Here is a 55,721-nt window from a genome sequence, read left to right as displayed (position 1 = left end):
TGGAATCGTAGAGAAAATTAAAGGTGCTTTCTCACGAATGAAGATTACGATTCCGAAACCTAAGATTCCGAAAATCACCGTTTCGGAAGGTTCGAAGAAGGTTGCCGGTGTATCAATCCCGTTCCCGAAAATCGGCGTACAGTGGAACGCTAAGGGTGGTATCTTTAACGGTGCTTCTATCTTGGGCGGCGGTCAAGGCGTCGGGGAAGCCGGTGCGGAAGCCGTTCTTCCGATTCAACATAAACGTTACATGAAGCCGTTCAGTAACGCAGTAGCAAGTCATCTTGCGAAGGTTGATGACGGAAGCGGAGAAGGTGGCGTCACAAACCATATCGAGGTTTCCCAACTAGTAGTGAGAGAGGAAGCGGACGTTAAACGTATCGCACAAGAACTTTACGACTTACAACGTCGTGGAAATCGAGGGAAAGGACGTGGCTAATAAGTGATTACGCTTAATGGCGTTCGTTCCGATAGTTTTAATGGCTTGATTGTGAGGGAAGTAATCGAACGGGTTCTTCCCCCGGTCAACCAAAAGGCATTTAAAACAAATGGAATGGACGGTTTACGAGATTTCGGGTATACACTCGAAGCAAAGGAAATTACAGTTCAATTCGGGATTCATTACCCGTCACTAACAGAAGGTAAAAGTATGGTACGTGAAATAAGCGGTTGGTTATTCAATGAAGATCTTGTTCCGCTTGTCATGGACTATGAACCGGACATTGAATACATGGTTCGTGTTGTAGACGCCGGGCAGTTGTCGGGCGAACATCATTATGAAGAGTTTGAAGTAACATTCAACATTCCTTCCGGGCTTGGTACATCTATTTCGCCGCATGATTCATTGTTGAAGGTGGGTTCTAATAACATTCAAGTATTAGGAACTTATAAGACATATCCTATTTACACTTTTAATGTAAATACTAATGTATCTTCATTAGAGGTTAGTAATGGAGAATCTAAGGTAAAAGTTGTCGATAACTTCGTTATCGGTGATGAAGTCATTATTGATTGTGAGTTAGGGAAAGTAACGGTGAATGGTTCGGTTGTTCCGATTACAACTCTTACTTCCGACTTCTTCCCACTCAAACCGGGATCGAATACGTTGACGGTTACGGGCGGACAGGCAACTGTTTCACATCATAGTAAATGGCTTTAATTGAATAATGATTTTCAAGCACTCTACTTTAACCGGTAGGGTGCTTTTTTCTTGTATAGAAAGGCGTTAGTTCGCCTATAACTTAGAAACTTATGAGGGGGTAGGGTTAGTGAAAAACACGAACCTGTATGTATTTGACGGGCAGACGGAAGAACGTTTAGCAATTCTTTCTTTGCAGGATAACCAACAATTGCCTTACGGCGATGATGAATATATCGAACAATTGAATAAAGACTATTCATTCGAATTTTCCGTTCCGCTTGAACACGAAGATTCAAAATATCTTGTTAAGAATAACCGGGTGTTGTTTGTAGACAAGGACGGTTACTTACAAGAATTTCAGATTTACAAGGTAGAGGAAGAACGGTCTAACGATATTGCAATGATCCGTGTATATGCGGAACACGCATATTATGAACTTCTCGACGACGTGGTAACAGATTTACGAGTACGTAACGGGGAAGCGACGGAAGCGGTAACTAAAGCATTGTCTACTTCTCGATGGAATCCGGGGCAAGTTGATTCGTTAGGAACAGGAACGGTGAACTTCTACTACTCAAACGGATTAAAGAACTTGCAGGACATTGTGAAAGAGTTCGGCGGCGAATTACGTTTCCGTGCGTCATTGAACGCAGATGAAACGAAGATTGAAAGCCGCTACGTTGACTTACTTACACGACGTGGGGCAGACACGGGGAAACGTTTCGAGTACACGAAGGACATTGTTTCTATCAAACGAACGACAGACTTTTCGGGAATCAAGACGGCGTTGTATGGACGTGGTAAGGGTGAAGAAACGGAAGATAACGGATATACACGTAAAGTAACAATCGAATCCGCAGAATGGACGGTAGCGAACGGGAATCCGGTAGACAAACCATTCGGACAAGAATACGTTGAGAATCTTGAAGCATTGTCACTATTCGGACGAGAAGGCGGCACACGTCACCGTTTCGGCGTATTCGATGTAGATTCAACAGATCCATATGAAATCCTACAAAAGACTTACGAAGCACTTCTTGATGTATCGACACCAAAAGTAACTTACGAAGTCGAGGGGCAGGACTTAGAAATTATCGGTCTGTCACATGAGAAAGTGCGGCTAGGTGATACGGTCTTCATCATTGACCGTGGATTCAAACCGGAACTTCGAATTGAAGCACGGGTTATTGAATTGCGGCGTTCATTGTCAAACCCGGAACAAGTAACGATTGTTTTAGGGAACTACATTCCTTTGTTCACGGACATTTCTACGGAACTTGAAGAACTTAAATCAGAGTTCACAGACCGTAAAGGTGTGTGGGATAAAGTCGAATCAATCGACGGTTCTAACATCGTTGTAGGCGACACAAGTTTTGAAGACACAATCCCGGCAGTACCTACGAATGTAACGGCAATCGGATTGTTTAAAAACATTGCGGTTGAATGGGATTTCGAACCTTCGTCTTACATTGCGGCTTATGAAGTATACGGTTCTCAAATCGCTAACTTCACACTAGACGAATCGAATCTATTGTTCCGTGGGAAAACGGGTGGCTACGTTCATGCGGCGGACGTAAACGAAACATGGTATTTCAAAGTACGTGCAATCAACACACATGGTAACGCCGGTAACTATTCCGCTACGGTAAGTGCTTCTACAAATCGTATCAGTACGCCGGACTTCGAAGATCTTTCCATTACGAAAGCTAAGATTGCGGATTTGGCAGTAGATTCAACTAAGATTGCAGACGCTTCGATTACGAACGCTAAGATTAAAGATTTGTCAGCAGACAAGATTACGGCAGGAAAGTTGAAGGCACAGTTTATTGAAATCGGTTCGACTACTACGTATTCACCGGGATATGACCCTTCTACAAAAGCTTCCGTACAGGCGTTGAATGATTTGTCCGTAGTGGTAGACGGCAAGGCGACACCTTCCGATATTCAAGCGGCGGAACAGAATCTTCAAAGTTTGATTGACGCAAAAGCAGATCCGGCAGATATTGAAACGGCTAAGTCAGATTTACAACTATTAATTGACGCTAAAGCAACACAAGCAGACATTGACGCCGCTTCCCAAAACTTGCAAACGTTGATTGACGCTAAGGCAGACCCTTCCGACATTGAAGCGGCAGAACAACATTTACAAACGCTAATCAACAGTAAAGCAGATCCGGCAGACATTCAAGCGGCAGAACAACGTCTTCAAACGGCGATTGATTCTAAGGCGTCAAATCAAGCGTTAAATGACCTTGCTATTGTTGTAGATGGTAAGGCAACCCCGGCAGACATTACGGCGGCAGAGAACACGCTTAAAACGCTTATCGACGCTAAGGCAGACCCGGCGGATATTCAAACCGCTAAAAATGACCTTCAATTGTTGATTGACGCTAAGGCGACACAGGCGGATATTGACGCCGCTACACAGAATCTACAAACATTGATTGACCAAAAAGCAACACCGGAAGATATTGCGGCGGCAGAAGCGGAACTTCAATCACTCATTGATAAGAAAGCAGATCCGGCGGATATTGCGGCGGCGGAATCCCGTCTTGAAGCATATGCCCGACAACAGGCACAAGCGGCAGAAGATAACGCTAACGCATATACAAACGAGTATACGAAACCGGTTATGACTTCGATGTATGACCCTTCGTTCTCACAAGGTACTAAGTTTTGGTCAGCTAGTTATTCCGGGTACGATTTACCCGAACTAGTTTCCGCAAACGTTGTTAAATCAACCGATTCAATCGACGGCGGTAATGTATTAGAAATTAAAAATGCTAATTGGGTATTTTCTCGTAACCCTATCCCCGTGAACGTAAACCGTGTGTATAAGATGACTTTCCGGGTTCGTCAAACTGTAAACCCGACAACGGCAGGAACTTCAAAAGTATATGCCGGGGTAGCGACGTTAGATGAAAACTTAGTCAACTTGACGGGCGGAAGTGGTTCACACCGCTATTTAGCGGCTATTGGTGCAACAATTACCGTAGAAGATGGTTGGCAAGTGTTTGAAGGTTTGATTACAACGGAAGGTGACGGGCATAATCAATTCCGCCCCGGCACTAAGTACGTTCGTCCTATGTTCATTGTGAACTATGACGGCGGTAATGGTACGGCACAAGTTGATTACATTAACTTCGAAGACGTAACCGAAATTCAATATCTTGATGAAGTTGTAAATGAAATCGACATTCGAACTACGGAAAACTCAATCGTACAAACGGTTCGTGAATCCGTTGAATACTCTAACGATTTGAACGAAAAGGCGTCCGCTTCCGATTTACAGAACTACGCCACGGGTGACGCATTGGAACAGGCGAAGCAAGATTTCGAAGTCATTGTAAATGACAAGGTAAATTCTATTGACCTAACGCCGTTCGCAACGAAATCAGAAGTTGAACAGACGGCGAATGAACTTGACTTTAAGTTCTCTTCAAGTGGTGGTGTAAACATCATCAAGAACAGTGTTGGTTTTGCCGGTACTGATTTTTGGGATCTTCTTTTAGATAAAGACGCATACGGTGTGATTACCGGTAGTATAGACACCGTTCAGAATGTTGAATTAGAAGAGAAAGCTTCCGGTTCTGCTTTTGTATTGAACGGTGCAAAGCTTTCACAAGACGTTCGAAATTCACCGCAGTACCATACACTTTCATTCGTTGTGAAGAAAGACGCACCGGGCGAAGGTTATGTGAAATTGACTTACGACGGTGTAGAAGAGGTTGTCAACATCAACGCCGGAACAAGTTACGACTATGAACGTTTTCAAATCATTGTCGAACCTAACTCTTCGAACATGAATGTTGAACTTTACGGAAGTGTTGCTAGTGATTTAACGATCACCGGATTAATGCTTAACGTCGGAAACGTGCCGCTTCAATGGCAACATTCCGCCGGTGAAGTTTATAACACGAATGTTCTTATGGATTTGAACGGTATTCGAGTTGTATCAAACAAGTATAACGGCTACACCGCAATTACCCCGGAAGAGTTCGCAGGGTGGGCGGAAGTCGAAGGTGAAATGAAGAAAGTCTTCACCTTAAACAAGGACGTAACCGAAATGAGTAAGGTAAAGGCAGAAGAAGAAATTTCTATGTCACCTATCAAAGTTGTTCCGGTTTCATCAACTCTTTATAAGGGTTGGGCGTTCATTTCAGATGAATCATAAAAACTATCCCCTACGGTTTTCCGTGGGGGATTTTTATTTATAGGGGGAAAACAAATGGCTTTAAGTGGTTATTTTTACACAAACGTTGCGTCTAACTTCCGTTTGTCTTTAGAGTGGTCAGCAACACAAAGTATTAGTGGGAACTATTCAGACGTAACAACAAAACTATATTGGATGTCTTTATCGTCAAGTGCGGTTGTATATTCGTCAGCAACTAAGACCGCTTCCACAACGATTAGTGGTAGTTCGACAACATCTTCTGCTTCCGCCGGTCTAAGTGGTAATCAGAAGAAGTTGATACACACACAAACGAAACGGATTTACCACAACGCAGACGGAACGGCGTCTGTATCGCTAGACGGTTGGTTTGACGCAGAAGTTACGCTAAACGGTCAATGGGTTGGTCGTATTAATCTATCGGCTAAAACATACACACTAAATACAATTCCACGGGCGTCTACTATTTCAACGTCAGTTAGCTTCGTAGCCGGTAATACGTTAGCAATTGGTGTAGCCCGTGCTTCGTCGTCATTCACACACAAAGCGAAACTAGAAGTACAGAATAGTAACGGATCGTGGCGACTAATTAAACAAACCGGAACATTTGGAACATCGGAAAGTATGAATTTCAGCGTTGCAGACATTACCGACATTTTCTTAGCGTTGGCACAACGTAGCCGGACAGTTTCACGGGTAACATTGGAAACGTTTAGCGGTTCAACAAAATTAGGGGAATCTGTTAAAACGGGGTATGCGGACGCACCTTCACAATCTACCGTTGCTTCCGGTTTTGATAATAACGTGTTTGTAGATATGGGTGTAACCGGCGGTATCAATCGTTCAATGAGTTCCTTCACACATACCGTTGAAATCACTTTAGGTAACTACACCAAAACAATTACAGGTGTTACAACTTCGTTTAATTGGACGCCTACGACGGCAGAACAAAATAGCTTGTACGCACAAATGCCTAACGATAATCGTAAAACCGGGAACGTCATTGTGACGACGTATTACAACGGCGTAAAAGTTCGGGGAACTACCGCTACGTCAATTACGTTTAATGTGCGAAATTCAGATCCGGTTCTTTCTGATTCGGCAGTTAGTTTTCAAGATATTAACTCAACAACTACGGCACTAACGGGGAATAATCAGTACATTGTGCAGAATCAATCTGATTTCCGGGCTACGTTAAGTGCGGCGGCAACGGCTAAGAACGGTGCTTCTATTCGTTCATATGTAATTTCAATTGCCGGACAATCTAAGGAATTGACTTCGACGGGTTCGCACACGTTCGGGAAGATTGACGCTTCTACGAATCAGACTTTAACCGTTCGGGCAGTTGATTCACGGGGGAACACCGCAACGGTAATGAAGACGGTTCAAATGCTTCCATACCAAGCCCCGGAAGTAACCCTAATTGCAAAACGTGACAACAAGTTCGAAACAACGACACGAAGTGAAGTAATTGGAACGTATTCACCACTTGAAATTGGTGGGGTTAAGAAGAACTTAATTCAATCTATTTCATACAAATACCGTGCTAAAGGTGGTACATGGTCAACATCAACCGGGCTTACTGTTTCAACAAATGGAACGGCGTTTGCTTCAAATAAATTCGCACTTGAATTTGATAATACAAAAGCATGGGAATTGGAAGTAGAAGTTGTAGACAAGTTTGGAAACGTGACCGCTTCTGCAATCATCAGTAAGGGGCAACCGATCTTCTTCATTGAATCTGAAAAAGGCGTTGTGTCTATTAATCAGTTCCCACGACAAGCGAACACACGAAGCTTTGAAGTTGCCGGCGGTGTTGTAGTAGAAAGTGGTTATTTTGAAGTTGGTACGTATGACGCAACTTATGGAACAGGGTTCATGCAAAGTTTCTACGATGGGAACACGAATACGTGGAGATTAACGGCACGGGATAAAGACTATAACGGAAATGATTTAAACGTTAGAACAACGGGTGATTTAGTAGCGGCTAAAGATGTGATTGCGGAAGGAACGGTTCGTGGTTCTGCCGGGAATATCAACGGAAGACTTGATGTAAATGAAATCTATTCTGCCGGTGCTATGCAAGGACGTTTGAAGCATACGAACGGCTACATGGAAGTACAATCATTCAACAGTGGTTATGGAAATGGTCAAGCGGAATTGTGGTATCGGGCAGACCAACGACAATTAACCGTAGTCAGTCGAAACAGTGGAGATTCCGGCAGTAATGCGGCAAACCTCTACGTAGACACTTTGTTGACTAGTAACTTGCGAACCCCTTCTACCGGTTCATATGGTTATCTACAATCCGGTTCGGCAAGGGAATGGCGTGTAACTGAAATCGGTACTACATCAACTTACCGCCCGATTCGTGCCGCTTCGTTCCCAACCGGTTCTTCTATCAACTACAAGACGAATCTTGAAAAAGCAGACGAATTAAGTTTCAAAGCGACGGACTTAATTAATAATACGCAGGTATGGAAGTATCATCTTCAATCAAACATTGATGGTGGGATCTTCGATAAACCGAAAATGGGTGTCATTACAGAAATGTCCGATTCAATCATTCGTGATGAAGACGGTGTAGACGTTTATTCGATGACCGCTTTATCATGGTTGGCACACCAAGAAAAAGACGCCCGGATTGTAGAACTTGAAAATAAGGTTTCAAGTCAAGAAGAAATGATTCTAGCGTTGAATATGGAGAACAACAAGCAGAAAGCGTTGATTTCAGATATGTTACAACGTCTTGAAAAACTCGAATCCGCTAGTACGGACGTATGACAGAAGGACTATACAACAAGGAAGGGCAAACGCCTTTCCTTTTTGTTTTGTCTAATCCCCAACAGACACACCCTAGAAACGGGGTTAAATCATGGAACAAATGGTTTTCGAATCATTACTAAGTAAGGAAAGTATCTTCGCAGTTCTTTTTGTCTATTTACTCATTCGACAACTCAAACATACGGAACGGCAACAAGTGACGAACGAGTATCGAGAAGAGAAGCTTTATAGCTTTTTAGACGGTATGCGTGACGAGTTCGCAAAGTTGGTCAAACAGTATGAACGATTGTCTAACGACGTTGAAGACATTAAGGGCGAGTTGAAGGAACACCGACAAAAAGGAGAGAAATAAAGATGTCAGTTTTAAAAGTGAAATCTATTGATGGTGTACCTGTAACGGTCAACATCGTTCCTAAAGGGAACATTGCCGTTCGTCCTGCTTATCCTATGAATCCTACGTCAGTAGCGGTTCACAACACGGGTAACAGTGGTAAAGGTGCGGACGCAGAAGCACACAACCGCCTTCTTCACAATCAGTCGAAGTTAGGTTCGGCGGCACGTTGGGCTTCATATCACTTTGTCGTAGACGCTAAAGGCATTTATCAGAACTTACCGCTTAACGAATCAGCATGGCATACAGGCGATGGGGCAGGAATCTTTTCCGGCAACCGTACCGCAATTGGTATTGAAATTTGTGAAAACTCGGATATGGACTATGAGAAGGCAGAACTTAACGCCGTTAAGCTTGTTGCTTTCTTGATGGATATGTTCAACTTCAATATTTCACAAATCAAACCGCACCAAGCGTATAGCGGCAAGTATTGTCCGCATAAGATTCTTTCACGTTCGGGCGGCTTCACAACGTTCACAACGGCGGTTCGTGATTATCGTTTAGGATCTAAACCGGTCATCAAAGATACGGTCAAAGTTCCTTCACCTAACGTAGCCGGTGCAACTAGTGACCGTGTAAACGATTCGTATAGTGGTCTTCGTCTTGAAGTCATCTATAACGGTGAAGTCAACTTCTATTCGAAACCGGGCTTCGACACGGCTAACCGTATCGGAACAGTTTCTAAAGGGTTGGGCTTCCCGACAGTGGTAGACAAATTTAAGATTGATGGTTCGTATATGTACGAGGTGCGTAACTCTAAGGGTGCGACTTACTACATTACGGCACGGGAAGATCTTGTTCGATTGGTCAACTCAAAAGGTACGACGGCAGTTGTTTCTAAACCACGCAATAAGACGATTAACGGAATCACGGTTGCCGGTTACGTCCAAGTAGTCAACGTCCGAAACGCTTGCTACATTGTTGCTTCACCGTCTAGCCGTGGCAAGATTTTAGGAACGGCGAAGAAGGGTGAGAAGCTTCCTATTTCGGGTTCGGTTACGGGTTGGTTCGAAGTCATTCATGACGGAAAACGGGCTTATATCAATGCTAAATATGGTAAGCGTGTTTAAGAAATAATAGGTGAAGGCGTCCTTCCTCTATTATTGTTGATAGGTGAAGGGGTGCTTCCCCTATATAGGTGCAGGGTGTCTTCTCCTAATTAGGTGAAGGCGTCCTTCCCCCTAAAAAGACTATTCTTTTTAAAAATACAAATATAAAAAGATTATATATAATATATAGCCGCTAGGCGGTTAGGAATGAGGGATAAAACATGATGGAATTAGGTGTATTGGTAGCATTGATTGTTGGTATTAATCAGACGATTAAACCATTTGTAAAAGTGAACTTGCTTCCGGTAATCTCAATCGTATTAGGTACGGTACTAGGTGCGGTTGTTCTTACAGACTTCGAAATTACAGAACGTATCATCTACGGTATTGCTTTAGGGCTTACCGCAAACGGTACATTTGACTTAACTAAAGTCGTGACGAAACGATAATTGAATAGTTTTTAAAGATAATGCCCCTTGTGCGTCGTGTGTTGACGTGTGAGGGGCTTTCTTTTTGTTTCTAATACCTTCGTAACACTCAACCCTTCTCGACGCTTAGAAGCGATTCTACGGCTTCTTTAATCAATCACATTTCTTGTGTCACAAAATACTAACCATTTCCCAACAGTAAGTACGAAGCAATGAAAGGACGATGAACAATGAATAATCAACATTTGTTTTCAGTATCGCACGACAAAGAAATGAACTTCTTCACCGGAGAAGTTGAAAGTAACGTTTATCTACGTGTGTATACATCAATGTTCACAAGTGGATTAGTAGCACGAATGAAGATCCACAATTTCGCAACACTTATGGCAATCGCTTCTTACATGGACGAGAACGGCGAATGTTACCCGACGCAACAACAACTAGCAAAGCGTATGGGCGTTCATGCGAATAGCGTAAACAAATACGTGAATCAACTTCTTGAATTTGAGGTGGACGGGAAGCCGGTCATTACTCGTGAGGTTGTAAATAAGGGGCGTGGGCGTGTGTCGTCTATGTACAAGATTCACCCTATCTCGCAACTATCTATTTTTAATGGAACGGTAGAAACGATTCAGAACCAAAATGAGGACGAAGAAGAGAAGCCGGAAGCACCTGTAAAGAAAAAGTTCACGGCAAAGAACGTTGTCGCATTATTCACGGACAAGTACCGGGATCACTACGGGGCGAACTATAACCCGTCGTGGGGGCGTGATATGTCACTCGCTAAAAAGCTTCTTGACCGATACGAACCGGAAACAGTCGAAGAAATCATCGACATTGCAATCACGGAATACGACGAACGTTGGAAATCGGTGAAGTTCCCACGCCCAACAATTGGTGCGGTGGTGTCCTTCATTGCAGAACAGGCGGCGGCAGTCATTGAAGAACGTCGTGAACAAGATAAGACATTTGAAGAATATGATTCAAAAGCAGAAGAAATGGAAGCGGCAGTTGAAGACAAGCTTTCTAAACTAGACAGAATGTGAGGGTGAACAATGGAGAAAATCAACGTACTAGAACCATATTGTAAGCGGTGCGGCGAACGTGGGGGTTGTGACTACACTTGTTACCCTTACGTCATCATGCACGGTATGAACGGTGACGGCGGTATTTGGAAATCAACACAAGTACCTAAACGTTATCAGAAGTCATTCTTGAAGAACCTACCGATTGCGGAACAGAATCCGGCGTCATATAAGTTTGTTTCCCGTTATATCGAACGTGTGACCGAACTTGTGCGGCGTGGCATTGGATTGTATCTGTATTCGATTCCGAACAAAGAGAACCGCAAAGGAACAGGAACAGGGAAGACGACGGTTGCAACGGCAATTATTAATGAATATGTCATTCAACGTGTAATTGAACATTCGAAGGGCGAATATCCGATTGTCGAGAATCCGGCGTTGTTTGTAAAAGCAAGTGAGTTTCAGAACACGTTCAACGAACAGTTCCGGGGAACGGACGAAAGCAAACAGAAAGCCGCTTCTAAATTCTTGAAGTATAAAAAGCTAATGTTGTCCGTTGAATTGCTTGTCATTGATGATATTGCGTTACGTGGAACGACGGAAGCGTATCAAGATCTTTTATACGAAATCATCGACAAACGATACAACGAAGAACTAACAACTATCTTCACGTCGAACACGCCTTTAGAACAGTTGGGTGAAGTAATGAACTATCAGATTGCTTCACGTATTGAAGGTATGACGGAAGAAGTATTGCTTAAAGGATTGGATAACCGGAAAGGCGGCGTATTGTAATGCACTTAGAATCAAAGCTTATTTCAAAGATTCTCGATGAAAAGAACCTACACATTACGAAACAGTTCAACGTAACGCCGGACGACTTCACGACGCAGAAGCCCGTATTTGATTTCGTTCGTGAATATGTTCGTGAGTATGGAGAAACACCGGACTATCGAACAGTCGTAGAAAATTTCGATCAATTCGAATATGTACCGGAAGTTGCAGACACATTCCCGTACTTGTGTAAGTCGCTTAAATCGGCAGTATCGAAACGCCGTTCATTCGAACTTCTACAAAAGCAAGCCGGGGAAAAGTTTTCATCATTGAACGGACTTGATTTCGTCAATTGGCTACATGAAGAAGTTGATTCAATTCGCAAAGTGGCAAACGTCATGAGTAACGCCGGAATCAATATTGCCGTGAATGGTGTCGAACGTAAGCTATGGTACGAAGAGAACAAGGAACAACGGTCATTCTCATTCATTCCAACGCCTTATGAATCGTTGACGAAATGGTTAGGGGGCGGATTTGAAATCGGTGACTATATCCTTTTAATGGCATTTACCAACCGAGGTAAATCATGGATTGCTACACAGTTCGGGCAAACGGCGTGGCGTAATGGCTTTGGTGTCCTTCACTATTCGCCGGAATTGTCTAAGAAACAACAAACGTACCGATTCGAAACCGTTGACGGTCATTACAACAACGTAGATTTACGCCGTGGTCAATTGGAGAACGAAGCGGAATATCTTGAATATCTCGACACGTTCAACGAAGAGAACGAAGCACCTTACATTATTAAGACGATGGAAGATCTACCGGACGGGTTAAGCGTCGATGTAATCGAAGCAGATTTACAAATGAATCCGAACGTTCATATGGTCATCATTGATGGATTTAACTTGATGGTACACGGCAAAGGGAACAACCTTCGAAACAACATGACAACGACTTCACGACGTTTGCGGCAAGTGTTCGGACGTTACCAAGTCGCCGGGCTTGTTGTTCATCAAACTAATGCGAGTAGTGAGAAAGAAAACAATGAAGAAGATGACGACGGTTTGCGTATGGTCAAGCCGCCTAAACTAACGGACTATTCGGAAACAATCGCTATTGTACAGGATTGTGCGACAGGGCTAACGTTTGACCAAAAAGACGGCGTAGGTAAGTTGTCAATTGAGAAAGCCCGTGAACCGTCCGTAGGGAACGTTCTCGATCTTCTTTGCAACTTTAACGAGGGTTACATCAAAGAACCTTCACTAACCGATAACTTTTAAACAGTGAGGAAGGGAAGCAAGCTATGAAATTACGTGGGATTGAATTAGATATTGATTACCTAGACGAGTTAGAAACGTTTGACGTTTGGGGGAAACATCGAGTTCGGGAAGACAAGTTTCAAGCTTGTTCCCCGTTCCGATATGAGAAACACCCTTCGTTCGCAGTCAACTTAGAAAACGGGTTGTGGATTGATTCGGGGGCGGAATCGGAAGAGTTACGAAAGGGGAACTTCGTTTCACTACTTTCATTCCTACGTGAAGAACCGGCGTCCGATACAATTGATTACTTGTTAGAAAAGTATTCGCCGTTGAATGTGGACGTAGATACATTGACACTTGATTTGAATTTAACAATGGGGGAAGAAGAGAAGAAGATTTTCCGAAAGGAAGAACTTGAATACTTATTTTCAACAAGTGAGTATTTAACGGGGCGTGGCGTAAGCGAAGATGTACAACGAGTATTTCAAACCGGGTATGATTCAAAAGACAAGGCGGTTGCGTTTTGTTGGCACGACAAGTTGGGGAACATTGTCAACGTCAAGTACCGTTCTGTAAAAGATAAAATGTTTTGGTACGGGGAAGGGCAACAGATTAAGCACCACGTATACGGATTGCATATCGTGAAAAGGGCAGGACATGAAAAGGCGTATATTGTCGAATCAGAAATTGACGCTTTATATTTGTGGTCACATGGATTCCCGGCAATTGCTTTAGGACGTGCCGGTATGTCGGAGAAGCAACGGGATCTTATTTTAGGAAGCGGAATTAAAACGTTGATTATCGCAACCGACAATGATAAAGCCGGGTGGCGTTGTGGTCTTCAAATCATTAAAGAGATTCACGGATTGTTGGAATGTAGAACAATTGATATGCCCCGTAACAAGAAGGATATGAACGATTTAGAACCTAATGAACTTCGTAACGTATGTAAGAATCACAGGGCTATTAAATTTAAGATACTAACTTAATTACTAATGTTTAACATAATGTAATTCATAATAAAAAGACGAATGGAGATAGATTCTTCAATCGTCTTTTTGTTTATAGTTGAGTTTCTATAATGTATGGTAGATCAACTACTATGTTCACAATCAAGTAAATAGCAATTAAAACGACAAGAAGTAAAATAACCAACCATGTTATTACTAGCTTTGGTACATTTTCGTTATCACGCAAAATCGGAAGCGGTTTGCAGATACGATAATGAACTAGCTTGTAGTAAAATAACGTGCGAAACGCTTCCCACACAGAATCCGGCTTTGCGACGTACACACGTCTATGTTTTCCTTTCTTGAAAGGAAGAAGGGCTAAACCTTTCATTACGGGGTCTTTCTCTATGATGTAAAGTCGCCGTGCTTCTCGAAACATTCCTATGATATACATAGTGAACATGCCTAAAAAGAAAATGGATATACGCTTCACATAGAAGTAGGATTCTATTCCGAACCACCCTACAAGGTGCGAAACAATTTCATCATTCATATTTGTATCAATCGCCTTTCTTATCAACGTCTTCAATGAACTTGCGATATAGGGCTACGATTTCGTGGTACAACTCTTGTTTCATTTTAGATGATAGTTTTTCGTTATTTTGAATTTGATATAAAGTGTTCAACAAGTCTTTATTCTTCCGTAATTCATCTGTTAAGTCAACCGGTATTGAATTAAAGGCGTCGAATACATCTATTTCCGATATTCCGTATACGTGTGCAATTGCAGAAAGTATTTTATCAGATGGTCTATGACCAACGCCCCGTTCAATTTCGCTTATGTAATTTTCTGATACGCCCACCAACTTTGCGTACTCTTTCATTGTATGTTTCCTACTTTTCCTAATTCCTCTAAGTCTATTTCCTAAATCCTCTAAATTATTCATTATAATATTATGCCCCTTGTCATTATTGTGACAACGTACCCGATATGTAAGTAAACTTTAAAATAGTATTTCAAAAATATTTCTCTTAGGGTTGAAGTCGTTTTCGAATTTTGGTAAATTAGTAAGTGTTCCCAAAAGGAAATGGTAATAAACATGGGTACATACGGAATCGAGGAAGCGACCTAACCGCCAACCTCACAAAAAAGGTTACGTTATAAGAAAGCTTTTGTAAATAGTCGGAAAGAAGCTTCGCACCTTCATGACCGGTTTTATTTTCCTAGTTTTCTAACCTATCTGATTAGTTTAGGACAAATAAAAAAAGTGGCTAGGTTCGCACGCCTAGACACCTTTCACGGTATTAGTTTGGATCTTAACCAGCACCACCCGGAAAAGAACTAATACCTACCTTATCCACACCGCAATACGTACACAAAGGTAAAGACGTAAGTACGGCGTTTATAGGAACAATATATCACGGTATGATAATTATTAAAAGTATAATTATCGTTTTTTCGTCATATATTTTACATTAATTCCTATTAAGCAATCGTCCTATGCGTTTTCGCATGGGGTTTTTTATTGCCTATTGATTACGTATATATGTATTACGGTAAGTTTCGCAGACCTACCATAATACACATACATAAGGTGTTCTAAAAACTTTATAAACTTTTTTGCGATGTTGTGTCACAAGTCGCTTCCCTTTTCCCAACAGAAAGTAAGTCGGGATTAAGGGAGAGAATTTGACATGAAAACACACACTAGCAAAAACGTAGAAAGAGTTAATGAAATCGCCGGGGTATTGCTTAACGTTCCTATGGAGAAAGAAGTTTATAACTTCATGTACACGGATCTTATCGCAGAAATGAAGCCGTGGATTGAACGGGCGGCAAGATACCACTACAAGCGATTCAGTAACTTCAATGGCGTACTTGAAGACTTTTACGGGTTCTACTATGACGCTATTGATAAAGTTTTGACCGGACAAAGTTTCGCAGACTTCGACCCGTCAAAAGGAGATTTCTACGCTTTGGTTAGTTCTGAAGCAAAAGGTAAGATTTCCGATTATCGTAAGTATTTGAACGCTGAAATGCGTAGCCGCAGATCAGAAGCTTCATCACTTGACGAAATGCACCCTACGGAAGATGACGCAACGTTCGCAGATGTTGTTTCATCACCGGAAGCACGTCGGATTGATGACCTTGTTTCATCAGACCTATATGTAAAGGAGTTGTTCGAAGCGTTTGAAGCCGCTACGAACGACGGAACACGGAAGGTAACTGTTTTGAAAATGCTTATGTACCCTAACGTGTTCGACACGGACGACATTGTACAAGTTTTCGGAAGTGAAAGTTATGATAACTCTACCCGTCAACGAGTACGTCGAATCCGCAAAGAATTTCAGGTTTTCAAGTCACAATTCGATTCCTAAATCCCTACTGTAAATGAAAGGGAAAGGGGGAAGACGTGATTGGTAAATAAAACCTATAACAAGTATATTAAGATCGCTTTAAACTTTCAATACTTTTTTCGGTAATACGTTAAAAATATTTTACAGGGTCTTGATAACGCCGGATCGTTTTCCTCTTTTCCCTTTACAAAAAACGTAAACAAAAGGGGAAAACAAATTATGGCGAACATTTTCACAAAACGAGGACAAGAAGCGAAAGAGAGTATGAATCAAGGCGGCGTTGATTTGAAGAAGATCTTCATTCGATTGAAAGAAGATGAATCAGTACGTGTGCGTGTGTTGGGGCTATTCGACTACGTAGAATATCTCGCAGTAGGTGATTTCAACTTAGGAATCTTTACGCAACCTTCACTTGTACCACTAGGCAAGCCGGACGCAATCGACGAAGCTTACCAACACGTTAAGGACTTCGACGACGAACACGAACTTGCAGACTTCAAACGACTTTACCCGAAAAAACGCTACGTGTTTGCGTTCGCAGACATTGATTCAAACGAAATTCGTGTATGGGAATGTTCGAAGAAACAGGCGAAAACACTTATCAAACAGATTGAACAGTACAAAGAAGACATTGAAGACACGGCGTTCAACTTCCTTCGTACAGGAACGAAAACAGATACTACGTATTCTCTTAACCCGATCTTGAAATTACGTGGTAACGACGTAGAGAAGTTCGAAGCCGCCGGTGAACTCGAAGTAACGGACGAATTGTTTAACAGTGTTATTGTTCCACGCACTTATGAACAACAGGTGGAAGCACTCAAAGCGGCAGGATTCCCGGTGGAACTCTTGTCGGGTGCTAAAGAAGAAACGGGTAACACCGTGGACGTTGACGAAGAGGATCTTCCTTTCTAATCGTCACAAATACAAACCTCTTTCCCAACTAAAAGGGAAGGGGGTTTTTCATTATGGAATTGAATATTTCGCTTTCAATGGAAGACGACACAAAGAAAAAAGAACGAGTAAAAGAAGCAACAAAGAAGAAGAAAGCGGCGGCGTATATTCCGACGTGGGAAGAAGTTTGGATTACCGGCTACACGTCACACACGGGGGCGTTCAAACCGGCAATCTTCAAAGCGAAGAACAGTGATTCCGACAAGCAGAAGTTGAAAGAAGTGTTCGACGCTATTAATAACGGTGAACTTACCGTTGGTGTAGAGGACTTACGTAAATTCACGAAGGCACACGCCTTACGTTTGTTCAAAGCACTTCAAGCAAACCGTAAAGACGCATTGATTGCGAAGATGATTGCGGAACGTCCGACTAACTACATTACCGTTCGGACGGAAGAAGAATTGCATAAGTTGAAACTTGTTATTCAAAAAGAATTAGAAATTGCAATTGATACCGAAACAACCGGACTTGATTACTTCACGGACGTTATCGTAGGTATTTCAATTACCGCACCGGAAGCAGATTTACATTACTACATTCCGGTAGACCATGAAGAAAATTCTACACAATTACCACGGGATTATGTATTAGAAACCCTTCGTGAAGAATTTGAATCAGATGACATTAAGAAGATCTACTTCAATGCCAAGTTCGATATTCATATGTTCCGACGACACGGCGTTAAGATGGGCGGCTTCTTGTTCGACGGCTTGATTGCTATGAAGCTATTGAATGAGAACGAAACAGGTTACGCACTCAAAGACCTTGCTACAAAGTACGGTAAGCATTTTGGATTTGAAGATAAATCGGCAACGTTCGAAGAGTTGTTCGGAAAGGGTGGCTTCGAAAGAATCCCTATCGACATAGGTAGTATCTATGCGTGTAAAGATACTCACTTAACGTACCGCTTCTATAAAGATTTCATCATGGTTCATTTCAAGAAGTTACCGGACGTAATGAAGTTGTACTTTGACATTGAAAGACCGATTACAGAAATCTGTATTGAGATGGAACAGAACGGGTTCGCTATCGACAAAGATTTCGCTAAACAATATGCGGCGGAATTGCAAGAAGAAGTAGACGAATTAGAACGTGAAGTACAAAAAGAGTTCGGCGGAATCAATCTTAATTCACCGAAACAGTTGCAGGAAATGTTGTATGACGAGTGGCGGTTAGATGACGTAAGCGGTAAACGAAGCACGGATAAGAAGACGTTGAAGAAATTGTCTTCACATAGCCCGGCTATTTCGAAGCTTCTTGAATATCGAGATTTGAACAAACTCTTATCTACGTATATTGCACCACTACCGGAAAAGGTGAAATCAGACGGACGACTACACGGACAGTTTAACCAAGTAGATACGGTAACAGGGCGATTCGCTTCTAAAGAACCTAACTTACAGAACTTGCCGCAACGTGCGAGAAGTATCATTGTCGCCCCTAAAGGTTACGTCTTGTTGGGTGCTGACTTCTCACAAATTGAACCACGGATCTTATCACACCTTGCAGAAGATGACACGATGATTGACGCATATGTAACCGGAAAAGACTTGTATACGGAAATGGCTTCCGGCGTGTTTAAGTTGCCTATTGAATATTGTCTTGATGGTCAATATGACCCGACAGGTAAGTTTCAACCACGAAAAGCGATTAAAGCCGTACTACTCGGAATTATGTACGGAATGGGTTCAAACACACTAGCCGGAAACATTGGTGTATCGACAGAAGAAGCAGACGGGATTATTGATGATTTCTATGAAACATATCCGAAAGTCAAAGCTTATATCGACGCACGACACCAACACGCATATGAACACGAATATGTAACTACGATGTATGGACGTAAACGCCGCTTCCCTAAACACCGACAGACGGCAAACGCCTATAAAGCGTCGGTGAAGAAGGCAGTAGCAATCTTAGGACGTGAACCGAAACAGTTCATTTGGGAAGAGAAACTTCCGTACAAGATGAAACGCACGATTTGGGATTATGGTAAACCGTATCACGCAGTCAATCGTCAATCAGTCAATGCAACTATTCAAGGTTCGGCGGCAGACGTGATGAAGATTGCGATGATTCATCTTGACGAATATTGCAAACAAAAGGGCTACAAAATGGTGGCACAAGTGCATGACGAAGTTTTGATTGAAGTTCCTAACACAATCACCCGTGAAGAAGTCGCAGAAGTTGAACGAATCATGCGTGAGTGTATTCAACTTTCAGTACCTATGAAGGTAGACGCAGAACTATCTGAAAGATGGGGCGAAGGTATGGACGTTGATACATGGTTTGAATTACAACAAACCGGAAATGTGACCCGGAACATCAAGGGCTACGAAGAGTATTACGACAAAGAAACAATGTTTTGGAAGGCGGTGTCTAAATGATTGTTTGGAAAGACATTGCCGGATATGAAGGGCTTTATCAAGTTTCTAACAGTGGTGAAATCAGAAGTTATGACCGTGTTGTATTGGCACGTAGTGGGAAGCCCACGCACAGAAAAGGGCGTGTTCTAAAACAAATCGTAAAGAAGAATGGATATTGCGTCGTAACACTAACTCGAAACAAACATGATCGTAAACAGATGACCGTTCATAGACTTGTGGCGAAGACATTTCTAGGTGAACCGGTTGAAGGTTTGCAAGTTAATCACATAGACGGCGACAAGACTAATAACGACGTAAGTAATCTTGAGTGGACGACACCGAAAGAGAACACAAGACATTCAATTCGAAACGGCTTACGGAAGACATGGGGCAATCAGTTTTATAAAAACATGGAGAAACGGAAGGCGGTTAAATAATGGGGGAACTATTCAACAGAGAAGGGGCAAGTGACTTACGACAATCCGTACTAAATACTATGGGGCGTGGTGAAGAACTTGCAGAAGCAATTGTAAAACACTTTGACGAAATCAATTCATTCGATTTTTGGGAAGATAAAGAAATTGAAAAACTACTTCTACGGCAGAAGGAATTTGAGATTTCACGAATGGGAAAAGGGTTGGACTATCCTAGAGAGTTCACACGGTTTACGCCGTCTAGTTCGGATTCGTGTAAACGTATGTTGTTCTTCAAACACTTGAAAGCACCGAAAGACGAAACGCAGATGACGCCGCAACAGAAGCGATGGGTTAAAAACTCAACGGGCGTACATGAATACCGACAACGTGATTTATTGTATGCGGAAAAGCTATTGAAGAATCCGGCGTTCAAAGTGGTTCGCATTGATGACCCGGACAACCCGGCAAGACATGGTTTGCCGTCATGGGAAAAGCCGCTTGAAACGTATCGTATTGTCGAACACAAAGGGGCGAAGATTTGTGTATCGGGAATGATGGACGGGATCTTAGAATATAAAGACGGTTCGAAAATTGGATTCGAGTTCAAAACGAAATCTAATTCGGTTGCAGATATTAAGGCATTAAAAGCACCTGCCCCGTCACACAAAAAGCAATGTATTGCTTACTCAATCTTGTTCGGTATTGATGAATTTGTAATCACATACGAATCAGTTGCTAAGGACAAGTGGGGGAAAGGTATTCTTGCCCGTGACGACATGAAGGCATTTTATATTAAAGTGACGGAACGACAACGAAAGCAATTACTTGATAAATGGACGGAAGTAGATGAAAACGTACAAACAGGGGAATTGCCGGACGGCGATACAACGAAGTGTTTGTTCTGCCCGTTCAAAGAAGTATGCGGAACGTATTCCGGGGGTATTGCTAAATGATTGTACTAGCGATGGATCTTTCACTAAGTAGCCCGGCGTTCGCTATCCTTGCCAAGAACGCTAAAGAAGAGAAGCCGCAACTACTTCACCTATCAAGTGTTCGAACGAATCCGAAACGGTCACACGGATTCCGACTTAAACAAATCTATGACCACTTAGAACAAGTTCTTCGAACAGAAGACATTGAGATTGACGCCGTGGTTAGCGAGAAGGGATTCAGTCGTCATGCCCGGACAACACAAATTCTATTCATGGTTCACGGCGTAGCCCGGTTGGGTTGCTTCGTCAAAGGTTATGAAGTGGAAGAAATGTCACCGACGACAGTTAAGAAGATCGTAGCCGGGAACGGTAAAGCAAGTAAAGAACAATTAGCAGATTCGGTTCGGGGTTATTTCGACGAAGAACTAACATTCAAGAACGATGATGAATCAGACGCAGTAAGCGTGGGCGTTGCCTACTTCATCGAAAAAGGTAAGTAACAATGGGAATCCTTCGGGATTCCTTTTCTTATTAGTAATACATAATGTAATTAAATTAGGAATTTATAATAAAAGGTGTTTACATTACTTATTCGTAATGGTATTATCAATTTGTAAGTTAATTCAAACATACAAAGGGGTAATCAAACATGGGTAAAGTAATCACAGTAGCAATGCACAAAGGCGGCGTAGGAAAGACGACACTACTTTCTAACATCGTAGGTTCGATTCGTAAGAACAAGCCGGAAGCTAAGGTTTTAATCATCGACACGGACGGACAAGGTAACGCCTTAATGTCATTCGGACTTTCCCCGGCGGATTGCGATACAGGACTTCACAACGTAATCTTAGACAACGAACCGTTGGAAGAATGTATCTATACTATTGAAGACAATCTTCATATCATTCCTTCTACGGAAGCTATGGACTTTATCGAAGTAGACGTTTTGTTAGACGACAAGTTGAAAGACAATGCGTTCGGACTTCTCGACAAAGCTATTGTAGAACTAAAAGAGAATTACGACTACATCTTCATTGATACGCCGCCGTCAATCAGTATTGTAACGGGTAACGCTTTGAAGGTATCAGACGAAGTTATCATTCCTTTCCAACCGGAAACATACGGCGTAAGTGGTGTTGAAAAGATTGTCGCTACAATTGACAACTTGAACGAATCACTAGGAAGCAAGATTCACGTACTCGGTATTGTTGGAATGATGGTTGACCGCCGCACGGATCTTCACAAGATTCTTTTACAGGACGCTAAGGCGTATTCTAAATCAGTCGGTATTCCTATGTTCGATACAGTCATTCCTAAATCAATCAAGTTTGCCAACGCTACGGCGTATGAAGGTGTTCCGGCTACGTTGCAAAAAGGTAGACGACATGAGATTGTAGAACATTATCACACACTCACGGAAGAGTTATTAGAGAAATTGGAAGCGAGGGGTTAAGATGTCAAAACGACAGTTAGACAAATTATCGAAGTTCAGTCAGAAACCGAAGGCGGAAGAATCTAAGGACACTACTATTGTAGAACCTACTGAAACTACTAATGAGGTTACTAATGAAGAATCTAGTGAGGTTACAACACCGGTAGGGGAAGAAACAGATTTTGCGGCAGAACTAGCCGGGGTTGTCGCTTCCTTCCACGAAGAACAGGCGAAGAAAGAATTGAAGTCGGAAGTGATGGGTAACTATACGTTGGTTATCCGTCACGACACGATGGATAGACTAGACAATCTAGCAGAACACTATCCACGGGGCTTTAAATCAGAGTTGGTGAACAAGGCACTTGAAGCGTTCATCGACTTGTACGAGAAGAAGCCGTTACCGGAAAAACGAAATAAACGTAAACGCTAAAGATGAAGGCGAAGACTTTAAACGGTCTTCGTCTTTTTTTGTGTCACAAGATCCATTGAAGTTCCCAACAGTAAGTGAAAGCAGTACAACAACAAATTACAGGGGGCTATTCAATGCACAAGAAGCTACAAAAGCAATTGAACCAAGCGACGTTACGCAGTAAGCAAGCGTCGGAAGTATTCGAATCAATGAAGAAAACACTTATTTCACAGAACGATGAAATCGCTAAAGCTATCGACGAAGCAGATTCAGAAATCATTCGACTTAACGAATTTAAAGAAGGTGCTTTGTCACAACACAAAGAAAATTCACGTCTTCTTGATGGTATTGCGGAGATCACGGGGGCTAACTAATGAAACCAAAGTTAGTTGTAAATTCCGGCGGAATGTTTAGCGGAAAATCAACCGAACTTCTACGGCAGGGGCAACGGCACTTGTATAAAAAACAACGTGTCGTCTACCTACGCCCGGAATCAGATAATCGCTATTCGGATTCTGAAATCGTCACACACGACGGCAGAAGCGTTCCGGCGGTTACGGTTGGAGATACATTCTTATTTAGCGAATCGTTCATTGATGAATACGACGTTTTCTTATTCGACGAAGTTCAATTCTATCTTCACCACACAATGAGGGCTATTCAACGAATCCTAGATAGTGGGAAGGTTGTCTATTGTTCCGGTCTTGATATGGATTATCGGGGCATACCGTTTGAGAATACGGCAATGCTTATGGCACAGGCAGACGAGGTGAACAAGCTACGTGCAGTATGTTCCGGTTGTGGGGCAGACGCTACGTTTTCATATCGTAATAAATCACTAGGAACAGAAACGGTATTACTCGGTTCGGAAGAAGCATACAAACCACTTTGCCGTTCATGTTACCAACAGGAAGGACGTAAACAATGAATCTATATGACTTAGAAGGCGAACGACGTTCCCTTATCTTCCAACTAGGGCAAGCCGTGGAAGGTGAAATGCACAACACCGTTATTTACCTTGCCGGGCGTCTAGTACAAATCGAAGAAATCATTCGAACAAAACAAGAACGAACTACATTCTAAAAACACTTAAAGGCGGTAACAATTATGTGGGATAACGATCTAAAAGAAAAGTTAATCAATTCTGAAATGCAACGTGCTAAGGAAATCAAATATAGCCGTGAACTTCAAGAAACAATTGAAAATCTTCGTAAATACAATCGTGAAATCTACGAAAAATTGGAACGAACACAAGAACGTTATATAGAACTTTCAAAGAGTAAAGAAAAGTTGCGTGAGTATAACAAAACAACTCAACACAACAATGAAGTTCTTCGTAAACAAAATGCCAACTTGAAGGCGGAACTTGAAGAAACAACACAATGCTTAGATATGGCAACCGGATCACTTGATTATATTAGACCTAAGATTGAAGAGTATGAACGCAGAATCAAGGATTTGACACTTGAAAATGAACGCCTTCTAAAGCAAAAAGAATCAATGTCAAACTTGATTAGTTACGCACAAGCAGAAAATTCACAAAAGCTTATTGCGGAAAATAAACGAATTACTCAAATGCACGAAGCCGCTATGAAGGTAATTGAAGAACAAGATTCAACTATCGAAAAACTTTCTAACGGTTGTTTAAATGCTATGGACGTAATCAAACAACAAGATTCGGACATTGATTTGATGAAACGTCAAATTAAGATTCTTAGAGAAGATAAATATGAAGCCCGTGACAAGGCGGAAACGTGGAAACAACGTGCCGCACACAAGGATTCACTTAATTCACATCTACACAGTGTAACCCGTGAATTACGTGAAGAGATTAAACACTTGCGTCAGAAGAAAGCTAAACGATTTTTAGGATTGTAAATCACACACAAATGAAATGAGGAAAGGGAAGTGGAGAAAATTATTACGATAGGCGGAATGATTGGACTAGGAAAGACGAGTGTAAGCGAACTATTAGGACGAGAACTTAACCTTCCCGTCTATTACGAATCAGTAGACGACAACCCCGTGTTAGCACGATTCTATACGGCTAGTGTGGAAGAACAGGAAGCAGAACGACTTCCGTTCCTACTTCAATTGTACTTCTTAGGTACACGCTTCAAATCAATCAAACAGAACATTCATGAGAAGCAAGGGATTCTTGACCGTTCGATCTTCGAAGACGTTTACTTTGCGAAACGTAATGCGGAGTTCGGGAAACTTAAAGGGGAAAACCGTATTTCTGATATGGAACTTCAAATCTATCTTCAATTGTTTGATGAAATGATGAAGGAAACGGAAGACTATTCGACGGCACACGGAACGAAAGCACCGGATTTGATGGTATACCTTAAAGCGTCATTCGAAACGGTCTTAGAACGTATCGGAAAGCGTGGGCGTGACTTCGAACAGGACGAAGCATTAGTTGAATATTACCGCTTCTTGTGGGAAGGGTACGACGAGTGGATTCACAAACACTACAAAGCAAGTAACGTCTTGATTGTCGATATGGATAACGTGGACGTGGTGAACAACCCGGAAGACGCTAAACGCTTAACAGAAGCCGTGAAAAGTATCTTAGAACAACAGGGGGAAAAATAATGACAATCTTATATGGTATTTTGGGAATCGTGGCGTTCTTAGGACTTGCGTTCCTTCTATCAAATGACAAAAAGAACATCAACTTTAAAGCAGTTGGGGTAATGCTAGGGCTTCAAGTCGCTACGACGTTGTTCCTTCTCAAAACATCAATCGGTATGAAAGTCATCGAAGCAGTAGCCGGGGCAATTGCTAAGGCAATGTCTTACGGTATGGACGGGGTAAACTTCGTTGTCGGTGGATTCGCATTTGTAGAAGGCGGTTCGGTGTTCTTCATCAACGTTCTTCTTATCATCGTCTTCACATCGACGTTACTTTCTATCCTAACGTACATCGGCGTTTTGCCGCTTCTCATTAAGTATCTAGGCGGATTCCTTTCTAAAGTGACGGGGCTTCCTAAGATCGAAACATTTAACGCCGCTAACTCGGTGTTCTTCGGACAATCAGAAGCATTGCTTGCCGTCAAATCACACTTGCCTAAACTCAACAACAACCGTATGTTCATCATTTCTACATCGGCTATGGCTAGTGTATCGGCTTCAATCATCGGTGCTTACATGACAATGTTAGAACCTAAATACGTTCTTGTTGCGATGATTCTTAATATGTTTAACGGGCTTATCATCGGTTCAATTATCGCCCCTGTTAAATCAGACAAAGAAGACGAAGAGATTGATATTAAATCAGTTCGTAAACAAGCCGGAACATCATTGTTCGACGCAATCGGTAACGGTGCTTTGGACGGCGGTAAAGTCGCACTTATCGTAGGTGCTATGCTTGTTGCCTTCATCGGTCTTGTGTCTATGGTCAATGCGGCGTTCATGGGTATGTTCGGAATCTCATTCCAAGAAGTATTAGGATTCGTATTCGCACCGATTGCTTTCTTGATGGGCGTACCTACGGGGGATCTTCTTACAGTTGGTAACTTGATGGGTACGAAACTTGTTGCTAACGAATTTGTAGCAATGCTTGACCTTCTCAACGTACAAGGAAACTTGACAGAAAAAGGACTTGCGATTGTTTCAGTATTCCTTACTAGCTTTGCGGCAGTCGGTTCAATCGGAATCATTTCCGGTACGGTTGCGGCAATCAACAAAGCGAAAGCACAAGTAGTAGCTTCATTCGGATTGAAAATGCTTCTTGCGGCTACATTGGTTTCATTGGTATCTGCTACGGTTGTAGGTATCTTCATCTAATAAAACTACTAATGGGGAATCCTTATGGATTCCTCTTTTTATTTGTAATGTAATTAGTAATGTATAATTTATTGATTTATCTTGTCACATCTAACACGGATCTTCCCAACAGTAAGTACAAAGGAAGAAAGGGGCTAAACAATGCGAGGTTATGACGAATGGAAACTTCGTGATGGTCACGAAACAAAAAAGAAATTAATCACTTATTGCGGCTTGTGTGAACAAGAACTGTATGAAGGTGATGACGCCGTTAATGACGGTGACGTTACGTTCTGTAACGACGATTGTTTTAAACAATATTACAACCATGTAGAGGTGACATTATGAAGAAGTTAATCATTGCCGGTGCGTTATCGGTTAGTATGTTGGGCTTAGGCGGTTGTGCCGCTTTGGATTCGACGGTTAAAACGCTTGAATCAGATACAAAGGGATTAGATCGTGTTGTTACTGTATATAGCAAGACAGGGGAAGTTCTTCACACATATGAAGGGATTATCCGCACCCGTGATAGTGGTTCATCAAATGCAGTAGTTTTCGAAGTTGATGGTAAGCGAATCAGTATCTACAATGCAGACGTTGTAGTAGAGGAACGATAACATGAACGCTAGTGTGCGTGAAGTATTAGATGAACTAATGACAAGCTATCAAAATATGCGGCGTGAGGGCGAAACGGATATGCGTTCGGTCATCATGCTATTAGATTGTGCGATTGATGAAATTGAAATGTTAGGGGCGGTGTCCGATGAATACAAATAATCAACAGTTGTATGAAACGGTGCGTGAACTAGGTGAAGATCTTCAATCACGTAAAGTAACGTTCGCACAAGCCGGACGTTGGTTCGATAAGAACGTAGAACAAATTCTAAATGCAATGGAATCCGGGTATCAAGAAGGATTTGACGACGGGTTCGACGTTGCAAAACAAATCTATTCGGAGTGGGATTGAATATGCTAACACACAAACAATTAGAACAACTATATATTGAACATGGTCTTGAATTAGAAGACGGAACGGAATACACCGTCATTGAAAAAGGTGATTGGGTTTCAGAACACAAATCAGAATCAATGGAATTGATCTTCACAGACGGTACGAAAACATACCGTGGGTTCATTGGTCGTAGTGGTTCATACTTTACGGAATACACATATGATTCCGACATTTACGGCGACGATTTAGCAGACATTGACGAAGTAGTTAAAGCAACAAAAGAAGTTGAATATTGGAAGGTGGTATAACTATGTTTACAATTATTGATTTTGAAACAACCGGACTTGACGCAAAAGAAGAACAGGTTATTGAAGTAGGGGCTATGAAGCTTGATAGCAAGTTCCGTGAAGTCGGTCGTATCAACTTCCTTGTACAGTTGGCAAAGGGGCGTAAGCTTAAACCTTTCATTACAGAACTTACAGGAATCACGGAAGCAGATTTAGTGAACGGCGTATCTTCGGAACGTGCGGCACTAGGGATCTTGCGTTCGTTCATCGGTAAAGACGTAATCGTAGCACAGTTCGCTTCATTCGATTTGTCGTACTTGTGGCGTGATGAAGAAATGGATAACCCGTTCATTTGTACACGTTCTATGTCACACGCACTAGACCCGAAAGAAAAGGCGTCACTTGTGAATCTAGTAGAACGGTATGGGGTTAAGACCGGGGAAGCACACCGGGCTATGTCAGACGTTGAAATGACCGCAGAAGTATTCCAAAAGATGGTGCTTCGTTTGTTCGTAGAAGGACAGATTGAAAGCATTGAAGATATTTATAACGTCATGGTTGAACATGAACGTGGATTACCGTTCGTACCGAAATCAGCGAACGTTGTAACAATGGACGAAATCGAAATGAACCGGGGGAACAAATAATATGAAAATCAAATTCGAAGGCACACAAACGGTAGAACAACTAGGACACAACACTAAAGAAATCGTTGAAGGCGTCTTAGGTAAAATGGGCGTTGAGGAAACACCGAAAATTTCACGGGTGATTGTACAACTTGCGTTCGATACAGAACAGGGTGAACAATACCTTGTCACGGAACATGATGAAATGCTTCAAATGACGGCAGATCTTAATGAACATGGTTTCGTCGATTCTACGAAGGATAACCAAGACGAACCGACGGAAGATAAACGCCTATGGTCGCACGATAAGCTTATGGGGTTAGAACCGACACCGACACCAACGGAAGCAATTCCTTCAATGTACTTTGACGAGGAACTAGAGTTTATCGAAGAGTTTCCTATCAATTCTTCACTAACTCAAAAAGTGTTCGCAATCAAAGGTGAAGAAGAAAAGCTTGTCCGTTACGTCAACACAGAACTTGACGTGATTGTTGCAGAAGAAATTGTCGCACCAAAAGACGGTGAAGCTTAATGCGTGGATTACTAGCCGGGTTGACCTTAGTAGCCGCCGTAATCGGTATGTTCGTATTAGGTATTGGAATTTCATTAGTATTGTGGTATCTAATTACATTACTAATTATTAATGTAATGCAGTTGCTATCTTTAGACGCTTCATTACTCGCAGACAACCAAGCAATGATTGTAGTATCATTGACAATTGCCGGTATTCTTCTTCGTGGAATTACTAAGCGATAAAAGAAAGTAGGGAATTTTCCCTACTTTTTTCTTGTAATAGGGTTGTAATATCTAACCTAATGGGTTATTATTAAAAATGTAGCAAGCAAACATTTACAGTAATGCGGAAGGGGTAATTACATAATGAAAAAATTCTTTAAGTTCATCTTAATGTCTTTGGGGGCGTTAGTTCTTCTAATTATCGCCGTTGCAATCTTCGCCGGCGGTGGGGAAGAGGAAAAAGCAGTCGAGAAGGTGGGCGGTAACAACACAGAAGAAACCGCTTCTACGGAAGAGGAAGCACCGGCAGAAGACGAGATCTTCAAAGTTGGTGATTCAGTAAAAGTTGAAGGTGTTGTAGTCACTGTTCAAAAAGCAGAATACATTCCGGCAAGCGAGTATTCAGCACCGGAAAAAGGTAAAGTGCTTCAATTGACAGTAAACGCCGTGAACGAATCGGATAGCGAAATCTACTTCGATAGTTCTTCATTCAATTTGTACGATTCAGAGGGTAATTCATTAGAACAATACTTTGGTATCGACGGAATGGACGTTAGCGGCGACGTTGATAAAGGACGTAAGATTACGGGAACGATCACTTACGATGTACCGGAAGCTACGAACTACGAATTGATTTACAAACCTACGTTCTCATGGAAAGACACAAAAGTTACATTTGACATTCAACCACAATAAGGAAGAGGGCTAACGCCTTCTTCTTTTTTTGTGTTCTTTTTTGAATATTAGGAATCAAATTTAGACAAAATAAAAAGCCCCGGTAAGGGCTTAATCATTCGAAGATAACATTTCAATGCGATCTTGTTTTTGTGATGGTGTCATCATGTTTGGAAACTCTTCTTCTTCCTTTTTCCACGCCTTAACCTGTTCTTCATCGAAAGAAATTTCAATTAGTTCCGACAAATCAGTGATTCGTAACGCCGCCATTATTACGGCTAAGTGGAACAAGTTGATTGAATGTTTCTTCGCTTTTCCTATCTCACTAATCGTTGCTAAACGAAGCCCCGTCATTTGATGTAATTCAAGTGGTGTAACACCCTTCTTCGCTAGAATGTCATTCAGATTAATAGACATTTCGCATGGATACTTTTCTAAAACTTTCATTGGTAATTCAGAAGTAGCAATTCGATCTAAATAAACTTTTGCCATTATTAAAACCCCTCTTCGCTTTTATAGGTTAATTACATAATACACATATCCGTAAACCGTGTCAAATACACAATGTCACAAACGCCTTTCCGCTTCCCAACAGTAAGTAAGAAGCGATTGAAAGGATTGAATCACAATGAATGAAATTAAAGTGGCAATCGTCGGAAAGATCCGTGCCGGTAAAGACACGGTGGGCGATGTATTCAAAGAAACACAACGTTGTAAGCAATTAGCGTTTGCAGACGCAATTGGTGACGTAATCGAAACTTACTTCCCGGAAGCCGCTAAGTTAGGCAAGCCCCGGAAGCACTATCAAACAATCGGACAAACGTTCCGTTCGCTTGATTCGGGCGTATGGGTCAAACAACTTCATAAGGCATATGTACAAGCAAAGCTAGAAGGACATATGAACTTCGTTGTAACGGACTTACGACAGATGAACGAATATGACTACTTGAAGGGTCATGGATTCCACATTATTAAAGTCGTCGCAGATGACGAAGTACGAATCGAACGTATGCGGAAATCCGGTGATGTATTCAACGAAGAAGATCTTCTTCACTCGACAGAAGCACACGTTGACGCAATGCCTTGTGATTACGTGATTACGAACAACACGTCACTTAAAGATTTATATATCCAAGTACAGAAAATCGTGAACGACATTAAGGGGGTTAGTAAATGATGAAACATTTAGAATCACGTCAAATTGAAAACTATGATTATATCCGTGCGGCACAAAGCTTACAGGATTCATTGTTCTATCAACAACAACGGCAGGAACAAGTATGTAATGTTGGTTCGGACGGAATGGTAACGATTGAAATGCAACAAATGAAAATGACTTGCCACATTTCAGACTTACCGGAATTACTAACCACGTTTACGAAGGTGTCTATGTAATGGGTGCGGTGGCAGTTGACGTTCACGCAAAAGAACGGGCGTTAGAACAACGCTTCGACATTTACACAGAAGATGGGATTGCAGAACTTCTTACTTCGGTACATGAGGTTGGGGAACGCCGCTTCTTCGAAGGTGATTACGGGGCGTGTGATTTACTTGTCGATTTGAATAAAGCTTTTCAAGAAATTGAAATGACGGATAAACAGAAATATTGTATTTACTTCTACTACATCAAAGATATGAACCAAGCAGACGTTGTTAAGAACTTACGTAAGGTAGGAATCACGCTTTCACAACAGGGCGTAAGTATTAATCTTCGTAACGTTCATCAAAAGCTTGCAGAATACTTCAAACGGGGGAACGTTACAAATGACTAATGAAGAGTTGGAACAGAAGGTTAAGGATCTCGAAAAAGAAGCAAAAAACATGACGCCGGAAGAACGTAATGATTCAGTGTCTACTATTACAGAAGACTATTACAAAGCACGGGGCAAAATGCCTAACACCGGTTATTTAACACGGTTGTCTAACGTCATTCTAATTGACGAACTTTCAGACAGAACACCGGACAAGATTACAAAGAACGAATATCCGTTTCTATCGGAACGACAGGAAGAAAAGCGTGTGAAGCGTGAATTGTCGTTAGAAGATGACACGATCAATTTTCTAAATATGAAGGAACGTAAGAAAATGCCTTCCGCATTTAAGAAGCGAACACGCAATAAGGAAGATTAAGAAAGGGCGATACTATCAAAACACTAATAGCGATAACGGTAATTTTGGGGCAACTTGTGCCGGTGAAAATCAACGCACCGGAAGCAAGCCCCGACTACTTACCGTTCCAAGAAGAAATAGGACGTATTGAAGTAGAAGAGGGAATCGAAGTCATTGTAGAAGATAACAAGATTGTTGTTCGAAAAGAGGAAGAACCGGTTGTAGAGGAAGAGGAAGAAGAACCGCTTCCCGAACCGGAAGAACCGAAAGTAGTTCCGCTTCCTGCTTCAAATGAAGAAGCAGAAGTTGTTCCTATCCCGAACGCAACAGAAGAACCGGAAGTAGTTCCGCTTGATGAAGTGGAAGAAGATCCGGTAGAAGAGAAGCCCGAACCGGTAAAAGAAGAATCGGGCAATTGGATTGATTACGAGTTCACGCATTACACGGCGACGTGTGAGGGTTGTAGTGGAATCACCGCTACGGGCTATGACGTTCGTAACACGGCTTTCTATAATGGTATGCGAGTTATTGCCGTCAATCCGGCTATTATTCCGTATAACACGGTTGTAAAGCTTCGTTATCCGAACGGAACGGAAGAAACGGCAATTGCTTTAGACACCGGTGGGGCAATCCGGGCTAGAAGTAACTTAATTGATGTATTGGTATCAACTAGAGAAGAAGCACTTTCTAAAGGACGAGTACACGGACAAATTCAAATCATGGGGGCTAACTAATATGAAAACTTATCTTGCGGCAGGATTCTTTAACGAACGTCAACTAGCAGACGTGAAGGCAGTAGAAGCGATTCTTGAAGAAAACGGAATGGATTACTTTTCACCACGACAACATCAATTCGAAGAACTAGAATTTGGTTCGCTTGAATGGAGATATGCGACATTTGATAATGACGTTGAACATATCCGTGAAGCAGACGTAATGGTTGCTATCATTGATGAAGCATACGACAGTGGTACAGTTTGGGAAATTGGATATGCGTACAGTATCGGCGTACCGATTATCCTTGTAGACGTGACGGGATCAAACAAAGCGAACCTAATGCTTACAGAATCAGTAACGGCATATCTACACGGATTAGCAGAACTTTCATTGTACGACTTTAGCAAACGCCACGCAGTACAATTTGAAGGAGAAGTTATTTAAAATACTTCTTGCAATTACGCATTACCGGATATATAATAAACTCATAAGGTGATAAATTCACTTTGTTCATGTGTTTTGTGCCGGAACATAAAACTATGAACCACATAAGGCGTTTAACGATTACCCCGTTTCGCCTAGTGTATCTTTAGGAAAGGTGAAGTGTAGTGGCTTCACCTTTTTCTTTTGTCTAAATTATACTATTTACAGTAATGCGTTTATTTGATAGAATAGACGTATCAACACATAGGGGGCTTCAATCATGGAGAACACACAATACGAATTAGAGTTTGTACTAACTAACGGCGAAACAGTGGCGACAACAACGGAAGCAGATTCTTACGAAGACGCCGTTAGCTTCATTCAGCAAAAAATGTCTAACTACCTTCTTATTGATTTAGGCGGAATCATCTTACTAAAAGATCACATTGTAGCAATCCGTGTCTATGAATTAGACGAAGACGGGGAACGAGTTTATCCAACAGATGAAGATGAAGAATGAACGGGCTTAACCGCCTGTTTTTCTTTATTTAAAAGTTGAAGATTATTTTTCAAATAGTATTGACGTATTACCGTAAATAGTGTAATATTATAAATGTAAGAGGGAAACACGAACCGCTTACAAAATACACTAAGGAACGGGGTAATCAAATTGGCAAAGAAGAACAACAAGAAGAAGGGCAATCAAAAATGGGGCGTCATGACGTGGAAGGAATTGAAGCGTTACGCAGAAGACCACGGTTGGTATCATGACCGCACACGGGGCGATGACTTCATCATGAAGCACCCGGAACTAAAGGGGCTAATCACTGTAACGTATGGTAAGACTTACGTTAGGGCGTTGCTTCTCGATAACATCAAAGCCGTACATAACGGTGGGCGTACAGGACGTAGAACACACTAAGGAACGGGGCGGAAACGCCCCTTTTCTTATGCAATTTATTAATCACATTCCCTTGTGTTTGTTATTTTTATCCTAGTTCCTTCATATAATATGTACTAAATCACACACCCTTGTGATTAATAAAAAGATCGAACGTGTCACAATCTAAAACCGCTTTCCCAACAGTAAGTATAAAAGGGAAAAGGGGTTATTTGATATGTACTATCGAAAACGGACTGTTACCATAACCGACACTAAGACAAACAAACTATTAGAACAAGATGACGTGTACTTACCGAACCTATCAAGCATTATCGGCTTTCTTCGTGGTTCATGGAATCTCAACACGTATAACGATTGCTTCGGCGGAAAGAATCGAATTGGTGACGTTGACGGAAGTATTGAAGTTGACGGAAAACATTTGATGATCGAATTTAAGAAGTCACCGGAAGCGATGAATATAGGGCAAACGTTGAAAGCGTTGCGACTTGCTAAGTATTCCAACACACCTACATTATTCGTATTCGGTGCAACTGATAAACCGACGCACCGCCTTTATATCACGAAGGAACATACGGAAGGCGTTATGCCTAAATTGGTTGAAACCGATGAAGACGAGTTGAAGGCGTTCTTCCAACGTTGGTACACGGAAGCGAAACTAAAGAACCGGATTGACCGAGAAGAGTTGAATAAAGATATGCAGATAGCGAATAAGATTACGGGGGAATTGTCATAATGGAAAATCACGTATTCGGTGTTCAATACATCGTGCCTAACGAACCTACAAATGTACCACAACAGGAATTGATGAAGTTTGCACGAAAACGACTTATTGAATCGTTGAAGCAGTCGATCAATGAGAAGGTGACAATCACGGAAGCGGAAACGCATTTAGGCACGGAACTGAAAGCGGAAGTCGTCGTTCTTTCCTTAGAAGAGTATGAACATATGAAACGACAAATAGATGAATTTAATCTAAAGACAATTGCTTCTATACTCATTTAAACGAATCCGGGTTGAATAAGGATTTTCAAGAAGCATTGCGTATTACCGTAAGTAATTGTATATTGAATGTAGTAAGAAACAATTACATGAAATGGGGTAATTAAGCATGACACCAACACTATTAAAGAAACTCTTTGAAGACCCGGAATTTTATAAGTACGCACTTGAAAAGATCGACGGTAAGTTAGTTCTTAGTGAGTTAGAACCGTGGGAAGAATCGGACAAGTTTTCTATGACCGGCACACTAAAAGAACTTTCTTCACACGTCAAAGAAATTATGCACACGGAAACAATCGTATATGACCAAACACAAGAAGCGGCTTATCTTATCTATAAAGGTGAAGCATATCTTGTTCCCGGAACTTACGAACGATACCCGGAACAGGAAGTTTGCGAAGCGTGGGCGTTGCGAGATTTAGAGAAATGAGGGGTTTCCGCCCCTCTTAATTTTTATTGAATTATTGAATATTATTTTTCAAATAGTGTTGACGTATTACCGTAAATGGTGTATTATTATAAATGTAGACGGGGTTACAACACACCGGCTAACAATACACTACAAAGGGGTAATCAATCATGACAAACTTACAAAACGCACTTAACAAAGAGGGCTTCACATTCGCCGCTAAGGAATTTAACATTCCTGCTAAGTTCTTCGATAAAGTCGAAGATATGTACTTAGAAGGTGATGACGAAGAAGAAGCGGCGGTCTTCACGATCCGCAACGGTGAACATTCTATCTCATTCTCGAAATTCTTCGAAGGTGAGTTCGCAATGTTCGACGGCGAATCTTCTTCTTACTCTTCTAAGAAGTCACTAGCACGTAAGGCGTTAAACGCTTTGCTAGAAGGTGACTTCGAGAAGTTCGAAGAATTAATGTAAGAGGGGCGGCGAAAGCCGCTTCCTTACTTTTATCAGATACCAACACTAAAGGGGAAAATCAAAATGACTAAATTCAATAAATACGACGTGTTAGGCAAGCCGCTTCCGATTATTAGCGTAGGAGAAACGGACGAAGGATTCATTGTAATTGAACAAGACGAAGACGACGATACAGGCAACATTATGGGCGTTCTTGATACATTGGAAGAAATGGTTGAGTTCGTCAAGCAAGGTTATAAATCAGACACAATGGTTATGGATCGTAGCGAGATTGCAACCTACGTCATTCACAATCACGAAGCGTATCTAATTTCACACCGTGAAGAAGGTATTAATCAATTTGTAATTGACGCATGGGAACTTCACGACTTAGAGGGAAACAAGCTTTAATTTGAAATAACCTTATCCAACACCAACAAACGCAAAGGGGCTTTTATTATGAAACAAACTTACCGATTCCGGGGCGGTTATTATAACGTTCCCCAACCACTACTACAATTGATTGTAGGCAGACCGTATGAAGCGGAAATTGCGAAAGATACGGCAGTCATTAAAGCCGGTTCAAATATTGTAATCTCGCTTGACGACTTCAAGAAGTATTTTGCGACAGAAGACGATTATTTACGCCGGACAATCGAACCTAGTTACATTACCGAACCTATCGTTAAAATGACGAAGAAAAAGGCGGCTTCTAACGAATCGACACGTACAACCATTCATAAAGTTGAAACTCAACGCAATACAGAAGGCAGGATTTCAACCGAAATTGACGAATTACAACAAATGACCCTGTTTTAACTAGAAAGGCGGCTATTCATTTAGTCGTCTTTTTAATGTCAGTGAACATGACAAATTTGTTAGAAAAGTTTAATGTCATATCTACTTGTAAAGATCCCTTTCAGTTAGCTTATTTACTGTAAACATAACAGTTACTTAAACGTATATCTAAACTTAATATATAATCCCCTACCGTTAAGAACGTCCACTTAACTATCCCTAACGTTCCTTAACGATTCCTAAACTCACTAACGTAATTGACGTAATAAGCGTTAAATATAAACGTTATGTTTAATCGTTAATGAATAGTTATGGATATAAGGGGATCTTTTTTTATGCCTATTTTTACACATTCCCTTGTGATTAATAACGGGTTATTTGACGTTAAATATAGGGGTTATTTTATAGGGTATATGACATTACGTTAAGGACTGTTATTTACGTTATATTATTGTAATAAAAGTACATTAGTAATTAGTGTTGAATCGCTTTGTTAATATGATCCGTGCGTTAGGTACTGTATATTAGCGAAGACTAAAAAATTTTAAAGGAAGGTGTCACAAACTACCATGAAACGAGGATTAAGCACGACGCAGAAAAAAGTATGTTTAGAGTTGGTGCAACAAGATATTACAGGGAAGAGTATTGCGGACATTGCAGAAGAGTACGGCGTTAATGAACGCACTATTTACCGGTGGAAGAATGATGTAGAGTTTGCACGGGAATTAGAGAAGCAGACAGACATTGCTATGAAGGCGTTCTATGCAGAATCTACACATAAGCTTAAATCCCTTGTACGACACGGCAATAGTGAACAAGCAGTATTAGGGGCTATTAAGTTAGTCATGCAATCACAAGGCAAGCTACGTGACGTTACGGAGATTGACGCAACAGTGAAGCAGGACATTAAGAACGCAGGACTTACTAAGGAAGACTTGGACGCATTAGAAGACTTACTGAAATGATCGAATACTCTTGACGTTATGAATCCATTGTGATTTGTAGCGTCTTTTTTATTTGTCTACACATTCCCTAAAACATTGGTTAAAGGGAAGATTGAACAGGGAAATTAGAACCGCATAGCATAGCCGTTTATTTTTCCCTTAAACCCTTCCCAAAAGTAAACGGGAATTTAGGGCAGATTTCTTTAAATTGTCAGAATCTTTTGTACAATCAGACCCCGGTACAGGGGGAAGGGGGTAGCACCCCACCACACACAAGCCCCGAAATAAATTTGTGTCGGTTAAAATCCATACCGGAAATTATTCCCAACGAAAAGGACGGTAAAATAAAATGAAAAATATTATTCAAAAAGTATTGACGTATTACCGTAATTACTGTAATATATTAATTGTAAGGCAGTCACTTACAACCACTACAAATTACAAGAAACGGGGTAATCAGAAATGACACAATTTGAATCACGCAACGGACGGACAATCACAGAGGGGCAACGGGTTAAGGTTTACCGGAATCTTCATAACGGTAAGTTCTCCATACAGGACGCTAAGACAGGGTTGGTTCTCGGATATTCGGACAAGGTGAAGTTGACAGACGTTAAATTTAAAGTCAACGAAGCAGGACGCCGCCGGGTCATACAGGAACAACGGAAAAACGTCCACGCCTTCTTAGTCGGAAACTTCGCAGGACACGACACGGAAGAACGTAGCGAACCGATTTACTACAATCCTTACAAGGTATCGAAGTTCACCAAGCCGGACGGCAACGCAATAGAGGAAGCCGGGCAAGCGGTACTAGACGAAGGAAGAATATACGCATGACGGAAGGGGGCTAACGCCCCTTTCTTTTTTTGTCTGAAATGATCGAGTCCTTTCCGATATGTCAAGGGATATTTTCAATAAAATAAATTGAATATTATTTTTCAAATATGCTTGACGTATTACCGTAAATGATGTACCATTATAAATGTAGAAGGGGTTAGCAAACGCCGCTACAAATACACTAAAGTAAAAGGGGTAATCAAGCATGACAAAGACATTCAAGGTAGAACTTACGGCAGGTAACACGGTAGAGGTTGAACCGGTATTGAAGGTATGTGTAAATGGGAATTGGTCATATGAGTTCTTCACACAACCGATTGCAGACGTGGACGGGCAGGAATACGACACATTCCGAGTGTTCGACAACGGACAAGTAAGCGGCACACTTTCAGAATCATATTACGTATACGATGAAATCTCACACGAATTTGTAGACAGTGACAAGCTTTATCGTGAAGCGGTTGAACGTGATGACGAGTTCGAAGACCATACAGAATTTGCACTTGCAGAGTTTGCAAGCGAAGAGGATTGACCGGAAGGGGGCTGACGCCCCTTTCTTTTTTTGCGTTCCCCTCGATCCCTTCGCAGTCTAGTTTGTCAAGGGATTTCAACTAAAAAAGAAATTGAAAAATATTATTCAAATATGCTTGACGTATTACCGTAAAGGGTGTAATATAATAGATGTAAGGCAGTTACTTACACCACTACAAAACAACGAAACGGGGTAATCAGAAATGTTCAACATTTACGTAACAAACTTAGCGAAATACAATCAAGGAATCTCTTCCGGGAAGTGGTTAGAACTTCCGATGGACGAAGACGAACTTCAAATGGAATTGAAATTGATTCTAGGCGAAGATGAAGAATATGCGATTCACGATTATGAAGCACCGTTCCACATCGGGGAATATGAAAGCATTTCACGAATCAACGAGATTGCGGAAGAGGTTGAGAGAAGCGGCGTTGATTCGGAAGTATTGGACGCAATCGCCGGGGCGTTAGGGTCAATCTTCGACGCAATCGAAACGGTGAATAACGGTGATTATCACATTTGGGAAGCGGAAAGCATGGAAGAGGTAGCACGGCAACATTACGAAGAAACCGGAATGGTGCGAGAGATTGAAGAGAAGCTTCCCCACCTTGTGAACCACATCGACTATGAATCAATCGGGCAAGAAATGGATTCAGTCGGAACATATATCGAGTTCGGTAAGAAAATCATTCAAATCAATAACTAAAGGCACGGGGCTAAATGCCCCGGCTTTTTTTGTACCTCGATCAATTTTCTTTTGTATTTTTGAATATTATTTTTCAAATATACTTGACGTATTACCGTAATTAGTGTAATATAGTAATTGTAAGAGGGAAACACAAACCACTTACAATACACTACATGAAACGGGGTTCACAACATGGCAATCACAACATTTAATCACGAAGCATACCGGAAACGGGGCGGATTCAAGGGAACGGAATATCTCGAATATCTCGAAGCCCAACACGCACACTACCAAAAGCAGTTCGACGAGATAACGGCAAACGGCGAAGCAGGGATAGAAAACCCTAGCGACTACTTCACACTAGGGAAGCGGCTACGGCGGTTAGAAGCGGACATAGCGAAGCAGAAGCGGCAGTAAGAAGCGGACGGGGCTAACCGCCCCGGCTTCCCTTCTGAAATGATCGAAATGAATTGAAAATAATTATTCAAAAACTATTGACGCATTACCGTAAATAGTATACAATTATATTTGTAAGGTAGTTAAACACTTTACAAACCACTACATGAAACGGGGTAATCACAATGTTAGAAACGATCAAAAAGCAGTCAGTATTGAAAGCGGTACGGGATAACGGGGAATGGACGGGCTACATAGCACCGGATAAGGTAGCGGCTTACCAAGTGAATAACGGTTGGTGTATCGGTCATCAAATCACAATCACAACATTACCGGACGGACGCTACGCCGTCGTACAGTTCCAAACGGAAAGCTTCACGCTATTAGAAGACTTCCTAGACGGGTACAAGCATTGGAATTGTAACTATAATCTAGGTTATCGGGTTCGCTTTTGGCAGGAAGCGGAAGCGGCTTGACCGGGAACGGGGCAGAAATGCCCCGGCTTCTTTTTAAAAATAAATTGAAAAAGATTATTCAAAAAGTATTGACGTATTACTGTAAACGGGTTATACTTAGTATAGAAAGTCAGACAAGGAAGGGAAGCGGCGGTTCATGAGAGAGTTATACAAAGCATTGTCAGCGTTAGGAGATCTTACAACATTGTTTAACAAAGGTGTTGGGGCGTTCGCTAAACGTCAAGTAAACAAGCAAGCACACAAGGCAACGGCTAAAGCTATGCGGAAGTTTTGGGGCTAACCACTACTAAGAGAAACGGGGTAATTAAAAATGACATATCCAAAACCGATTGAAGCGGACAAGTTACCGGAAGAAGTTAAGAAATCATTGCGGATTCAGAACGTCCGGGGTTGGACGAAAAACAACCGTGTCAAATGGACGCCTAAAGGGAACAAGTCATGGTTAGATACAAACGTCGCAATCATCGTTCACCAACTAGAGAACGGAAGCTATGTGATACTAGATAGATATAACTTTTAAAAGTCGGGGAATGATCCCGGCTTCTTTTTTTGTTTATCGTGTCACAATTTTCTGTCAATTTCCCAACTGTAAATGAAGACTACTTTAGGGGGAATGATTAGACGATGTACACCGAATCAATTACACATTATGATTCGCCGCTAGATGAACCGGTTATTGAAGTCGTGTCTTATAAGCTACGTAAGGACGGTACGAGATACAAGCGTCCGCACTCTTCGATAGCGTACACACAAAACGTTCGTGTGAAGCGGTGTTCTAAGTGTGACAAGTGGAAAGGGTTTTATGTGGGCTTCCGTGATGATCGCTATACAAAGGACGGCAAGCACGGTTCTTGTAAATCATGTGAAGCGGCTTATTTCGCAAAGTATGACCGCACCGAACAGGGGCAGAAGCGGTTCAAGAAGCGGCTTAAACTTGAACAGTCAGTTGAGAAAGCCGCACCGGAATACAAAGAAGAGTTACGCCGCCGTTTCGGATATGCTTGTGCCTTCACCGGGGAAAGTGGGGATATTGTCTTAGACCACGTTCTACCTATTTCGTCGGTCATGGTTACAAAAGAGGTGGGGAACTTACTTCCGATTTCTGCAAAGCTAAACCGACAGAAGCGGAATAGAAGTGTTTTTGAATTTGTCGAAGAGTTAGATCCCTTCTTACAACACCGATTCTATACGTTCATTCTGCCGTTCCTAGCGAGTGAAAACGGAATGACGGAAGCGGAATATATCGAACACATGAGAGAAGCCGTAAAATAATTTGCGGTTTCTTTTCTTTTTGTGTTGATTTTGGGAATCCTTTTTGGTACTATACTTATAGAAGGTAATTACAGTAAAACGTAAACGAAAGAAACGGGGTAATTAATCATGACTGTATACGGATATGCACGGGTAAGTACGAAAGATCAAAACTTAGGACGACAAACACACGCATTAGCGGAAGCCGGTTGTGAACGGATCTTCGAAGAGAAGAAGACCGGAACGAACCGAAACCGGGAAGCGTTAAAGGAACTACTTGAAACGTTACAACCGGGCGACAGTGTTATTGTTTTGGAAATCAGTCGTGTGTCACGTTCTACGAAAGACTTGCTAGACATTGTAAACGAAATAACCAACGCCGGGGCGAACTTCAAATCAATTAAAGAAGCGTGGTTAGATACGACTTCCGCACAAGGCAAGTTCTTACTTACGGTATTCGCCGGTTTGTCGGAACTCGAACGGGATCTAATCAGTGAACGCACCGTAGAGGGGTTGAACAATGCCCGTCGTGAAGGTAAGGAACTAGGACGCCGCCGCACGTCGAAGGCGAAAAAGGATTTAGCGGTCAAACTTTGGTTAGAGAAAGAACACACTATCCCACAAATCACGGAAGCAACCGGCGTTAGTAAGTCGGTATTGTACCGGGAATTGAAAGAACGGGGCTTGAAATAAAGCCCCTTGCCACTTACGGTAATATGTATTATAATCTAGTTATCAATTACATTAGTAATTTAATTAGTAATTCCGGCACGAACTACACTACGAATGAAAAGGGGTTATCATCATGCTATCAAAAGTTTACCACGGTCTACACAACTATTTCGGGTTGGAAGAGGGAAGCGGTGACGCCGCATTATACTTCTTCACCACCGGCTTTATGTCGGTTGTCATCTTCTTTCAAATCTTGTTTCGTTTTGTGGACGGGTATTGATCCCCGTTCTTTTTTATTTCAAAAATAATTGAAAAAGATTATTCAAAAACTATTGACGGATTACAGTAAAGAGTTTATTATAATAAATGTAAGGCAGATCAAAACCACTACAAACACACTAAAGGGGTAATCACAAATGACAAACGTAATGAAAATGACTAACGAACTTCATAAACTATTCGACGGATTTAACAATCACATCTTCGGCGGCGAACTTCCAACACCGGCAATCACAATCGAATCTAAGAACAACAAGAACGCTTACGGTTGGTGTTCGGTAGACGCAATTTGGAAAGGTGAAGAAGTAGAAGTTCATGAAATCGGAATGGCAAGCGAACACATTAACCGCCCGTTCCTCGAAACCGCTACTACATTGCTTCATGAAATGGTTCACCTTCACAACGCATTGAACGGAATCAAAGACACTTCACGGGGCTACACGTACCACAACAAGCGGTTCAAACAACAATGTGAACTTCACGGAATGGAATACACTGTAATGACAACACCGTGTGAAAAGAACGGGTGGAACAAACCGAACTTGACGGATCACACAAAGGAATTAATTGCGGCACTTCAAATTGATGAATCAGCTTTCACAATTGCCCGGACAGACTTCACGGGAATGAAAGCACAAAAGAAAAAGACAACGTGGAAATGGGAATGTGGGTGCGGTCAAATCGTTCGTTCGACTAAACCGGAAGTGAATATTGTATGCGGCGATTGCGGCACACACTTTGAGAACGTGGGGTAAATCCTCACGTTTTTTGTTGCTATATAATTCGTATTACTGTAATATGTATTTAAACGAACAGAAAAGGGGGTACATTGCTTTGGAAAGTACATTTAGGGCATTGGTATGTAAGGTAGGAGAAACGCCGTATGCGGACAATATGACGTTTGAGAAGGCAAAGGAATTAATGAACGGGGCTTATATTGAAACCGCACCGATTTTCTATGACCGCCGGGATCTTTTGGTTCTTTGTGACGAAGAGGGGAAACTGAAAGAGTTGTCGCCCAACTTCGCTATACAGGGTGATTACATCGCCGGTAATTGCGTGATTACAAAAACAGAAGGCGGCGAATTTGTGGATCTATCCGACGATGAATTAACCGGGCTAATTGGTTACGTTCTCGCACACAAGGTTTCTAAATAACGAAGAGTAGGGGCAGTTACGCCCCTGCTTTTTTATTTATTTATCACAAGTTAGTGAGTTATTAACCACAAGTTATGTGGTCTATCTACCACAAGATTTGGGGTGTAACAATAACCATATAACAATAACCATATAACTATATCTATTAAATAATAGAGAAGCATTAACAATCACAAGATATGTGAACAATAATTATAGGGCTTTAAGGTATGAATCCCCTTTACTCTTCTTCATACGTTCTATGTGGTTATTGTAATTCACTTCAAACTTATCAACCGCCGCACGGCGACGGGCTTCATAAATTTGTGTGTCGTATTCGGTATTGTCGATATACGCTAGGCGTTGATGAAATGCAATAAGATCTAATATGTCGAACGTCGCACTATACGTAGGAGAATCAATCTTGTCATACGTCAATAGTTCCGCTAAATAGTCTTTCATCATTTCTTCTAAAGGTTCATAACGTGCTTCAATTAGCGGCAACTTATGATAGACACGGAAGAAATCATAAAATTCTTCGTACAACAGTATTGTAATTTCATCATTTTTAATTGGCACAAGTGGGATAGCAGTTCCCGGAATGTCATTCAACCACTTCCGGGCAACCATTGCTTTGTGAAAAACTTGTTCGTCCGTATGAAACTTAGCTTTGTTCATTTGGAATTACCCCTTTCAACATATCCATAAAGACGGCGTTAGATTTTTCAACCACGGCTTCATAACTACCGTGTTCCGAAGTCTTATCTTTTAACCATTGTTCAACTTGAATTTCAATATCAAGAATGTTCTTGCTTGTTGTCGATAGGGTGACGCCTGTATCTTGTTCAAAGTATGCGGCAACGTCTACATATTCGGTTTGCAACTTCTTAGATAGTTCTTCATACGTCTTGTGTGCTTCCCTGTCAGCTTCTACGGCTTTTGTGATACCGAACTCTACGTTTCCGCCTTCGGGCTTCTTAGGGGCGTTTTTGTACGTCTTAGACGCATTACCGTTTAGGGCATTACGGAAAATAGTGTTAGCGTAAGCATATAACTTAGAATCGTCGGTACACTTATCATTGATTACTTGAATCTTATCAATAATCACGCCTTCCGGTAACTGTTTTAACTGTTTATTAACAATCGGACGTAGTACCTTTTGACGTTCTTCTGAAACAAGTGTAAGTGCGGCTTCTACTTCGTCACTAAACAGGATCGGTTTTTCATTTGGAACGGGCTTTGGTGCTTCGTTCTTTTTAGCTTTTGATTTTCCCGACACAACATCTTTAAACATTTGAACAATGTTTACTTTCTTTCCTGCCCGAACGTCTTCTACGAAACGCCCCAACAAGTTTAAAAGCGGTGCAACATTGTATGTATTCTTACGCTTGTCTAAACCTTCGTATTTACCTTTTTCGTTGATGAACAAACCACATTTTACAATATCGCTTACCGCTTGTGTTACGGCACGTTTCGAAACTTCGAACTTTTCAGCGAGTAGTTCATGTGAAGGGTACGGGTTTTTTTCATCATGCTTGTACGTGAGAATGTCAAAAGCTAAAGTGATCCGTTCCATTGACAAAATGTTTGCGTCTGAAAGCTTACGCATGAACAAAAACACCTCATTCGGTAATTGAATGAAGTTCTTTCCGCTTGTTAGTACCTCTATGTCGTCATAAATAAGGTTGATAGTTTGCACGATAAATTCCCCTTTGTGTTTGTATTTTAGTGTGCCGGAAGACCTTTATATATTGGTCTGAAAAACTTGTAAGAACCCTTTGTAGAACGCCTATTACTTAGAAAAGGATTATCTAATAATAGATTTTACGGTAATCCGTATAAAAAGTAAAGCGAAAAAAGGGGGTAGTTTCCGGTTGGATAAGGTTGTACGTCTTACGCCTACCGTAAAAGGTAAAAGCATTGAAGAATTGAATAGCGAAAAAGTGCGACTTCAAGCCGTGTTAAAAGACGTGCTTTTAAAAATGCGAAGCGGCGAAGAGGTAGACGAGTTTTTAATCGAAACCCTTCCCGAATTAAAAGAACGCTTAGAATACTTAACACGGGTTACAAGATCACATGAAGACACTTTGTTTTTCATGTACGAATATTTTTCAGATGAACGAAACCCGGAAAATGAAGGCAACATTATTCCGGCAGGGGTAACAATTGATGACGCCCCGGACTTTCACCACACATTAGCAAACCATTTGAACGTGCTTTCAAACGATGAAATCACGAAGCGGCTTGCGTGGTCTGTTCCACGGGGTCACGCTAAATCAGCGTATCTATCAAATATGTTCCCGGTTCATCAGTTAGTCTTCGGTTTGCGACGATACATCATCATTGTATCAGAAACACTATCAATGTCACGGAAGTTTTTGGAATGGGTAAATGACCAACTGAAATTTAACCAAAAATTACGGGCGGACTTTGGGGAATTAGTCGGAAACGTCGCACACAAAGATTTAAAAGATAATGCAGATTCATTCGAAACCGTAAACGGTTGTTTTGTACAAGCGTCCTCTATCGGGGGTCAATTGCGAGGCAGTAGGTACAAATCATTTCGCCCCGATTTGGTCATTCTCGATGACCTAGAATCTTCCAAAAATACCAACACTTTGGAATTAAGAACTAAAAACGAAGAGTGGTTTAACAAAGTTGTTATGCCTATGGGTGATGTACAACGAACCGCCTTTGTTTACATGGGAACGTTGGTTCATGCTACGGGCTTGCTTCCGTCGGTATTGAAACGGGCGGACTTCGACGGGAAAATGTTTTCTGCAATTGTCGAAGAACCGGAACGGCAGGATTTGTGGAATGAGTACGAAGAGATTTACCGCAATCAAGATAATGAGAATCGTTTAGAAGACGCTATCCGCTTCTATGAAGACAATAAAGAAGAAATGGATAGAGGGGCAAAAACACTTTGGAATGATCGCTTCCCTTATTACAAATTGATGATGGAAAAAGTCAATATCGGTTCACGGGCGTTCGGTAGTGAGTTCTTGAATAAACCGATTGACGACGAAACGGCGGTATTCAAAAGTTCATACTTCCTTTGGTACGACGATAAAGATTTATTTGACGCTAACGGCAGATTCCTTCCGCTTGATGTATTCGGCTTTTGGGATATTGCGGTAGGTAAGAACGCAAACAGTGACTATAACGCAATCGTGACGCTTGGGCGTGATAGACGTACCGGCGTTATTTATGTTTTGGACGCATGGGCGAAGAAGTGTCCTATGCACGAAGCATTACGAGTAGCGGAACAAAAGGTGCTTGAGTATGAACATAAGATCTTCGGTGTCGAAACCGTACAAGCACAGTACGATATGTTCCGGCAGTTGAAAGAAAACGCCACGAAGAAAGGATTCTACAAGACACGCTTTAAGGCGGTCAATCCACGGGGCAAGAAAGAAGAACGAATCATGCAGTTAGAACCATTGTTTGAGAATGGAACAATTCGCATGAAGCAAAATCAGCGTTTGTTGACGGAACAATTACAACAGTTCTTGAACCACGACAACGACGACTTGCCGGACGCTTTAGCGTCTTGCGTTGACTTGATGGGGGCTAACCGCCGCCGGACATATTACAGAAAACCTTCGGGGCTTTAAGCTTCGGGGGTTTTATTTTTGAATAATGAGATTCAAGGGGGAACAGATTAATGACTTATTTTGCACGGGGCGAATATTTTCCGCCGGTGGAACATGAAAGCCGTATCACTCGATACAAAGAAAACAAAAAACTATTTATGGGGAATCATTGGGATATTTTCAGACAACACGATAAGACGTTGACGCATGAACAAAAGAATATGCTTTATGTATCAGTCAACTTCCCTTCGTTGATTGCAAAGAAATCAGCAGATTTTCTTTTCGGAGAAGACGCTTCTTATAGTGCCGGTAAGGGTGACAACTCAACGGAACAAGAACGTATGGACGAATGGGCGGAGAAGAACGACTTATCTATTGTGAACTACGAAATGGCGTTGTCTAACGCATATCGTGGCGACGCTTTCTATAAAGTTCGATACGGACAGGAACACGGCGGCGACTTACCAAAAGAGTTTGATCCGTACCGTGTCATCATCGAACGACAGAACGCAGAATATGTTTTCCCGGAAACGGCAGTAGGCGACGCAAACAAGATTGTTGCTTATCATATCGCCGTACCACATCAACCGGATAAATCTAAAGAACTTTGGGATTTGATTGTCGAATCACATTACGCCGGTTACATCGAATATTCTAAGTTTGAAATGCGTCCTATTAACTACAATATGGACGGGGAAGTAGTTAGCTTTAAGATTACGGCAGAATACCCGGAAGAACGTTACTCGGTCAATACGGGCGTTCCTATGCCGCTTGTCGTACACGTACCGAACTATTCCGTAGATGACGCTTGGGAAGGTATCGACGACATTACAGAATTGCGTCCACTTCTCGATGAAATCAATAACCGATTGTCGCAGATCGCTTCGATTCTCGATAAACATAGTGACCCGGCACTAGCCGTTCCGTATGGCAGTCTTCAAGAAGACGTTGACGGAAACCCTACGTTCCGTGTTGGTATGGATAAAGTATTTGAAGTGAACGGTAAAGACGACGTAATCCCGGAATATATCACATGGGACGGGAAACTTTCAGACGCATTTATGGAACTTGATAAGTTGGTGCAATACATTCTTGTTGTAGCGGAAGTGCCGGAAGTTGCTATCGGTAAAGGTGATTCGGGTACGTCGGGAAGTTCGGGGCTTGCTATTAAGTGGCGTATGAATAGTTTGTTGGCAAAGGTAAACCGGAAGCGGCAGTATTTCAACAAAGGTTTGAAGTCAGTATTTATGCTTGCACAAATGCTTGAAAAGGCAGTAGGAAAAGCAGATTACGAATACTTCACACCGGTTATCAAGTTCCGTGACGGATTGCCAAAAGATGAAATGGAACAAGCTAACATTGTTGCAACTCGTACAGGCGGTGCGGTTACTATGTCGCAGAAAGCCGGGTTGATGTATCTTGACGGTCTTACGGAAGAACAGGCAGAAGCAGAACTTGAACGAATCAAAGAAGAACAAGAATCTTCTATGTCGTCATTCGCTTCACCGTCGATCTTCAATGAGGAAGAGGAAGTCGAGGAAACCACGGACGAAGTGGTAGAGGAAGTCGAAGAATAAGGGGGCTTTTAAATGTCAGTCAGAAAAGTTCCCGAACCTAAGTATGATAAAGACGTGAAAAAAATCACGTCTTATTATGCTAAGGCAAGGGATTTAATTATCGTTGAACTATTGAAGCACGTCGAAACCGGAAGCGACGCTATTAAGATTAATCAACAAGCTTCGTTACTTCGACAAGTGGACGTGATTCTACGTGATTTGAATGTTACGGTTCAACAAACAATTGAAGAGGGCATTTTACAAAGCTATCAAGAAGGACAAGCGGCACTTGCTTATTCCGTGGGGGATTTTAAAACCATTTCGGAAGCGGCGGAAGGTGTCGCCTTTTCTTTGTTAGCAAAAGAAGCGGTTGACGCAATCATTGCAGATACCTTCGATGACCTTCTTTCCGCTACGAATCTAACGTCACGGCGAATCAAACGGATCGTGCGGCAAACAGTCGCAGAAAAAATGCGGCTAGATATGGCACGGCAAAACGGACTAGCCGTTATGAAATCGAACATTGCGGAAGAACTTACGAAGAAGGGCTTTTCTAAGACGGTGAAAGAAGAAGGTTTCGTAGGAATTGTTGACCGCAAAGGGCGTAAGTGGGAATTAAACCGCTACGTAGAATTGGTTGTTCGGACGAAATACAAACACGCACGTTTTGAAGGAATCCGAAACGAAGCGGCAGAACGTGGGGTTGATTTAGCAGTAATCAGTTCACACGGTGCAAAGGACGCTTGTAGCCGCTACGAAGGAATGATTATCAGTATGAACGGGGCAACGAATGGTTATCCTACATTGTCGGAACTACGTAAAGGTAACGCAATCTTCCACCCGAACTGTAAACACACAATCTACCCGATTCGTGATACATCGCTTCTAAGTGATGAAGAAAGAGAAGTTTCACGTAAATTGACAGAAAATTATAACAATTCGTAAGTTTTACTTGTATAAAGGTTGGTCAGTGGGGCTAATACGTAGAAACAAGTTATGCCGCTATTATCGGTGTAACTTGCTTTACTTAATAACCTATCGTGGCGTTGCACGTAAAAAACGAAGTAGGGAAGGGGAAAATATTTATGTCAGTTAAGAATCGTTTACCACTTGAATTGAACTTGCAGTATTTCGCAGAATCATCTAACCCGGAAGGCGGCGACGGCGGCACGGACGGCGGTAGCAAAGAAACACCAAAACAGGAATCAAAAGAAAACATGATCCCTAAATCACGTTTCGATGAAGTGAATACGAAGTACAAGGAAATGGAATCACAACTTTCACAAATCATGAAAGAACGTGAAGAACAAGAACAAGCACGAATTGCTAAAGAGAAAGAGGAAGCAGAAAAGCGTGGAGAGTATGAAAAGCTTTATCATGAAAAAGCTAAAGAAGCGGAATCACTTCTTGCATATCAAGAACGTGCAACAGAACTTGAAACGTTGATTAACTCAATGGTCGAATCGAAGCTTTCAACTATCCCGGAAGATTATCACGATCTTATTCCGTCGAACTTAACGCCGGAAGCAAAACTTGATTGGATTTCTAAAGCGGAAGCAAAAGGGATTCTTAAAGCGAAAACGGACGAAGTAGAAATCGGAAAACGAACGAATCCTAAATCAGATTCGAAGCGTGACACATCTACTATGTCAGCTATGGAAAAACTTTTGATGGGCTACGGTCGAAAATAACAAACATTTTAGCGAATAGCACTTACCGGAAACGGTGGGTGCTTTTTTAATTACAAAAATTTATTGAAGAGGTGGAAACATAATGGCTTTAACATTGGCACAAGCCCGTTTGTATAGCGAAGATACGCTTCAAGCAGGTGTTATTGAAACAATCGCCCGTGAATCGGCGGTAATGGAAATGCTTCCGTTTATGGAAGTGTCGGGTAACTCATACAAGTACAATCTTGAAACAGCACTTCCAACAGTTGCGTTCCGTGATGTAAATGAAGGGTACACGGCTAACGAAGGTACTATCGAACAACGTGTCGAAGGACTCGTAATTCTCGGTGGTGACGTAGACGTTGACCGCTTCGTAGTTCAAACGAAAGGTGACGTAAACAACATTCGTGCTATTCAAACAGAAATGAAAGCGAAGGCAGTTGCTAACACGTACACACAAGGTTTCTTCAAAGGTGATTCGGCTACGGATTCTAAATCGTTTGACGGTTTGGACGTTCGTCTTGCAGGAACAGAACAAGAAATCAAGTTTACAGAAGGCGACAAGCTTATCGACAAGCTTCATGAATTACTTGACGCAGTTATCGGCGGTGCGGACGTTATGTTCATGTCTAAGAAAGTTCGTCGTGAACTTCAAAAGGCACTTGAAGGACAAACGCACTATATTCAAGTTGGTAAAGATGAATTTGGTCGTACAGTAGAAATGTTCGGTGACGTTCAAATCCGTACTGTATCAGAACTTGTTCTTCCACAAGGCGACATTTACGCAGTTAAGTTCGGTGCTATGCAATACGTTGCAGGACTTACAAACGGCGGCGTGAACGTTCGTGACTTGGGCGAACTTGATACACTTCCGGTCTTCCGTACTCGTATTGAGTTCTATTGCGGTCTTGCAATGTTCAATCCGAAAGCGGCGGCACGTCTTACGGACGTACTCGCACCGGCGGCGGCAGTCTAATTAAATAAAGGTGATTAACGGGGTATGGGATTAGTTTCCCGTACCCCACTTTTTTTGTATCTAAAAACACAATGGGGGTAATTTCATGTACACAGTAAAGACAAAAGGACGAGGATTCGCAGGAACACGGGCAGGGGTTAAATTCTCAATGGGCGTAGGTAAATTTGAGGACGAAGCATTAGTCGAAGTGTTCGAACGTTTGGGCTACACGGTGGAGAAACCTAAAGTTGAAAAAGAAGTTTCAAAAGAGGAAGCACCTAAGAAGCAGACGACACGAAAACGTAAACCGGCGGCTACAAAAGACAAAGAATAAGAGGTGATGAACGGTGCTTGAACAAGTAAGAACATTCATCAACGCTAACATTCTATTTTCTGATTTGTGGGATTCAGCAGACGAAGCAAAGAAGCAGAAGGCAGTCAATAACGCTTTGATCCGTTTATTGAATTACTACGGTCAATATGATGAAGATACAATCCCGGCAGAAGCGGTGGCGTATCAAGCGTTGTGGTTATTACAAATTGACGATTCTTTCCGACGTGCGGAACAGGGCGTAACGTCAATCAGTGTTAGCGGCACTTCGATTTCCCTTTCACAAATTGACCGTTCGATTGCACCGGACGTTATCAGATTGTTAGGGCGGCGAATCGGTCGCTATGATTTGAAGGTTTCGGACACATACCGACACCGGACAAATCCGAAATACGCTAAGAGAGGGTTTTAATTATGTCTTTGGGGTTTTTACCTTTGAATCAAACGGTTATTGTGCGGCGTTCCGAACTTGACGAATGGGGAACGGTAAACCCCAACGGGCAAGATACATTCTATCGTGTCCGTGTCGATTACGACATTGAAGAAAAGAAAATTGCGGCAAGCCGTGGTGATGAACTTGTTTATACGGGGGCGGTCATCTTCTTAGGTAACGTTCCGATTGTACGAGAAGGTGAATCACTTCCGCCGGATATTCTCGAAGTTGACGGTAGAGAGTATAAGGCAAAGAAAATTGAATACTTACGAGATCTAGGCGGAACTATTATTCATACAAGGGTGTTGTTCTAATGGGGGTTAGATTTGACATAAAGATGAAAGTTGATAACACCGCTAAAATCACACGTAAGGTTCAAAGTAATTCAGAACGTGCAATGAACGATATTGTAGACAATTTGGTTAAGGCGTCTTCCGGGGCTACACCGATTGACAAAGGTATCTTGCAGGATTCGTGGGCAAAAAAAGTCACCGCTTCCGGCAACAAAGTTAGCGGTCAAGTTTCATATGCGGCTTTGGCTAAGAATGGATTCAACTATGCGTTAAAAATGCACGAAGGTTTCTATAACTTAGGTGAAGGAAGTCAAGCTAAATCGGGCGGTAAAGGAATGTCGGGGCGTGTCTATCCGGTAGGACGCCGCTTCCTTGCCGGTACTTTTGAGGGCGAACAGGCGACTTATAAGAATCATATGAGTAAAGAAATCAAAAATGCTATCAAAAGTGCGACGAATTAACGTTTTCCGGTAGTAGATAGGGGGCTTAGTATGCTTAGTATCATAGAATTAACACGCTATTTAAAACAAGGCGTTTCCGGTATTTTCTATCCGAACAACTTTCCGGCGTCAGCAGTTGACGACTGTTCTCACATCGCATATACGGGCGGTACACCAACGGTAGGTGGCGTGGGGAAAATGAACATTCAAGTTCAAACACGTTCGGTAGAAGTCGGAAAGGCAGAACAACAAGCAATGAAGATCCGTGCCTTCTTAGAGGACACGGGTTTTTATTTGGGTTCGACACAAGTAATCATTGTGAAAACGAACGACATTTTGCCTTTGTATTTAGGCGAAGACGAAAACGGAAGACACATTTTTAGTGTCAATTATCAATTTACAGTGGGGGTATAAATCATGGAAAAAATTTCGGGTGTTTCCGTCTTATTGTCTATTTCAGCAGACGGCGGAACAACTAAAGAAGTTCTCGGTGGTCAAACAGGTGCAACGCTTAACCGTTCTACTAACGAAATCGACGTAACTTCTAAAGATTCGGGCGGTTGGACTGAAAACCTAGCCGGTAATAAATCGTGGTCAGTTGATTGCGACGGATTCTTAGTTCTTGATGACGCCGCTTATGCGTCACTTGAAACGGCGTGGGAAGAAGGCAAACACATTGACGTAGACATTGCTTACAACGGCAAGACATATGAAGGTAAAGCACTTCTTACGGACTTCCCTTCGGAGTTCCCACAAGATGACGCAGTAAGCTTCTCACTTTCATTGTCGGGTAGCGGTGCTTTGAATCGCACACCGGTAGTATAAACTAAACTATTTAAACATTTGGGGGAATTAATACATGGCTAACAAACAACGTGGAGAAGGAAAATTAATGTTGGGCGAAGTTGAACGTACACTACGTTACGACTTAAACGCACTTGCAGAACTTGAAGACGCTTTAGGCGTTCCACTTTCAGAACTTGGAAAGATCGAAATGAAGATTAAAAATGTCCGTTCTATTTTGTGGGCAGGATTGCTTCACGAAGATGAAAGCTTAACTGAAAAAGAAGTAGGTAAGCATATCACAATTGACAATATGGAAGAGGTTCAAAAAGCAATCGGTGAAGCGTTCGGCGGTGTTCCGGCAAAAAACTAAAAGGGCAACCGATAACTTGGAAGGATTTTAAATTTTACGGTTATGGGTTGCTTTCTTTGTTACCGGAACAGTTTTTCAAACTTACGATTGTTGAACTTTTTGATATGGTTGCCGCCTACTATCAACGTAAAGACGAAGAAGGCGACGAACATATGAAGTTCTTAGCGTGGCAAACTTCCCACTTGATGAATAGTACGGGGAACTACAAAAAGAATATTAAACCGAAAGACTTATATTCTTCGGTTGGAGAAGCGGAAGATTCCGAAAGCGTATTTAAACCGGTCGAACGTGACCTAAAAAACAGGACGTTAGCGGAACTTCAATCGCAATTCAAAAAGTAACCGGTAGGGCTTCGGCTTTACCGGTCTTTTTTTGTATCTAAAAAGGGGTGAACAAATGGCAACTTTATCAGAATTAATGGTCAAGCTATCACTTGATATGTCTAACTTCGAAAGTCAGATGAAACAAGTAGGCAAGTCAACGCAGAAGATCAGCGACAAAATGAGTTCCGCAGGACAAGGGCTTACACGGGCGGTTACTGTTCCCGTCGGTATTGCCGGGGGTGCTATTGTAAAGCTTGGTTCTGATTTCGAAGCGTCGCTTTCAAATGTGCAAGCCGTAACCGGGTCAAGTGCAAAGGATATGGAAGCATTAAAAAACATGGCTAAAGATTTAGGTTCAACAACTAAATTCAGTGGTCAAGAAGCGGCAGACGGAATGGCATATTTAGGTATGGCAGGATTCGACACACAACAAATCATGAAAGCAATGCCCGGTATGCTTGACCTTGCCGCCGCCGGTAATTTGGACTTGGCACGAACGGCGGATATTGCTTCGAACATTCTTACGGGATTCGGTCTTAGTGCGGATAAATCCGGTCATGCGGCAGATGTATTGGCATATGCTTCATCAAACGCAAACACGGACGTAACGCAATTAGGCGAAGCAATGAAATACTTAGCACCAACCGCTAAATCTTTGGGTTGGGGTCTTGAAGAATCAACGGCGGCAGTTATGGCATTGTCCGACGCCGGTATTCAAGGTGAACAGGCAGGGGCGGCGTTTGGTACTTCCCTTACACGACTTGCCGCACCGTCGAAACAGGCGGCAGACTTGATGAATGATTTAGGTTTAGAGTTCTTCGACGCAGAAGGGAAGATGAAATCTTTACCGGAAGTTATGAGTGTTCTTGAAACCGGATTAGACGGAATGACGGATAAACAGAAAGCCGCTACATTGTCTACGATCTTCGGGGCAGAAGCTTATAAGTCATGGTCTGTATTGTTGGATAAAGGTTCGGACGCTTTAGGCGAGAACACAACGGCGTTAGAACAGGCAGACGGTAAGGCAAAGGAAATGGCAACTACAATGGGCGACA

The 55,721-nt window shown here is 41.9% G+C and carries 79 protein-coding genes (1 of these 79 running past the window's edge); 75 read left to right on the top strand and 4 right to left on the bottom strand.

Annotated elements, in window-relative coordinates:
* The 11 genes from KNO75_RS14040 to KNO75_RS13990 all read left to right on the top strand — a co-directional run.
* On the top strand, positions 1-439 hold part of the coding region annotated (locus KNO75_RS14040; protein ID WP_214822433.1) for a phage tail tape measure protein (this coding region is incomplete at its 5' end). 1,251 nt of the annotated region lie to the left of the window's left edge; 439 of 1,690 annotated nt are visible.
* Between the two features lie 3 nt (positions 440-442).
* Complete coding sequence (locus KNO75_RS14035; protein ID WP_214796566.1) at positions 443-1,159, top strand: distal tail protein Dit; 717 nt, start codon at positions 443-445, stop codon at positions 1,157-1,159.
* 109 nt (positions 1,160-1,268) lie between these two features.
* Positions 1,269-5,315: a phage tail spike protein gene (locus tag KNO75_RS14030; protein ID WP_214796558.1), complete on the top strand. Its 4,047-nt coding sequence runs from the start codon at positions 1,269-1,271 to the stop codon at positions 5,313-5,315.
* A 54-nt stretch (positions 5,316-5,369) separates the two neighbouring features.
* Entirely contained in the window at positions 5,370-8,096 is a 2,727-nt protein-coding gene (locus tag KNO75_RS14025; protein WP_214796556.1) for a hypothetical protein, read from the top strand.
* A 91-nt stretch (positions 8,097-8,187) separates the two neighbouring features.
* The gene (locus KNO75_RS14020; protein WP_214796548.1) at positions 8,188-8,448 is read left to right on the top strand and encodes a BhlA/UviB family holin-like peptide; all 261 of its coding nucleotides are present in this window, start codon (positions 8,188-8,190) and stop codon (positions 8,446-8,448) included.
* Between the two features lie 2 nt (positions 8,449-8,450).
* Positions 8,451-9,557, top strand: coding sequence for an N-acetylmuramoyl-L-alanine amidase (locus tag KNO75_RS14015; protein ID WP_214796546.1), 1,107 nt, complete (start codon positions 8,451-8,453; stop codon positions 9,555-9,557).
* 200 nt (positions 9,558-9,757) lie between these two features.
* On the top strand, positions 9,758-9,985 hold the full coding sequence (locus KNO75_RS14010; RefSeq protein WP_214796544.1) for a hypothetical protein: 228 nt from the start codon (positions 9,758-9,760) through the stop codon (positions 9,983-9,985).
* 209 nt (positions 9,986-10,194) lie between these two features.
* A complete protein-coding gene (locus tag KNO75_RS14005) occupies positions 10,195-11,010 on the top strand; it encodes a helix-turn-helix domain-containing protein (protein ID WP_214796542.1) in 816 nt (271 codons plus the stop codon).
* A gap of 9 nt (positions 11,011-11,019) precedes the next feature.
* Complete coding sequence (locus KNO75_RS14000) at positions 11,020-11,784, top strand: ATP-binding protein (protein ID WP_214796540.1); 765 nt, start codon at positions 11,020-11,022, stop codon at positions 11,782-11,784.
* The gene (locus tag KNO75_RS13995; protein ID WP_214796538.1) at positions 11,784-13,046 is read left to right on the top strand and encodes a DnaB-like helicase C-terminal domain-containing protein; all 1,263 of its coding nucleotides are present in this window, start codon (positions 11,784-11,786) and stop codon (positions 13,044-13,046) included. The genes KNO75_RS14000 and KNO75_RS13995 overlap by 1 nt, the downstream gene beginning before the upstream one ends.
* A gap of 23 nt (positions 13,047-13,069) precedes the next feature.
* Entirely contained in the window at positions 13,070-14,014 is a 945-nt protein-coding gene (locus KNO75_RS13990) for a toprim domain-containing protein (RefSeq protein ID WP_214796536.1), read from the top strand.
* A gap of 521 nt (positions 14,015-14,535) precedes the next feature.
* Here the strand turns inward: KNO75_RS13990 and KNO75_RS13985 are convergent.
* A complete protein-coding gene (locus tag KNO75_RS13985; protein ID WP_214796534.1) occupies positions 14,536-14,922 on the bottom strand; it encodes a helix-turn-helix domain-containing protein in 387 nt (128 codons plus the stop codon).
* Positions 14,923-15,670: 748 nt separating this feature from the next.
* On the opposite strand from KNO75_RS13985, the gene KNO75_RS13980 reads away from it, so the two are divergent.
* From KNO75_RS13980 to KNO75_RS13870, 23 genes are all read left to right on the top strand, one after another.
* Complete coding sequence (locus tag KNO75_RS13980; protein ID WP_214796532.1) at positions 15,671-16,354, top strand: hypothetical protein; 684 nt, start codon at positions 15,671-15,673, stop codon at positions 16,352-16,354.
* Positions 16,355-16,552: 198 nt separating this feature from the next.
* A complete protein-coding gene (locus KNO75_RS13975; RefSeq protein ID WP_214796530.1) occupies positions 16,553-17,248 on the top strand; it encodes a hypothetical protein in 696 nt (231 codons plus the stop codon).
* Positions 17,249-17,301: 53 nt separating this feature from the next.
* Entirely contained in the window at positions 17,302-19,674 is a 2,373-nt protein-coding gene (locus KNO75_RS13970) for a DNA polymerase (protein WP_214796528.1), read from the top strand.
* Positions 19,671-20,090, top strand: coding sequence for an NUMOD4 motif-containing HNH endonuclease (locus KNO75_RS13965; protein ID WP_214796526.1), 420 nt, complete (start codon positions 19,671-19,673; stop codon positions 20,088-20,090). The genes KNO75_RS13970 and KNO75_RS13965 overlap by 4 nt, the downstream gene beginning before the upstream one ends.
* A complete protein-coding gene (locus tag KNO75_RS13960) occupies positions 20,090-21,022 on the top strand; it encodes a hypothetical protein (protein ID WP_214796524.1) in 933 nt (310 codons plus the stop codon). The genes KNO75_RS13965 and KNO75_RS13960 overlap by 1 nt, the downstream gene beginning before the upstream one ends.
* Complete coding sequence (locus tag KNO75_RS13955) at positions 21,019-21,501, top strand: crossover junction endodeoxyribonuclease RuvC (RefSeq protein WP_214796522.1); 483 nt, start codon at positions 21,019-21,021, stop codon at positions 21,499-21,501. The genes KNO75_RS13960 and KNO75_RS13955 overlap by 4 nt, the downstream gene beginning before the upstream one ends.
* Positions 21,502-21,650: 149 nt before the next feature.
* Complete coding sequence (locus KNO75_RS13950; RefSeq protein WP_214796520.1) at positions 21,651-22,454, top strand: ParA family protein; 804 nt, start codon at positions 21,651-21,653, stop codon at positions 22,452-22,454.
* 1 nt (position 22,455) lies between these two features.
* Complete coding sequence (locus KNO75_RS13945) at positions 22,456-22,863, top strand: hypothetical protein (protein ID WP_214796518.1); 408 nt, start codon at positions 22,456-22,458, stop codon at positions 22,861-22,863.
* A gap of 113 nt (positions 22,864-22,976) precedes the next feature.
* Positions 22,977-23,216 carry a hypothetical protein gene (locus tag KNO75_RS13940; protein ID WP_214796516.1) on the top strand — a complete coding sequence of 80 codons (240 nt, stop codon included), beginning with the start codon at positions 22,977-22,979 and terminating at the stop codon, positions 23,214-23,216.
* Positions 23,216-23,770, top strand: a complete 555-nt coding sequence (locus tag KNO75_RS13935; RefSeq protein ID WP_214796514.1) for a thymidine kinase — start codon at positions 23,216-23,218, stop codon at positions 23,768-23,770. The genes KNO75_RS13940 and KNO75_RS13935 overlap by 1 nt, the downstream gene beginning before the upstream one ends.
* Positions 23,767-23,925 (top strand): hypothetical protein, encoded by a 159-nt coding sequence (locus tag KNO75_RS13930; RefSeq protein ID WP_214796512.1) that lies wholly within the window; start codon positions 23,767-23,769, stop codon positions 23,923-23,925. Before KNO75_RS13935 ends, KNO75_RS13930 begins: the two co-directional genes overlap by 4 nt.
* A 24-nt stretch (positions 23,926-23,949) precedes the next feature.
* A complete protein-coding gene (locus KNO75_RS13925) occupies positions 23,950-24,720 on the top strand; it encodes a coiled-coil domain-containing protein (protein ID WP_214796510.1) in 771 nt (256 codons plus the stop codon).
* A 30-nt stretch (positions 24,721-24,750) separates the two neighbouring features.
* Positions 24,751-25,440: a deoxynucleoside kinase gene (locus KNO75_RS13920; protein ID WP_353047466.1), complete on the top strand. Its 690-nt coding sequence runs from the start codon at positions 24,751-24,753 to the stop codon at positions 25,438-25,440.
* Positions 25,440-26,633 (top strand): NupC/NupG family nucleoside CNT transporter, encoded by a 1,194-nt coding sequence (locus KNO75_RS13915; protein WP_214796507.1) that lies wholly within the window; start codon positions 25,440-25,442, stop codon positions 26,631-26,633. Before KNO75_RS13920 ends, KNO75_RS13915 begins: the two co-directional genes overlap by 1 nt.
* A gap of 141 nt (positions 26,634-26,774) precedes the next feature.
* Complete coding sequence (locus tag KNO75_RS13910; RefSeq protein WP_214796506.1) at positions 26,775-26,960, top strand: hypothetical protein; 186 nt, start codon at positions 26,775-26,777, stop codon at positions 26,958-26,960.
* Positions 26,957-27,229 (top strand): DUF5052 family protein, encoded by a 273-nt coding sequence (locus tag KNO75_RS13905; protein ID WP_214796505.1) that lies wholly within the window; start codon positions 26,957-26,959, stop codon positions 27,227-27,229. Before KNO75_RS13910 ends, KNO75_RS13905 begins: the two co-directional genes overlap by 4 nt.
* Position 27,230: 1 nt before the next feature.
* Positions 27,231-27,389, top strand: a complete 159-nt coding sequence (locus tag KNO75_RS13900; protein WP_214796504.1) for a hypothetical protein — start codon at positions 27,231-27,233, stop codon at positions 27,387-27,389.
* Positions 27,376-27,579, top strand: coding sequence for a hypothetical protein (locus tag KNO75_RS13895; protein ID WP_214796503.1), 204 nt, complete (start codon positions 27,376-27,378; stop codon positions 27,577-27,579). The genes KNO75_RS13900 and KNO75_RS13895 overlap by 14 nt, the downstream gene beginning before the upstream one ends.
* A gap of 2 nt (positions 27,580-27,581) precedes the next feature.
* A complete protein-coding gene (locus tag KNO75_RS13890; RefSeq protein WP_214796502.1) occupies positions 27,582-27,872 on the top strand; it encodes a hypothetical protein in 291 nt (96 codons plus the stop codon).
* A 2-nt stretch (positions 27,873-27,874) separates the two neighbouring features.
* Entirely contained in the window at positions 27,875-28,498 is a 624-nt protein-coding gene (locus KNO75_RS13885; protein WP_214796501.1) for a 3'-5' exonuclease, read from the top strand.
* Between the two features lies 1 nt (position 28,499).
* A complete protein-coding gene (locus KNO75_RS13880; protein WP_214796500.1) occupies positions 28,500-29,009 on the top strand; it encodes a hypothetical protein in 510 nt (169 codons plus the stop codon).
* Complete coding sequence (locus KNO75_RS13875) at positions 29,009-29,233, top strand: hypothetical protein (RefSeq protein WP_214822413.1); 225 nt, start codon at positions 29,009-29,011, stop codon at positions 29,231-29,233. The genes KNO75_RS13880 and KNO75_RS13875 overlap by 1 nt, the downstream gene beginning before the upstream one ends.
* 123 nt (positions 29,234-29,356) lie before the next feature.
* Entirely contained in the window at positions 29,357-29,908 is a 552-nt protein-coding gene (locus KNO75_RS13870; protein WP_214796499.1) for a DUF4352 domain-containing protein, read from the top strand.
* A gap of 90 nt (positions 29,909-29,998) precedes the next feature.
* Here the strand turns inward: KNO75_RS13870 and KNO75_RS13865 are convergent, their stop codons facing one another.
* On the bottom strand, positions 29,999-30,379 hold the full coding sequence (locus tag KNO75_RS13865) for a helix-turn-helix domain-containing protein (RefSeq protein WP_214796498.1): 381 nt from the start codon (positions 30,377-30,379) through the stop codon (positions 29,999-30,001).
* Between the two features lie 136 nt (positions 30,380-30,515).
* Here KNO75_RS13865 and KNO75_RS13860 point away from each other — a divergent pair, with 136 nt between their 5' ends.
* The 27 genes from KNO75_RS13860 (at position 30,516) to KNO75_RS13730 (ending at position 43,934) form a co-directional block, all read left to right on the top strand.
* On the top strand, positions 30,516-31,064 hold the full coding sequence (locus tag KNO75_RS13860; RefSeq protein WP_214796497.1) for a deoxynucleotide monophosphate kinase family protein: 549 nt from the start codon (positions 30,516-30,518) through the stop codon (positions 31,062-31,064).
* Entirely contained in the window at positions 31,061-31,282 is a 222-nt protein-coding gene (locus KNO75_RS13855; RefSeq protein WP_214796496.1) for a hypothetical protein, read from the top strand. Before KNO75_RS13860 ends, KNO75_RS13855 begins: the two co-directional genes overlap by 4 nt.
* Positions 31,282-31,659 carry a hypothetical protein gene (locus KNO75_RS13850; protein WP_214796495.1) on the top strand — a complete coding sequence of 126 codons (378 nt, stop codon included), beginning with the start codon at positions 31,282-31,284 and terminating at the stop codon, positions 31,657-31,659. The genes KNO75_RS13855 and KNO75_RS13850 overlap by 1 nt, the downstream gene beginning before the upstream one ends.
* The gene (locus KNO75_RS13845) at positions 31,652-32,017 is read left to right on the top strand and encodes a hypothetical protein (RefSeq protein ID WP_214796494.1); all 366 of its coding nucleotides are present in this window, start codon (positions 31,652-31,654) and stop codon (positions 32,015-32,017) included. Before KNO75_RS13850 ends, KNO75_RS13845 begins: the two co-directional genes overlap by 8 nt.
* Positions 32,018-32,079: 62 nt before the next feature.
* The gene (locus KNO75_RS15155; protein ID WP_214796493.1) at positions 32,080-32,730 is read left to right on the top strand and encodes a 3D domain-containing protein; all 651 of its coding nucleotides are present in this window, start codon (positions 32,080-32,082) and stop codon (positions 32,728-32,730) included.
* 1 nt (position 32,731) lies between these two features.
* Positions 32,732-33,157 carry a nucleoside 2-deoxyribosyltransferase gene (locus KNO75_RS13835; protein ID WP_214796492.1) on the top strand — a complete coding sequence of 142 codons (426 nt, stop codon included), beginning with the start codon at positions 32,732-32,734 and terminating at the stop codon, positions 33,155-33,157.
* Between the two features lie 259 nt (positions 33,158-33,416).
* Positions 33,417-33,656 carry a hypothetical protein gene (locus tag KNO75_RS13830; protein WP_214796490.1) on the top strand — a complete coding sequence of 80 codons (240 nt, stop codon included), beginning with the start codon at positions 33,417-33,419 and terminating at the stop codon, positions 33,654-33,656.
* Between the two features lie 150 nt (positions 33,657-33,806).
* Positions 33,807-34,058, top strand: a complete 252-nt coding sequence (locus KNO75_RS13825; protein WP_214796488.1) for a type II toxin-antitoxin system HicA family toxin — start codon at positions 33,807-33,809, stop codon at positions 34,056-34,058.
* Between the two features lie 196 nt (positions 34,059-34,254).
* Positions 34,255-34,773: a hypothetical protein gene (locus KNO75_RS13820; RefSeq protein WP_214796486.1), complete on the top strand. Its 519-nt coding sequence runs from the start codon at positions 34,255-34,257 to the stop codon at positions 34,771-34,773.
* A complete protein-coding gene (locus KNO75_RS13815; protein ID WP_214796484.1) occupies positions 34,773-35,042 on the top strand; it encodes a hypothetical protein in 270 nt (89 codons plus the stop codon). Before KNO75_RS13820 ends, KNO75_RS13815 begins: the two co-directional genes overlap by 1 nt.
* A gap of 106 nt (positions 35,043-35,148) precedes the next feature.
* Positions 35,149-35,469, top strand: coding sequence for a hypothetical protein (locus tag KNO75_RS13810; protein ID WP_214796482.1), 321 nt, complete (start codon positions 35,149-35,151; stop codon positions 35,467-35,469).
* A 149-nt stretch (positions 35,470-35,618) separates the two neighbouring features.
* Positions 35,619-35,924: a hypothetical protein gene (locus KNO75_RS13805; RefSeq protein ID WP_214796480.1), complete on the top strand. Its 306-nt coding sequence runs from the start codon at positions 35,619-35,621 to the stop codon at positions 35,922-35,924.
* Positions 35,925-35,987: 63 nt separating this feature from the next.
* Positions 35,988-36,314, top strand: coding sequence for a hypothetical protein (locus KNO75_RS13800; protein WP_214796478.1), 327 nt, complete (start codon positions 35,988-35,990; stop codon positions 36,312-36,314).
* Positions 36,315-36,362: 48 nt separating this feature from the next.
* Positions 36,363-36,722, top strand: a complete 360-nt coding sequence (locus tag KNO75_RS13795) for a hypothetical protein (RefSeq protein WP_214796476.1) — start codon at positions 36,363-36,365, stop codon at positions 36,720-36,722.
* 548 nt (positions 36,723-37,270) lie between these two features.
* Positions 37,271-37,666, top strand: a complete 396-nt coding sequence (locus KNO75_RS13790; protein ID WP_214796474.1) for a phBC6A51 family helix-turn-helix protein — start codon at positions 37,271-37,273, stop codon at positions 37,664-37,666.
* Positions 37,667-38,107: 441 nt separating this feature from the next.
* The gene (locus tag KNO75_RS13785; RefSeq protein ID WP_214796620.1) at positions 38,108-38,482 is read left to right on the top strand and encodes a hypothetical protein; all 375 of its coding nucleotides are present in this window, start codon (positions 38,108-38,110) and stop codon (positions 38,480-38,482) included.
* 205 nt (positions 38,483-38,687) lie between these two features.
* Positions 38,688-39,014 carry a hypothetical protein gene (locus KNO75_RS13780; protein WP_214796618.1) on the top strand — a complete coding sequence of 109 codons (327 nt, stop codon included), beginning with the start codon at positions 38,688-38,690 and terminating at the stop codon, positions 39,012-39,014.
* A gap of 202 nt (positions 39,015-39,216) precedes the next feature.
* Complete coding sequence (locus KNO75_RS13775; RefSeq protein WP_214796616.1) at positions 39,217-39,720, top strand: antirestriction protein ArdA; 504 nt, start codon at positions 39,217-39,219, stop codon at positions 39,718-39,720.
* A gap of 174 nt (positions 39,721-39,894) precedes the next feature.
* The gene (locus KNO75_RS13770) at positions 39,895-40,119 is read left to right on the top strand and encodes a hypothetical protein (protein ID WP_214796614.1); all 225 of its coding nucleotides are present in this window, start codon (positions 39,895-39,897) and stop codon (positions 40,117-40,119) included.
* A 164-nt stretch (positions 40,120-40,283) separates the two neighbouring features.
* Complete coding sequence (locus KNO75_RS13765; protein WP_214796612.1) at positions 40,284-40,574, top strand: hypothetical protein; 291 nt, start codon at positions 40,284-40,286, stop codon at positions 40,572-40,574.
* A gap of 136 nt (positions 40,575-40,710) precedes the next feature.
* Positions 40,711-40,854 (top strand): hypothetical protein, encoded by a 144-nt coding sequence (locus tag KNO75_RS13760; protein ID WP_214796610.1) that lies wholly within the window; start codon positions 40,711-40,713, stop codon positions 40,852-40,854.
* A 30-nt stretch (positions 40,855-40,884) separates the two neighbouring features.
* Positions 40,885-41,094 (top strand): hypothetical protein, encoded by a 210-nt coding sequence (locus KNO75_RS13755; protein WP_214796608.1) that lies wholly within the window; start codon positions 40,885-40,887, stop codon positions 41,092-41,094.
* 104 nt (positions 41,095-41,198) lie between these two features.
* A complete protein-coding gene (locus KNO75_RS13750) occupies positions 41,199-41,846 on the top strand; it encodes a hypothetical protein (protein WP_214796606.1) in 648 nt (215 codons plus the stop codon).
* Positions 41,847-41,954: 108 nt separating this feature from the next.
* Positions 41,955-42,518 (top strand): recombinase family protein, encoded by a 564-nt coding sequence (locus tag KNO75_RS13745; RefSeq protein ID WP_214796604.1) that lies wholly within the window; start codon positions 41,955-41,957, stop codon positions 42,516-42,518.
* 112 nt (positions 42,519-42,630) lie between these two features.
* Positions 42,631-42,777, top strand: coding sequence for a hypothetical protein (locus tag KNO75_RS13740; protein ID WP_214796603.1), 147 nt, complete (start codon positions 42,631-42,633; stop codon positions 42,775-42,777).
* A gap of 136 nt (positions 42,778-42,913) precedes the next feature.
* The gene (locus KNO75_RS13735) at positions 42,914-43,531 is read left to right on the top strand and encodes a SprT-like domain-containing protein (RefSeq protein WP_214796601.1); all 618 of its coding nucleotides are present in this window, start codon (positions 42,914-42,916) and stop codon (positions 43,529-43,531) included.
* 79 nt (positions 43,532-43,610) lie between these two features.
* Positions 43,611-43,934 carry a DUF3846 domain-containing protein gene (locus tag KNO75_RS13730; protein WP_214796599.1) on the top strand — a complete coding sequence of 108 codons (324 nt, stop codon included), beginning with the start codon at positions 43,611-43,613 and terminating at the stop codon, positions 43,932-43,934.
* Positions 43,935-44,126: 192 nt separating this feature from the next.
* Here KNO75_RS13730 and KNO75_RS13725 read toward each other — a convergent pair whose 3' ends face one another.
* Positions 44,127-44,591: a hypothetical protein gene (locus KNO75_RS13725; protein WP_214796597.1), complete on the bottom strand. Its 465-nt coding sequence runs from the start codon at positions 44,589-44,591 to the stop codon at positions 44,127-44,129.
* Positions 44,578-45,612 carry a hypothetical protein gene (locus tag KNO75_RS13720; protein ID WP_214796595.1) on the bottom strand — a complete coding sequence of 345 codons (1,035 nt, stop codon included), beginning with the start codon at positions 45,610-45,612 and terminating at the stop codon, positions 44,578-44,580. Before KNO75_RS13720 ends, KNO75_RS13725 begins: the two co-directional genes overlap by 14 nt.
* 175 nt (positions 45,613-45,787) lie before the next feature.
* Here KNO75_RS13720 and terL point away from each other — a divergent pair, with 175 nt between their 5' ends.
* From terL to KNO75_RS13650, 14 genes are all read left to right on the top strand, one after another.
* Entirely contained in the window at positions 45,788-47,530 is a 1,743-nt protein-coding gene (gene terL, locus KNO75_RS13715) for a phage terminase large subunit (protein ID WP_214796593.1), read from the top strand.
* A 50-nt stretch (positions 47,531-47,580) separates the two neighbouring features.
* Complete coding sequence (locus tag KNO75_RS13710; protein WP_214796592.1) at positions 47,581-49,086, top strand: phage portal protein; 1,506 nt, start codon at positions 47,581-47,583, stop codon at positions 49,084-49,086.
* A gap of 12 nt (positions 49,087-49,098) precedes the next feature.
* Positions 49,099-50,010: a phage minor capsid protein gene (locus KNO75_RS13705; protein WP_214796590.1), complete on the top strand. Its 912-nt coding sequence runs from the start codon at positions 49,099-49,101 to the stop codon at positions 50,008-50,010.
* A 140-nt stretch (positions 50,011-50,150) separates the two neighbouring features.
* Positions 50,151-50,756 (top strand): hypothetical protein, encoded by a 606-nt coding sequence (locus KNO75_RS13700; protein WP_214796588.1) that lies wholly within the window; start codon positions 50,151-50,153, stop codon positions 50,754-50,756.
* 82 nt (positions 50,757-50,838) lie between these two features.
* Entirely contained in the window at positions 50,839-51,711 is an 873-nt protein-coding gene (locus KNO75_RS13695) for a major capsid protein (RefSeq protein ID WP_214796585.1), read from the top strand.
* An 85-nt stretch (positions 51,712-51,796) separates the two neighbouring features.
* Positions 51,797-52,024 carry a hypothetical protein gene (locus tag KNO75_RS13690; RefSeq protein WP_214796583.1) on the top strand — a complete coding sequence of 76 codons (228 nt, stop codon included), beginning with the start codon at positions 51,797-51,799 and terminating at the stop codon, positions 52,022-52,024.
* A gap of 13 nt (positions 52,025-52,037) precedes the next feature.
* Positions 52,038-52,433, top strand: a complete 396-nt coding sequence (locus KNO75_RS13685) for a hypothetical protein (protein ID WP_214796581.1) — start codon at positions 52,038-52,040, stop codon at positions 52,431-52,433.
* Positions 52,434-52,435: 2 nt separating this feature from the next.
* Positions 52,436-52,768, top strand: a complete 333-nt coding sequence (locus tag KNO75_RS13680) for a hypothetical protein (protein ID WP_214796579.1) — start codon at positions 52,436-52,438, stop codon at positions 52,766-52,768.
* Positions 52,768-53,208: a hypothetical protein gene (locus KNO75_RS13675; protein ID WP_214796577.1), complete on the top strand. Its 441-nt coding sequence runs from the start codon at positions 52,768-52,770 to the stop codon at positions 53,206-53,208. Before KNO75_RS13680 ends, KNO75_RS13675 begins: the two co-directional genes overlap by 1 nt.
* A gap of 30 nt (positions 53,209-53,238) precedes the next feature.
* On the top strand, positions 53,239-53,601 hold the full coding sequence (locus tag KNO75_RS13670; RefSeq protein WP_214796576.1) for a minor capsid protein: 363 nt from the start codon (positions 53,239-53,241) through the stop codon (positions 53,599-53,601).
* 3 nt (positions 53,602-53,604) lie between these two features.
* Positions 53,605-54,012 carry a phage tail tube protein gene (locus tag KNO75_RS13665; RefSeq protein WP_214796574.1) on the top strand — a complete coding sequence of 136 codons (408 nt, stop codon included), beginning with the start codon at positions 53,605-53,607 and terminating at the stop codon, positions 54,010-54,012.
* 34 nt (positions 54,013-54,046) lie between these two features.
* Positions 54,047-54,343: a GTA-gp10 family protein gene (locus KNO75_RS13660; RefSeq protein WP_214796572.1), complete on the top strand. Its 297-nt coding sequence runs from the start codon at positions 54,047-54,049 to the stop codon at positions 54,341-54,343.
* Between the two features lie 56 nt (positions 54,344-54,399).
* A complete protein-coding gene (locus tag KNO75_RS13655; RefSeq protein ID WP_214796570.1) occupies positions 54,400-54,684 on the top strand; it encodes a hypothetical protein in 285 nt (94 codons plus the stop codon).
* 55 nt (positions 54,685-54,739) lie between these two features.
* Positions 54,740-55,721, top strand: a 982-nt coding sequence (locus tag KNO75_RS13650; RefSeq protein ID WP_214822431.1) for a phage tail tape measure protein, incomplete at its 3' end; no start/stop codon positions are given.

Origin of the sequence: Exiguobacterium sp. s35, from assembly GCF_018617535.1 — a bacterium.
GTDB lineage: Bacteria > Bacillota > Bacilli > Exiguobacteriales > Exiguobacteriaceae > Exiguobacterium > Exiguobacterium aestuarii.
This window is presented reverse-complemented; position numbering and strand designations above follow the sequence as displayed.

Coding starts and splice junctions, on each gene's coding strand:
- KNO75_RS14025 (WP_214796556.1), top strand. CDS start 5,370: ATGGCTTTAAGTGGTTATTTTTACACAAACGTTGCGTCTAACTTCCGT.
- KNO75_RS14020 (WP_214796548.1), top strand. CDS start 8,188: ATGGAACAAATGGTTTTCGAATCATTACTAAGTAAGGAAAGTATCTTC.
- KNO75_RS14015 (WP_214796546.1), top strand. CDS start 8,451: ATGTCAGTTTTAAAAGTGAAATCTATTGATGGTGTACCTGTAACGGTC.
- KNO75_RS14010 (WP_214796544.1), top strand. CDS start 9,758: ATGATGGAATTAGGTGTATTGGTAGCATTGATTGTTGGTATTAATCAG.
- KNO75_RS14005 (WP_214796542.1), top strand. CDS start 10,195: ATGAATAATCAACATTTGTTTTCAGTATCGCACGACAAAGAAATGAAC.
- KNO75_RS14000 (WP_214796540.1), top strand. CDS start 11,020: ATGGAGAAAATCAACGTACTAGAACCATATTGTAAGCGGTGCGGCGAA.
- KNO75_RS13995 (WP_214796538.1), top strand. CDS start 11,784: ATGCACTTAGAATCAAAGCTTATTTCAAAGATTCTCGATGAAAAGAAC.
- KNO75_RS13990 (WP_214796536.1), top strand. CDS start 13,070: ATGAAATTACGTGGGATTGAATTAGATATTGATTACCTAGACGAGTTA.
- KNO75_RS13985 (WP_214796534.1), bottom strand. CDS start 14,922: ATGAATAATTTAGAGGATTTAGGAAATAGACTTAGAGGAATTAGGAAA.
- KNO75_RS13980 (WP_214796532.1), top strand. CDS start 15,671: ATGAAAACACACACTAGCAAAAACGTAGAAAGAGTTAATGAAATCGCC.
- KNO75_RS13975 (WP_214796530.1), top strand. CDS start 16,553: ATGGCGAACATTTTCACAAAACGAGGACAAGAAGCGAAAGAGAGTATG.
- KNO75_RS13970 (WP_214796528.1), top strand. CDS start 17,302: ATGGAATTGAATATTTCGCTTTCAATGGAAGACGACACAAAGAAAAAA.
- KNO75_RS13965 (WP_214796526.1), top strand. CDS start 19,671: ATGATTGTTTGGAAAGACATTGCCGGATATGAAGGGCTTTATCAAGTT.
- KNO75_RS13960 (WP_214796524.1), top strand. CDS start 20,090: ATGGGGGAACTATTCAACAGAGAAGGGGCAAGTGACTTACGACAATCC.
- KNO75_RS13955 (WP_214796522.1), top strand. CDS start 21,019: ATGATTGTACTAGCGATGGATCTTTCACTAAGTAGCCCGGCGTTCGCT.
- KNO75_RS13950 (WP_214796520.1), top strand. CDS start 21,651: ATGGGTAAAGTAATCACAGTAGCAATGCACAAAGGCGGCGTAGGAAAG.
- KNO75_RS13945 (WP_214796518.1), top strand. CDS start 22,456: ATGTCAAAACGACAGTTAGACAAATTATCGAAGTTCAGTCAGAAACCG.
- KNO75_RS13940 (WP_214796516.1), top strand. CDS start 22,977: ATGCACAAGAAGCTACAAAAGCAATTGAACCAAGCGACGTTACGCAGT.
- KNO75_RS13935 (WP_214796514.1), top strand. CDS start 23,216: ATGAAACCAAAGTTAGTTGTAAATTCCGGCGGAATGTTTAGCGGAAAA.
- KNO75_RS13930 (WP_214796512.1), top strand. CDS start 23,767: ATGAATCTATATGACTTAGAAGGCGAACGACGTTCCCTTATCTTCCAA.
- KNO75_RS13925 (WP_214796510.1), top strand. CDS start 23,950: ATGTGGGATAACGATCTAAAAGAAAAGTTAATCAATTCTGAAATGCAA.
- KNO75_RS13915 (WP_214796507.1), top strand. CDS start 25,440: ATGACAATCTTATATGGTATTTTGGGAATCGTGGCGTTCTTAGGACTT.
- KNO75_RS13910 (WP_214796506.1), top strand. CDS start 26,775: ATGCGAGGTTATGACGAATGGAAACTTCGTGATGGTCACGAAACAAAA.
- KNO75_RS13905 (WP_214796505.1), top strand. CDS start 26,957: ATGAAGAAGTTAATCATTGCCGGTGCGTTATCGGTTAGTATGTTGGGC.
- KNO75_RS13900 (WP_214796504.1), top strand. CDS start 27,231: ATGAACGCTAGTGTGCGTGAAGTATTAGATGAACTAATGACAAGCTAT.
- KNO75_RS13895 (WP_214796503.1), top strand. CDS start 27,376: ATGAATACAAATAATCAACAGTTGTATGAAACGGTGCGTGAACTAGGT.
- KNO75_RS13890 (WP_214796502.1), top strand. CDS start 27,582: ATGCTAACACACAAACAATTAGAACAACTATATATTGAACATGGTCTT.
- KNO75_RS13885 (WP_214796501.1), top strand. CDS start 27,875: ATGTTTACAATTATTGATTTTGAAACAACCGGACTTGACGCAAAAGAA.
- KNO75_RS13880 (WP_214796500.1), top strand. CDS start 28,500: ATGAAAATCAAATTCGAAGGCACACAAACGGTAGAACAACTAGGACAC.
- KNO75_RS13875 (WP_214822413.1), top strand. CDS start 29,009: ATGCGTGGATTACTAGCCGGGTTGACCTTAGTAGCCGCCGTAATCGGT.
- KNO75_RS13870 (WP_214796499.1), top strand. CDS start 29,357: ATGAAAAAATTCTTTAAGTTCATCTTAATGTCTTTGGGGGCGTTAGTT.
- KNO75_RS13865 (WP_214796498.1), bottom strand. CDS start 30,379: ATGGCAAAAGTTTATTTAGATCGAATTGCTACTTCTGAATTACCAATG.
- KNO75_RS13860 (WP_214796497.1), top strand. CDS start 30,516: ATGAATGAAATTAAAGTGGCAATCGTCGGAAAGATCCGTGCCGGTAAA.
- KNO75_RS13855 (WP_214796496.1), top strand. CDS start 31,061: ATGATGAAACATTTAGAATCACGTCAAATTGAAAACTATGATTATATC.
- KNO75_RS13850 (WP_214796495.1), top strand. CDS start 31,282: ATGGGTGCGGTGGCAGTTGACGTTCACGCAAAAGAACGGGCGTTAGAA.
- KNO75_RS13845 (WP_214796494.1), top strand. CDS start 31,652: ATGACTAATGAAGAGTTGGAACAGAAGGTTAAGGATCTCGAAAAAGAA.
- KNO75_RS13835 (WP_214796492.1), top strand. CDS start 32,732: ATGAAAACTTATCTTGCGGCAGGATTCTTTAACGAACGTCAACTAGCA.
- KNO75_RS13830 (WP_214796490.1), top strand. CDS start 33,417: ATGGAGAACACACAATACGAATTAGAGTTTGTACTAACTAACGGCGAA.
- KNO75_RS13820 (WP_214796486.1), top strand. CDS start 34,255: ATGTACTATCGAAAACGGACTGTTACCATAACCGACACTAAGACAAAC.
- KNO75_RS13815 (WP_214796484.1), top strand. CDS start 34,773: ATGGAAAATCACGTATTCGGTGTTCAATACATCGTGCCTAACGAACCT.
- KNO75_RS13810 (WP_214796482.1), top strand. CDS start 35,149: ATGACACCAACACTATTAAAGAAACTCTTTGAAGACCCGGAATTTTAT.
- KNO75_RS13805 (WP_214796480.1), top strand. CDS start 35,619: ATGACAAACTTACAAAACGCACTTAACAAAGAGGGCTTCACATTCGCC.
- KNO75_RS13800 (WP_214796478.1), top strand. CDS start 35,988: ATGACTAAATTCAATAAATACGACGTGTTAGGCAAGCCGCTTCCGATT.
- KNO75_RS13795 (WP_214796476.1), top strand. CDS start 36,363: ATGAAACAAACTTACCGATTCCGGGGCGGTTATTATAACGTTCCCCAA.
- KNO75_RS13790 (WP_214796474.1), top strand. CDS start 37,271: ATGAAACGAGGATTAAGCACGACGCAGAAAAAAGTATGTTTAGAGTTG.
- KNO75_RS13785 (WP_214796620.1), top strand. CDS start 38,108: ATGACACAATTTGAATCACGCAACGGACGGACAATCACAGAGGGGCAA.
- KNO75_RS13780 (WP_214796618.1), top strand. CDS start 38,688: ATGACAAAGACATTCAAGGTAGAACTTACGGCAGGTAACACGGTAGAG.
- KNO75_RS13775 (WP_214796616.1), top strand. CDS start 39,217: ATGTTCAACATTTACGTAACAAACTTAGCGAAATACAATCAAGGAATC.
- KNO75_RS13770 (WP_214796614.1), top strand. CDS start 39,895: ATGGCAATCACAACATTTAATCACGAAGCATACCGGAAACGGGGCGGA.
- KNO75_RS13765 (WP_214796612.1), top strand. CDS start 40,284: ATGTTAGAAACGATCAAAAAGCAGTCAGTATTGAAAGCGGTACGGGAT.
- KNO75_RS13760 (WP_214796610.1), top strand. CDS start 40,711: ATGAGAGAGTTATACAAAGCATTGTCAGCGTTAGGAGATCTTACAACA.
- KNO75_RS13755 (WP_214796608.1), top strand. CDS start 40,885: ATGACATATCCAAAACCGATTGAAGCGGACAAGTTACCGGAAGAAGTT.
- KNO75_RS13750 (WP_214796606.1), top strand. CDS start 41,199: ATGTACACCGAATCAATTACACATTATGATTCGCCGCTAGATGAACCG.
- KNO75_RS13745 (WP_214796604.1), top strand. CDS start 41,955: ATGACTGTATACGGATATGCACGGGTAAGTACGAAAGATCAAAACTTA.
- KNO75_RS13740 (WP_214796603.1), top strand. CDS start 42,631: ATGCTATCAAAAGTTTACCACGGTCTACACAACTATTTCGGGTTGGAA.
- KNO75_RS13735 (WP_214796601.1), top strand. CDS start 42,914: ATGACAAACGTAATGAAAATGACTAACGAACTTCATAAACTATTCGAC.
- KNO75_RS13725 (WP_214796597.1), bottom strand. CDS start 44,591: ATGAACAAAGCTAAGTTTCATACGGACGAACAAGTTTTTCACAAAGCA.
- KNO75_RS13710 (WP_214796592.1), top strand. CDS start 47,581: ATGACTTATTTTGCACGGGGCGAATATTTTCCGCCGGTGGAACATGAA.
- KNO75_RS13705 (WP_214796590.1), top strand. CDS start 49,099: ATGTCAGTCAGAAAAGTTCCCGAACCTAAGTATGATAAAGACGTGAAA.
- KNO75_RS13700 (WP_214796588.1), top strand. CDS start 50,151: ATGTCAGTTAAGAATCGTTTACCACTTGAATTGAACTTGCAGTATTTC.
- KNO75_RS13695 (WP_214796585.1), top strand. CDS start 50,839: ATGGCTTTAACATTGGCACAAGCCCGTTTGTATAGCGAAGATACGCTT.
- KNO75_RS13690 (WP_214796583.1), top strand. CDS start 51,797: ATGTACACAGTAAAGACAAAAGGACGAGGATTCGCAGGAACACGGGCA.
- KNO75_RS13680 (WP_214796579.1), top strand. CDS start 52,436: ATGTCTTTGGGGTTTTTACCTTTGAATCAAACGGTTATTGTGCGGCGT.
- KNO75_RS13675 (WP_214796577.1), top strand. CDS start 52,768: ATGGGGGTTAGATTTGACATAAAGATGAAAGTTGATAACACCGCTAAA.
- KNO75_RS13670 (WP_214796576.1), top strand. CDS start 53,239: ATGCTTAGTATCATAGAATTAACACGCTATTTAAAACAAGGCGTTTCC.
- KNO75_RS13665 (WP_214796574.1), top strand. CDS start 53,605: ATGGAAAAAATTTCGGGTGTTTCCGTCTTATTGTCTATTTCAGCAGAC.
- KNO75_RS13660 (WP_214796572.1), top strand. CDS start 54,047: ATGGCTAACAAACAACGTGGAGAAGGAAAATTAATGTTGGGCGAAGTT.